Here is a 45,960-nt window from a genome sequence, read left to right as displayed (position 1 = left end):
GACAGATTTATTGTTTTTTCATTGTTCAGTACTATAACCTTTGTTATAGTGCCCTGCACATTGGTTCGTCTTGTTCAGTTTTCAAAGGTCTTTGTCGCTCTCTTGCGACAACTATATTAGTATATCACGCCATTTCTATTCTGTCAATACTTTTTTCTAAGTTTTTTTATTTTGTTGGGGGATTAGTACTTTAAATCATTCAAAAAAGGCAACAAAGCCCGTTAATACAGGCTTTGTTGTTCTTTTAATTTAAATAGATTTCTTCTCCGTATCCTCTTTCGATTAATCCAAGTCTAGCGATTGTTAATAAATCATGTGAAAATTCTTGGATTTTAGATTCTTCTTCTTTACTTAATTTAATTTTTGAATATTTTTTTCTTAATTTTCGTAAGTCTCTCTCTTTGGTATTAAGGAACTTACAATTTTCTAGATATTCCTCTAGTTTTTCCAATTGGTTGAATAGGCCTACTTCAAAAGCAATTGGTGCAAAAGTGTTTTCTAATGGTTGTGTACAGGTACTTCTGAATTCCACTGTTCCACGTGATGTTAAATCCTGGAATTGGTAGCTTCGATGCTGTTTGATATCATCTTTTAATGGTGTGATAACTGTTTCTTTTCCGTCAGCTGTGTAGGCTACGATTTCGTTTTGGTCCAAATAATCTTGAACACGGATTGGTCTAAAGTAATAAAATTTAGTCCCTCTTACGGCCGTAAAGATCGCTGTTTTTGCTAGATTTTCAAAAAATTCATCCTCGCACCTGTATTTCTTAGGATAAAGCCCGACATTTTCTTCAAAATAACCATGTAAGGATTCTTCCCAAAAGAGATCCCTTGCTATTTTAGTATCCCATGATGCTTCTGGAAATTCTGAGTTTGGGAAAAGGTAGGCCTTTGCAGCCTCAATTTGATTAAATGCATTAATAACTCGTAGATAGTTCTCTCGATTTACATCTAGTTGAAGTTGATTTCCACATATAAATGCACCATAGTCAGGGTAGGGATGGGTGTCCATACCTGTTCCTTTCATTGCTAGAAAGGCCATTAACATTTGATAGCGTTCAATTTGTACTGGTCTATTATCATTTTGCTTCCATTGTGGATGAATTCCATATCCTTTGATTTCATGGTGGTATTGTTGAAGCATTGGTTGTATTTTTTTCAAATAGTTCTTAAAGCGTTGATCAACCTGATGAATGGATTTTGCTTTTTCAAATGCAAATTCAATCGTATTGTAACTGAGTTCAAATAAAATACGATCCTTTGACGCTCTATGAATTAGTTGGACGGGGTTATTTTCTTGATCTCGCTTTTCAACTTCAAACTCTACATCCAATGCTAACTCTCGAAATAATTTTTTAGTAACATTAATATCAGTCTTTTTTCCATGAACTTCTACGATAGGAAATTCTAATTCAATCCCAACAAAGACCTCAGGTGATCGTTTCATATGACTCAGATATTTCTCTTTGAGTAATCCAATTGCTTCTTGTTTTGACATTTATTCCTTTTTTCTATTCTGTATTTGGTTTTCATTATATCATTTATTTTTATTTTCTACTAAAGTAAAAAACGCCTGCTTACGAAATTGTTTTAAGTTAAAGCAATTTCGTAAACAAGCGTCTACTATTTCATCCAATACGATGAGTGTTCCCGCTGGGGAAAATCCCCAGCGGTAGACCAGAGCTAGACTAAGAATAACAGTGTATTCCATCATCATAACACTCAACAAAATTGATGACCATTATACCAATTCGATGATTGCCATTGGCGCAGCATCCCCACGACGTGGTTCAGTTTTAAGGATACGTGTATATCCACCATTGCGCTCAGCATAACGAGGTGCTAATTCAGAGAACAATTTTTGAAGTGCTGTTGTTTCTGAGTATTTACCTGTTTCTTCATCAAAGTTTTGTGTTGCAACTTCGTTACGTACGAATGCAGCAGCTTGACGACGTGCATGCAAATCACCACGTTTACCCAAAGTAATCATTTTTTCAACTGATTTACGGATTTCTTTTGCACGTGCTTCAGTTGTTACAATTGCTTCATTGATGATAAGATCTGTAGTCAAATCACGAAGCATTGCTTTACGTTGTGAGCTAGTGCGTCCTAGTTTACGGTAAGCCATGTATTCCTCCTCTATTTATCGTTTTTTAACCCAAGGCCTAAGTCAGCAAGTTTAATTTTAACTTCTTCAAGACTCTTACGTCCCAAGTTACGAACTTTCATCATTTCTGCTTCAGATTTTTCAGTCAAATCGTAGACAGTGTTAATGCCAGCACGTTTCAAACAGTTGTAAGAACGAACAGAAAGATCTAATTCTTCGATGGTACGCTCTAAAATACGATCATCAGAAGTTGTATCTACTTCTTTCATAACATCTGTTGCAATAGCAATTTCAGTTAAGTTTGTGAATAGATTTAGGTGTTCTGTCAAAATACGAGCAGACAAACCTAAGGCATCTTCTGGAATGATGGTCCCATTTGTTAAAATTTCAAGGGTTAGCTTGTCAAATCCATCGTTGCTACCAACGCGGGCTGGTTCAACTTGGTAATTGACTTTTGTCACTGGCGTATAGATTGAATCTACAGCAAGTGTTCCCACTGGTGCATCATCTTTTTTGTTTTGATCAGCCGGAACATAGCCACGTCCACTGTTTACAGTAAGCGTTGCTTTCAAAGAAGCTCCTTCACCGATTGTAAATAGATAATGATCAGGGTTTACAATTTCGATGTCACTATCCGTCAGAATGTCTCCGGCAGTTACTTCTGCAGGTCCTTCTACATCAAGTTCGATAATCTTTTCGTCTTGGACGTAAGATTTCACGGCGATTCCTTTAACGTTAAGAATGATTTGCATAACGTCTTCACGAACTCCTGGAACTGTATCAAATTCGTGGAGTACACCTTCAATGTTGATTGAAGTAACAGCTGCACCTGGAAGTGAAGCTAGAAGTACACGACGAAGTGAGTTTCCAAGCGTTGTTCCGTAGCCACGTTCAAGTGGTTCTACTACAAATACGCCATAATCTTTATTTTCATCAATTTTTGTTATATTTGGTTTTTCAAACTCAATCATTTGCTATACTCCCTCTTAAACGAAAAGCTGTGTAATTGTTGATGATTATACACGGCGACGTTTTGGAGGACGAGCACCATTGTGTGGTACAGGAGTTACATCGCGGATTGCAGTTACTTCAAGACCAGCAGCAGCAAGTGCACGAATAGCAGACTCACGACCTGAACCAGGACCTTTAACAGTTACTTCAACAGATTTAAGTCCATGTTCTTGAGCAGATTTAGCAGCAGCTTCTGATGCCATTTGAGCAGCAAATGGTGTAGATTTACGAGAACCTTTGAAACCAAGTGCACCTGCAGATGACCAAGCGATTGCATTACCATGCACATCAGTAATCATAACAATTGTGTTGTTAAATGTAGCGTGAATATGAGCAATACCAGATTCGATATTCTTTTTCACACGACGTTTACGTGTTGGTTTAGCCAAGATTTTTACCTCCTTATTTTATTTTATTTTTTCTTACCTGCAATCGCAACAGCTTTACCTTTACGAGTGCGAGCGTTGTTTTTAGTGTTTTGTCCACGAACTGGAAGTCCACGACGGTGACGGATACCACGGTATGAACCGATTTCCATCAAACGTTTGATGTTCAAGTTTACTTCACGACGAAGGTCACCTTCAACTTTGATTGCGTCAACTTCACGACGGATAGCATCTTCTTGATCAGATGTAAGATCACGAACACGAATATCTTCTGAAACTCCAGCAGCTGCTAAAATTTTCTTAGATGTTGGAAGTCCGATACCATAGACATAAGTCAATGAAACTACTACGCGTTTGTCATTTGGAATGTCAACTCCAGCAATACGAGCCATGTTTTCTCCTTTCTATCTTATCCTTGACGTTGTTTGTGTTTTGGATTTGCTGGGCAAATTACCATAACACGACCATTACGACGAATTACTTTACAGTATTCGCAAATTGGTTTGACCGATGGTCTTACTTTCATTTTTATCCCTCCAAGTCTTTCGATTATTTAAAGCGGTATGTGATACGCCCACGTGTCAAATCATACGGACTCATCTCCACTGTAACACGATCTCCCGCTAAAATACGAATATAGTTTTTACGAATTTTACCAGAAACTGTTGCTAAAATCTGATGTCCATTTTCAAGTTCAACCGTAAACATTGCATTCGGCATTGTATCGACTACTTTGCCTTCAACTTCAATCACATCGTCTTTTGCCACGCAAAAGTACCTCCATAAATTTCGATTCATCCCTCTGAGCACAGAGGTAACAATTATAAGTCAGACTAATTAATTGTAACACTAGTTGTCCAATATTGCAAGCCTGAAAAACGCTTTTATTTCAATTTTGACAAGACTTTTTCAATGTCTGAGAATACATCATCGATATCTTGGTTTCCTTCGATATCATGTACTAGACCTTTAGCGCGATAATGAGCAATGATTGGTTCCCCTTGAGCAATATTAACGTCCAAACGACGTTTTACTGTCTCAGGTTTATCATCTTCGCGTTGATAGTAATCTTCCTCTTTGTAATCAACTGGTGGATTGAATACTTTATGGAAAGTTTCTCCTGTTACACGATGAATGATACGACCACTTAAGCGTTCTAAAAGACTATCTGGATTTACTTCGATATTAATAACACCTTCAAGTTCAATCCCAAGTTCAGCCAATGTTTTATCTAAAGCATGTGCTTGTTCGATTGTACGTGGATATCCGTCCAACAAAAATCCCGTTTTCTTAATATCATCTTGAGAAAGGCGTTCTTTCACAATTCCATTTGTAACTTCATCTGGAACTAATTCGCCTTTGTCAATATACGACTTAGCTAACACACCCATTTCAGTTTGGTTGGCCATTGCTGCGCGGAACATATCTCCGGTTGAAATGTGCGCTACGTGAAATTCTTCAACGATTTTTGCTGCTTGAGTCCCTTTACCTGCTCCAGGCAACCCCATAATTAAAAGATTCATGATGAATTCTCCTTATTTTGTTTTTAAATGGAAGCAGGAGCCATTTCCTATTTCCATTTAAAAACAAAATAGAAGGCTGACAAAGTCAACCTTATTCTATTCTGTTGTGTCCATAAATCCGACATACTTACGTTTTAGTAAGTAGCCTTCTAATTGTTTCATTCCTTCAATACCTGTAGAAATAATGATCAAAAGACTTGTTCCTCCAAGAGCAACGGCATCTGTCAATCCAAATACATCACGGGCTAAGATTGGAATGATCGTAATAAAGCCAAGGAATACTGATCCGACACTTGCTAAACGACGGAGCAAGCGAGACATAAACTCTTCTGTTCCCTTACCTGGGCGAACACCTGGAATGTAGGCACCGCTCTTTTGAAGGTTTTCTGCCGTTTTTTCAGGATTAATCTGAACAAACGTGTAGAAGAAGGTGAAGAGAATGATCAATAAGGCATACATGGCAACACCAGTTGGTGTGTTTGTTGCCAACATGGCTTGTGCTGTTTTTACCCATCCTGCATTGTAACCCATAGCGCTAATAACTTGGAAAATAGCAGCGGGTGCTGCTGTAATCGAACTAGCAAAGATGACAGGAATAACCCCTGCTGGGTTTACTTTTAAAGGTAGGTAAGAGCTCGACGGAGCTCCTTGAGCAATCTTTGTGTACTGAACTGGGATCTTGTACTGAGCCTGCTCTACAAAGGTTGTAAAGTAAACAATGACCAAGACCGCAAGAATCAAAACACCAACAAAGATAAGTGAGTTGGTCATTTGACCGGAACGAACATTTACAAATGCATTTTCATAGATTTCTTTAATCATCTCTGGGATAGAAGATACGATCCCTGCAAAGATAATCATCGAAACTCCATTTCCATATCCTTTATCTGTAATCTGTTCTCCTAACCAGGTTACAATCATTGAACCTGTAGTGAGAATTGCTCCGATTAAAAGATAGGTTTTCGCATTTGGGGTCGCAACTAATTTTGCCTGAGACAAGGTATGGAAAGTTGCTGTGATCCCAATAGATTGAACAAAGGCTAAAACTAGGGAAATGTAGCGAGTTGCTTGGTTAAGCTTTCGACGACCAACTTCCCCTTGTTTCCCCCATTCAACGAATTTTGGTAAAAGATCCATTTGCAAAAGTTGTACAACGATCGAAGCAGTGATGTAGGGGCTAACACCGAGAGCAAATACTGAGAAGTTTCTCATGGCATTCCCAGAAACAAGACTAAGCATGTTCAAGAAGGACACATCTTGAAGACTGTTCAGAATTTTCGCATTAACACCAGGTACTGTAATCGTCGTTCCGATACGGAAAACAAGGACAATGAAGATCGTAAATAAAATCTTTGATCGTACTTGTTTTACCTTAAATGCATCTTTTAATAATTTAAAAAACATAGGTCACCTCACTTAGATGACTTCAACTGAACCACCTTTAGCAGTGATAGCTTCTTCAGCTGATTTAGAGAATTTAGCTGCTTTAACAGTCAATTTCTTCGTCAATTCTCCGTTACCAAGAACTTTAATCCCTGATTTTTCAGCTTTTACAATACCTGATTCTACAAGTACAACTGGTGTTACTTCAGCACCATCTTCGAAGACGTTCAACTGATCAAGGTTTACAATAGCGTATTCTTTAGCGTTGATGTTTGTAAATCCACGTTTTGGAAGACGACGGAACAATGGAGTTTGTCCACCTTCAAAACCAAGACGTACACCGCCACCGCTACGAGCCTTTTGACCTTTTTGACCACGGCCAGAAGTTTTACCGTTACCAGATGAAGTACCACGACCAACACGGTTGCGGACTTTACGTGAACCTGTAGCAGGTTGTAATTCATGAAGTTTCATTATTTATTTTCTCCTCTTTTGTAAAATGCTAGCGCTCCTATTAGGAAAAAGGTGTTCTTAATAGGAACTCGCCTATACGAATAAATTGAGTTTTAGGGGCTGAGATAACATCTCATACCCCCTAAAACATCTATGATGGTAAGTTTAATTACTTAACTTCCTCAACAGTTACCAAATGAGATACCGCAGTGATCATACCACGTACTGCTGGGTTATCTTCTTTGATGACTGAGCTGTTCAATTTGCCAAGTCCAAGTGCTACAACAGTTTTACGTTGTGACGGGATGCGTCCGATTGGAGACTTAGTCAAAGTAATTTTAATTTGAGCCATTTGAATCTCCTTTCTTAAGCCAAGTCAGAAACTGAAATACCACGAAGGGCAGCAACTTCTTCAGCACGTTTCAATTGTGCCAAACCGTTAACAGTTGCACGAACGATGTTGATTGGAGTGTTTGATCCAAGTGATTTAGATGTAACATCTGCGATACCTGCCAATTCGACAACGGCACGTACTGCACCACCTGCAGCAACTCCAGCCCCTTCAACGGCTGGTTTCAACAAGACACGAGCTCCACCAAATACAGATGTTACTTCGTGAGGAATTGTTGTTCCAACCATAGGAACTTCGATCAAGTTTTTCTTAGCATCTTCAACAGCCTTACGGATTGCTTCTGGAACTTCTTGAGCTTTACCAGTACCAAATCCTACACGGCCATTACGGTCACCAACAACTACAAGAGCTGCAAAACGAAGACGACGTCCACCTTTAACAACTTTTGTAACACGGTTGATGGCAACTACGCGTTCTTCAAGTTCAACTGCATTATCTTTAAATGCCATTTTCTAGTGTCCTCCTATTAGAATTTCAATCCGTTTTCACGAGCTGCATCAGCCAAAGCTTTAACACGTCCGTGATATAGATATCCACCGCGGTCGAACACCACTTCAGAAATACCTTTAGCAACTGCACGTTCAGCAACTAGTTTACCGACAACAACGGCTTGTTCAGTTTTAGTTCCTTTTGAAACTTCTTTGTCAAGAGTTGAAGCACTTGCGAGCGTTACACCCGCTACGTCATCAATCACTTGAGCGTAGATGCCTGTATTAGAACGGTATACGTTCAAACGTGGGCGATCAGCAGTTCCAGAGAGTTTTCCGCGAACGCGACGGTGGCGTTTTTGACGGATTTTATTTTTATCTGGTTTCGAAATCACAATTTTCACCTCTTAATTATAAATCTTGTGCCTAAGCACTGAATTGGTAAGATGAAGTCTGGTTGAAAAACAACCATACAACATTATTTACCTGTTTTACCTTCTTTACGGCGAACGTATTCACCAACATAACGGATCCCTTTACCTTTATATGGTTCAGGTGAACGAAGGCTACGTACATAAGCAGCTGTTTGACCAACTACTTCTTTTGAAATTCCGTGAACAACGATTGTTGTTGGGTTTGGAAGTTCAAAAGTAATTCCGTCTGGAGCTTCAACTTCGTCTGGATGAGATTTACCAACAGCCAAGACAAGTTTAGATCCTTGAAGTTGTGCACGGTATCCAACCCCGCGCATTTCAAGTTCTTTCTTGAATCCTTCAGATACTCCGACAACCATGTTGTGCAAAAGAGCACGAGTTGTTCCATGGATTGTTTTCATTTCTTTTGTATCGTTTGGACGGTGAAGCGTTACTTCATTTCCTTCCACACGGATATCAATATCTTTTGAGAACGTACGAGTAAGTTCTCCTTTAGGTCCTTTTACAGTTACAACGTTATCTTTGTTAGTGATTTCAACACCAGCAGGCAACGGAATAACTTTATTACCAATACGTGACATGTTTTTATTCTCCTGTTAAATTGTCAGGCCGCAAGCGACCAGTTTTCACGGGGAACTAAGATACAGAGGGCGTTATAAAGTCAAAGTGAAAATAGAAAACTTGACGAAGAAACTGGAGTTTCTAGGAAAGTTTATCTTTTTCACACAGGCTTTAGCCCGTGTTCAATTAGTTCATTCATTAAATCAGATACTAAATTCGTTCATCAGCTGAACTGAACACGCTCTAAGAACTGTGCAAAATAGATAAGTTGGCTTATTTGTAAACAAACGGCTCCAACTTCCTAATTTTGCTTTGTTCTTTACGAGCTTTGTATCTTGATTTTACCAAACGTAAGCGATAACTTCTCCACCAACGTTCTTTTGGCGTGCTTCTTTATCAGTAAGCAAACCTTCAGAAGTTGAAAGGATGGCAATTCCAAGTCCGTTAAGAACTTTTGGAAGGTCTTCACGTTTTTTGTAAACACGCAAACCTGGTTTTGATACACGTTTCAAGTTTGTGATAACTTTTTCACCATTTTGTCCGTATTTCAAGAATACACGGATGATGCCTTGTTTGTCATCTTCAATTACTTCAACGTTTTTTACAAAACCTTCGCGTTTAAGGATTTCAGCAATCCCTTTTTTGATGTTTGATGCAGGTACTTCAAGTACTTCATGTTTTGCTTGGTTCGCATTACGAATACGAGTCAAGAAGTCTGCGATTGGGTCAGTCATAACCATTATTTTGTTCTCCTCTTACTAGTAGTTTGCAAGTTGCACTTGCTAGTTAATGATTGAGCTGGGCTCAGAATATGTTTCTAGGTTTCAATTCCTAAGTGAGTCTAGGTATCTGCTTGCAGGCATAACTTGAGTTAGGCAAAAGCAGATAACGACGAATCACGATGGAATTGAAAACTAGAATTACCAAGATGCTTTTGTTACACCAGGGATTTGACCTTTGTATGCCAATTCACGGAAGCAAACACGGCAAAGTTTAAACTTGCGGTAAACTGAGTGTGGACGTCCACAACGTTCACAGCGAGTGTATGCTTGAGTAGAGAACTTCGCTGGGCGTTTGTTCTTAGCAATCATAGATTTTTTAGCCATTAGATTTACCTCCTATATTATTTTGCAAAAGGCATTCCAAGGCCTGTAAGCAATGCACGTGACTCTTCGTCAGTGTTAGCAGTTGTTACGATAACGATGTCCAAACCACGAGTTTTGTCAACGTCATCAAAGTTGATTTCTGGGAAGATCAATTGTTCTTTCACACCAAGTGTGTAGTTTCCGCGTCCATCAAATGATTTTGTTGGAACACCATGGAAGTCACGTACACGTGGAAGTGAAACTGTTACCAATTTATCCAAGAATTCGTACATACGTTCACCACGAAGGGTAACTTTTGCACCGATCGCAACACCTTCACGAAGACGGAAGCCGGCGATTGATTTTTTAGCCTTAGTGATCAATGGTTTTTGACCTGAGATCAAAGCAAGCTCTTCAGCAGCTTTTTCAAGGTTTTTAGCATTTGATACTGCATCACCAACACCCATGTTCAAAACGATTTTATCAACTTTTGGCACAGCCATAACTGATGAATAGTTGAACTGTTCAGTCAATGATGGTACTACTTCATTAAGGTATTTTTCTTTTAAACGATTAGCCATTATACTTCTCCTTTCCTTCGTGATTAGTCAAGCACTTCGCCTGATTTTTTGTTGTAGCGAACTTTTTTGCCGTCTACAAACTTGTAGCCAACACGTCCAGCAACACCGTTTTTGTCCAAAACTTGAACGTTAGAAGCATGAATTGGAGCTTCTTTTTCAACAATTGCACCTTGAGGGTTTTCGTTATTTGGACGTTGGTGTTTCTTGATGATGTTTACACCTTCTACAACAACTTTGTTTACTTTCGGAAGAGCAGTAAGAACAACAGCTTCTACGCCTTTGTCTTTACCAGCGATAACGCGAACTTTGTCGCCTTTTTTTACAAACATTTCTTTCTCCTTTTATTCTTACGCCCAATGGGCACCCTGGCTTAGCCAGGGGACTGTGTTTGTTTTCTTATTGATTAAAGTACTTCTGGAGCAAGTGATACGATCTTCATGAAACCACCGTCACGCAATTCACGTGCAACTGGGCCAAAGATACGTGTTCCGCGAGGAGTTTTATCGTCACGGATGATCACTGCTGCATTTTCGTCGAATTTGATGTATGAACCATCTTTACGACGAGCACCTGATTTAGTACGAACGATAACAGCTTTTACAACGTCACCTTTCTTAACCGCACCACCAGGAGTAGCTTGTTTTACAGATGCAACGATTACATCTCCGATGCTCGCGAATTTACGTTTTGAACCACCAAGAACTTTAATGGTCAAGATTTCGCGTGCGCCACTGTTGTCAGCGACTTTCAAACGAGTTTCTGTTTGAATCATTTACGTTTTCTCCTTTCAGGTATGATTAGATGATGACCGCTTCTTCAACAACTTCTACAAGACGGAAGCGTTTTGTAGCTGAAAGCGGACGAGTTTCCATGATACGAACGATATCGCCTTCTTTGGCAACATTGTTTTCATCATGAGCTTTGTATTTTTTAGAATAGTTGATACGTTTACCATAGACTGGGTGGTTCCGTTTCGTTTCAACTACAACTGTGATTGTTTTGTCCATTTTGTCAGACACAACGCGCCCAACAAGAACTTTACGATTATTGCGTTCCATTGAAATTCTCCTTCCCTAGTCTATTATTTAGCTTCTGATTGAACAGTTTTGATACGAGCGATTTGTTTTTTCACTTCTTTCAAACGTGCAGTTTGTTCCAATTGACCAGCAGCCGCTTGGAAACGAAGTTCAAACAATTCTTTCTTCAATTCATTTTCACGCTTCGCGAGTTCTTCTTGAGAAAGACCACGAAGTTCTTTAACAAATTCTTTTACTTCTGTAAGTTTCATGACCTCTCCTTATTCTGCTTCACGTTTCACAAATTTAGTTTTAACTGGCAATTTGTGGCTTGCAAGACGAAGTGCTTCACGTGCGATCTCTTCAGATACACCAGCAATTTCGAACATCACTTTACCACGTTTAACTGGTGCTACCCAACCTTCAGGTGCCCCTTTACCAGATCCCATACGTACCCCGATAGCTTTAGCGGTGTATGATTTGTGTGGGAAGATTTTAATCCAAACTTTACCACCACGTTTCATGTAACGAGTCATGGCGATACGAGCAGCTTCGATTTGACGGTTTGTGATCCAGTGGCTAGTTGTAGCTTGAAGACCGTATTCACCGAATGCTACTTCTTTTCCACCTTTTGCTTCACCGCGCATTTTACCACGGAATTCGCGACGGTGTTTAACACGTTTAGGTACTAACATTGGTTATTTACCTCCTTTAGCGTCTTTACGAGCTGGAAGAACTTCACCACGGTAGATCCATACTTTAACACCAAGTTTACCGTAAGTAGTGTCTGCTTCTTCCCAAGCGTAATCGATATCAGCGCGAAGTGTGTGAAGTGGAACAGTTCCTTCAGAGTATCCTTCTGCACGGGCAATATCAGCACCGTTCAAACGACCAGATACTTGAGTCTTGATTCCTTTAGCTCCAGCACGCATAGCACGTTGGATCGCTTGTTTTTGTGCACGACGGAAAGCAACACGTTGCTCCAATTGACGAGCAATTCCTTCACCAACAAGGTGAGCATCCAAGTCAGGACGTTTGATCTCGATGATGTTGATGTGGACTTGTTTACCTGTCAATTTGTTAAGAGCTGCACGAAGTGCATCAACGTTTGCTCCACCTTTACCAATCACCATACCTGGTTTAGCAGTGTGAAGAGAAACGTTTACTTTGTTTACTGCGCGTTCGATTTCAATTGTTGAAACAGCTGCGTCAGCCAATTCTTTTTGAATGAATTTACGGATTGCAAGATCTTCATGAAGGTAATCCGCGTATTCTTTTTCAGCATACCATTTGGCATCCCAATCACGGATGATACCAACACGCATACCAATTGGATGTACTTTTTGACCCACGAGTTTACCTCCTTATTTTTCTGCAACAGCTACTGTGATGTGAGCTGTACGTTTGTTGATTGGTGAAGCTGAACCTTTCGCACGTGGACGGAAACGTTTCATTGTTGGTCCTTCATTTGCGAATGCTTCAGATACTACCAAGTTAGCTTTTTCCAAACCAAAGTTGTTTTCAGCGTTAGCTACTGCTGAGTTCAACACTTTCAAGATGATTTCAGCTGCTTTGTTTGGAGTGAATGTCAAGATTGCTACTGCATCGGCTACGCTTTTACCACGGATGTTGTCAAGAACAAGACGTGATTTACGAGGTGAAACACGCACTGTACGAGCCATTGCTTTAGCTGAAGTAATTTCTGCCATTTATGTTCTCCTTATTTTCTACGTGTCTTCTTGTCATCTGCAGCGTGACCTTTGTAAGTACGAGTTGGTGCAAATTCACCAAGTTTGTGACCTACCATGTCTTCTTGGATGTAAACTGGTACATGTTTACGTCCATCATAAACTGCGATAGTGTATCCGATGAAACTTGGGAAAATCGTTGAACGACGTGACCAAGTTTTAATTACTTTTTTCTTTTCGTCGTTTGCTTGAGCTTCAACTTTTTTCATCAAATGCTCATCGACGAAAGGTCCTTTTTTAAGACTACGTCCCATTTTGTAGTTTTCTCCTTTAAAATGTAGTACCACAACGGCTTGCGCTGCTAGGCAGCGCTACCGAGCTGGCGGAATGAGTAAGCTAAGTCGTTAAGCTTATTTTTGGTTGCGACGACGAACGATAAGTTTGTCAGATTTTGCTTTCTTGTTACGAGTTTTAAGACCAAGCGCAGGTTTACCCCAAGGAGTAGATGGCGCTTTACGTCCAACTGGTGCTTTACCTTCACCACCACCGTGTGGGTGATCATTCGGGTTCATTACAGAACCGCGAACTGTAGGGCGAACACCTTTCCAGCGGTTACGTCCAGCTTTACCAAGGTTTACAAGTCCATGTTGTTCGTTTCCGACAACACCAACTGTAGCACGGCAAGTTCCAAGAATCATACGAACTTCGCCTGATTGAAGACGAACAAGTACATATTTACCTTCAGAACCCAATACTTGAGCAGAAGCTCCAGCAGCACGTACCAATTCTCCACCTTTACCAGGTTTCAATTCGATGTTGTGGATCAAAGTACCAACTGGGATGTTAGCAAGTGGAAGAGCGTTTCCGACTTTGATATCTGCTTCTGGTCCTGATACGATGCGTTGACCTACTTCAAGACCTTTAGGGGCGATGATGTAAGCCTTTACACCGTCAGTGTAGTGTACAAGCGCGATGTTAGCTGAGCGGTTTGGATCGTATTCGATCGTTTTAACGACTGCTTCAACTGCATCTTTGTTACGTTTGAAATCGATCAAACGGTAATGACGTTTGTGTCCACCACCTTGGTGACGAACAGTGATACGTCCGTTGTTGTTACGACCTGCTTTGTTGTTAAGAGAAACAAGCAATGTTTTCTCAGGTGTGTTTGTTGTGATTTCAGCGAAATCCAAAGAAGTCATATTACGGCGACCGTTTGATGTTGGTTTATAAACACGAATTCCCACGATATTTCCTCCTTAGATTATTCAGCTTCAGTAGCGAACAACTCGATTGCTTTTGAATCAGTTGCAAGCGTGATGATAGCTTTTTTAGTTTTTGAAGTAAAACCAGTGTAACGTCCAACGCGTTTTGCTTTAGGTTTTACGTTTACAGTGTTCACATTCGCAACTTTTACACCTTCAAAGGCAGCTTCAACAGCTTGTTTGATCAAAAGTTTGTGAGCGCGAGTGTCAACTTCGAATACATATTTGCCTGCTTCAAGTTGAGCCATTGACTTTTCAGTGATAACAGGTTTTTTGATAACATCATACAAATTCATTATGCAAGAACCTCCTCGATTTTAGAGATAGCTGCTTGAGTAACAAGAAGTTTGTCACTATTTGCGATGTCAAGAACACTTGCAGTTGTAGCAGTCGCAACTTTCACATTTGGAAGGTTACGAGCTGAAAGAGCTGCGAATTCGTTTCCTTCTTCAAGAATAACAAGGACTTTAGAATCGATGCTCAAAGCTGCAAGAACTTTTGCAAATTCAGCAGTTTTTGGAGCTGTAAATTCAAGAGAATCAACGGCTACAAATTTGTTTTCAGCAACTTTTTCTGAGTAAACAGATTTAAGTGCAAGGCGACGAACTTTTTGAGGAAGTTTGTACGCATAGCTACGTGGAGTTGGTCCGAAGACAATTCCACCACCACGCCATTGTGGAGAGCGGATAGAACCTTGACGCGCACGTCCAGTTCCTTTTTGACGCCATGGTTTGCGTCCACCACCTGAAACAGCTGAACGGTTTTTAACTGCGTGAGTTCCTTGACGAAGACTAGCACGTTGGCTGATGATTACATCAAATACAACTGCTTGGTTTGGTTCAATACCAAAGATCGCATCGTTCAAAACAACTTCGCCAGCTTGTTTACCAGTTTGGTCGAATAATGTTACATTTGCCATTTTGACTGTATTCCCCTTTCCTTATTATTTACCAGCTTTAACTGCTGACTTGATCGTGATAAGAGATTTCTTAGCACCTGGTACGTTACCTTTGATAAGGATAACGTTCTTTTCTGGAACAACTTGTACAACTTCAAGGTTTTGAATCGTTACACGATCGCCACCCATGCGTCCTGCGAGGTTTTTACCTTTGAATACGCGGTTAGGTGCAACAGGTCCCATAGAACCTGGACGACGGTGGTAACGAGAACCGTGAGCCATAGGTCCACGTGATTGTCCGTGGCGTTTGATAACACCTTGGAATCCTTTACCTTTAGAAGTACCAGTTACGTCAACAACATCTCCAGCTTCGAAAGTGTCAACTGTGATTTCAGCACCAACTTCCAAGCCTTCAACGTTTTTGAATTCACGAATGAAGCGCTTAGGAGCCGTGTTAGCTTTTGCTACATGTCCTTTAGCAGGTTTGTTGCTCAACACTTCACGTTTGTCGTCAAAACCAACTTGGATAGCGTTGTAACCATCTGTTTCAACAGTTTTAATTTGAAGAACAACGTTTGGAGTTGCTTCGATAACTGTTACAGGGATCAATTCGCCAGCTTCAGTGAAGATTTGAGTCATTCCCACTTTTTTCCCTAAGATTCCTTTTGTCATGAGAAAATAGTTCCTTTTCTATAGTTTTTTATTCAAAAAGTTTTTAACGAGCGTTTTTTATGCTCTGGATCAAGCTTTAGATTAAAGTTTGATTTCTACGTTTACACCACTTGGGAGATCCAATTTCATCAAAGCATCAACTGTTTTTTGAGTTGGGTTGATGATGTCGATCAAACGCTTGTGTGTACGCATTTCGAATTGTTCGCGAGAATCTTTGTATTTGTGAGTCGCACGAATGATTGTGTAGAGGCTACGTTCAGTTGGAAGTGGGATTGGACCCGCAACTTGTGCACCTGTACGAGTAGCTGATTCTACGATTTTTGCAGCCGCTGTGTCGAGTGTACGGTGTTCGTATGCCTTCAAACGGATGCGGATTTTTTTGTTTGCCATCTTTTTCTCCTTTTCGTCTATTTAAGATAATAGGCTAGCTCCACAAGAAAACCGACGCGGTGTTGCGTGGCAATGCAGCCGAGCGTGTCGCAACCTCTTGCATCAAAGCTAATAGCTGTTTTTTCACAGCACCATAGTAGTTTAACACAAATGAAGCCTCAATGCAAGGGATTTAGGAAGATTTTTTCTCTTTTTTTGGTGAAAGTGTTTTCGAAAGAAATAGAATGCTAAAAATGTTGCCATTATATAGAAAAAAGTTCTACTTTTTAGCAGAACTTTCTATTTTTTTCAATTTGAAATTGGTTATGAGAGGTATTGATAAGAATCGTCGCTTGGCTTTCGGTTGGTTTATAGTACTCGCGATACTGACTTCTTCTAATTTGGTGTGTCCGATAAATAAAATCAGAATCCCGATGTCGACAGGTAACATCTCTATCCAATCGTCTCTTCAATTCCGTCTCGTCATCTGTATAGAAACAAATGGTTTGATCAAACAAAGACTTAGGGAGAAAGGCTACCGACATCCCCTCTACAATAAGGATTGGCTTTACACCAGATAATCTCACACTAGGATACCATGGCTTATCAATCGTTCGGATATCCATTCCCGCTTGAAGGGCTTGAATATCTCGTTCTAAACTAGCCAATTCGTGAGCACTTGACAGACAAGCCGTTACTTTTTGATTCGGATGATCTTTAGGAACTACGAGGTCTCTAGAAGAGCCAATGATATAAGGATCTGTCTCCAAAAGGTTTACTATCGCGAGATCCAATCGTTCACAGAGCGCTTTGGTAAAGGTTGTTTTTCCTGATCCACCATGACCGTAGATCCCAAGCGTTCGTAATTCTCCTGATTGAATCTTTTTTACCAAGGAGTCTACTAATCTTTCGCGATCCATCTTAGAAATTCCGTCCTGACTTGTTATAGCCATATTTTTCGATAAAATGCTCACGGAACTCCAAGAGGTTGTCGTCCATAATGGCTTGACGGACCTGTTTCATGAGGTTAATCAAGAAATAGAGGTTGTGGTAGCTGGTCAAGCGAATCCCAAAGGTCTCATCTGCCTTGAGGAGGTGGCGAAGATAAGCTCGGGTGTAATTCTTACAAGTGTAGCAATCACATTCAGGATCCAGCGGTGTAAAGTCTTCTGCAAATTGCGCATTTTTCACCACCAAGCGTCCTTGACTGGTCATGCAGGTCCCATTTCGAGCAATCCGCGTTGGCAAGACACAGTCAAACATATCCACTCCACGGATGACGCCATCGATCAGACTGTCCGGAGCTCCCACTCCCATGAGGTAGCGAGGCTTGTTCTCTGGCAAGAGCGGAGTTGTGAAATCAAGCACCGCATTCATCTCTTCATGGCTTTCTCCAACAGCTAACCCACCGATGGAGTAGCCAGGGAAATCCATACTGACCAGATCACGCGCAGACTGACGGCGCAAGTCTTCGAATCCAGCTCCTTGGACAATCCCGAAGAGGCCTTGATCATGAGGACGACGGTGAGCCTTCAGGCCACGTTCTGCCCAACGACTGGTCCGTTCGATCGATTTTTTTACATAATCATAGGGTTGATAGAACTGGGGACATTCGTCAAAAGACATCATGATGTCACTGCCTAGATTGTTTTGGATGGAGATGGCTTTTTCGGGAGAGAGGAACATCTTCGAGCCGTTGAGGTGGTTTTTAAAGGTCACTCCTTCTTCGGTGATATTGCGGCTATCCGCTAATGAATAGACCTGGAAGCCTCCACTATCTGTCAAAATCGGCTGATCCCAGTTCATGAACTGGTGCAGACCACCCGCTTTTGCGACTAAGTCATCCCCTGGACGAAGCCAAAGATGGTAGGTGTTGGCCAAGATAATTCCGGAACCCATCTCCTTGAGCTCTTCTGGCGATTGGGTTTTAACGGTTGCCTGAGTCCCTACGGGCATAAACATCGGGGTTGGGAAAGTCCCGTGGGGGGTAATGATTTCTCCTAACCTCGCTCCTGTATGCTTTTCTTTTTTGATTAATCGATATTGAATCGGTGAATCTGTCATGGTTACCTCCGTACTGGGAAAAACAGTCCCAGCCTTCTTATTCCTGTCACAGGATCTCCTGTGAGCACCTGTACGATTGTACCAAATTTTACCGGCTCTGTCACGGACTTGTGTTATAATAAAAAGTACTACTATGAAGAGAGTGTGATCTATGAACCTAAAACTAATTCGCCTTCGGGCCCGCACCATGCAAGTCCAGCAACCGGGCTTAGCGATTCTTTTTGCTCTGCCAGTTCTCTTGACCATTCTTGCCAACTTTTTCTTGAACGGGCAAGATCTGATCGATCTGCTACCGGATATGACCTTGCAGCAAGCCATCATCTACATGATCCAGCTACAACTCTTTCCTACTGTTGCCTCCTTTATTATTTCTATTCTTGTAGTGGGGGCAACCTTTAGCTATCTGGATACCATCAATCCCAAGATTGAACACCGGACACGGGTCCTTGATATCTTTAAACAAGATCGCTTCACACCGGTTTTTCTGACTTTGCTTCTTAAGCAAGTGATCCTCTTTGTATGGGGGATTCTTCTCTATGCAGGTGGCCTCGTTAGTACATATGCGAGCATTCGGTTTTTAGCAATCTATGATAAGGTTAGTGATCCAAGCAGTCTAAGTACGACGAGCCCTCAATTTCAAGCGATGATGCAACAAATCCCCTTAATGACAATCGGTATTGCCCTTGGGCTTCTGGGCCTCCTCTTTTACCTGCCACAATACTACAGTCTTAGCCTGGTCGAATTGATCCTCTACGAACAATTACGAGACGGCGACTACAAGGGAGCCTTTGGAGTCCTTCGTCAAAGTCGTGAAACCATGAAAGGCTTCCGCAGCAATCGCTTGGTGCTCGATCTCACTTTGATCGGCTGGCACTTCCTGAATTACTTCACGCGTGATGTCATCGGTTTTTACACCATGCCATACTTTATCAACTGCCAAATTGCATTTTACGATCAAATCAAACAGATCAAACAAGGGCCACGCCATTTTACAGGCCATCCAAGCCATGAAACTGAATGAGAGCAAGAAGAAAACCCCACAAGCTGGGGTTTTCTTCTATGTCAATTGTTTATCATTTATAAACCGTATAGGGAGTCTCCTAAGATCAGTCGGGTGTGTTCCCGTTTGATACAGCGGTTCATGACGATATCTTCGCGACCGGCTCCACGAAGGATTTCTTCTGCTTCTTGATTTTCCAGCTCCAATTGTGCCCAAAAAATCTTCGCGTCTGTCTCGATGAAGTCACGCGCTACATCTGGTAAAAATTCACTGCGACGGTATACATCAACGATATCTACTGGGAAAGGAATTTCCTGCAAGCTAGCATACACCGTTTCTCCTAGAATCTGACCTCCAGCTGCACGGGGGTTGACAGGAATAATCCGATAGCCCCGCTCTTGCATCTCCTTGCTGACACGATGGCTGGTCGTATCCTCACGGTCTGATAGTCCGACTACAGCAATGGTCTTGCTCGTTTCTAGGTAATGTTTGATGATCCCATCACTAGGATTGCGAAATGAATAAGCCATATGAATCTCCTTTTTTGTGTTAACGATTTATAGGGCACTAAATGTGCTTTAACGACTTTCTATCTTATTTGGCTTCATACCATGTTTTGCCTGCATTCTCATCGGCTTCCAGTGGTACCGCAAGCTCAATAGCGGATTCCATGGTCTCTTTGACGAGTTCCTTGATTGCTGCCAGTTCATCACTTGGCACTTGCAGAACGATTTCATCGTGCACCTGAAGAAGCATCTTGGTCTTGTATGTGCCTGCTTCTAGCGCTTGGTCCAAATGGATCATAGCAATTTTCAAGATGTCTGCTGCCGATCCTTGGATCGGTGAGTTGATTGCTGTCCGCTCCGCAAAACCTCGAACATTGAAGTTGCGAGAGTTGATATCTGGAATTTCTCGGCGACGCTTGAAGAGGGTTTCTACATAGCCTTTGTCACGCGCTTCCCGTACCACTCTCTCCATATAGTCCTTGATGCCAGGGTAGCGTTCGAAGTAAGTTTCAATATAGGCTTTGGCTTCTTTTCGACTGATCCCTAGGTTGTTAGACAGTCCAAAGTCGGAAATTCCATAAACCACACCGAAATTTACTGCTTTAGCATTGCGGCGGTCATTCGGCGTCACATCTTCTGGTTTTTCAATATTGAAGACCCGCATAGCGGTCGATGTATGGATATCTGCCCCATGTTTAAAAGCATCAATCAAATGCTCATCTCCTGAAATATGGGCCAAGACGCGCAATTCGATCTGTGAATAATCCGAACTGAGCAAGACACTATTTTCCTCTTCTGGGACAAAGGCCTTACGAATGAGACGACCTTGTTCCAAACGGACAGGGATGTTTTGTAGATTAGGATCCACGCTGGACAAACGGCCGGTCTGCGTCAAATCCTGTACATAGCGGGTATGGATTTTTCCATCTTCCAAAATCCAATCCTGGAGACCAATGACATAGGTCGACTGAATTTTTGCAATTTGGCGGTATTCAAGAATCTTAGACACAATCGGTGCAATTGGAGCCAGGCGCTCCAAGACATCAACGGCTGTGGAATAGCCGGTTTTGGTCTTCTTAGTATATTCAAGAGGGAGTTCCAATTTTTCAAAGAGGATGACACCCAATTGTTTTGGAGAATTGATATTGAACTCTTCCCCTGCCAACTCGTAGATTTCTTGAGTCAGGCGCTCCAAGACTGCTTCGTTTTCCACCTGCATGTCTTGTAGGGTCTGGCGTTCCACCTTGATCCCTGCAATTTCCATCTTGGCCAAAACAGCTGCTAGTGGTTGCTCCATATCATAGAGCAGATCTAGTTGGTCGTGAGCTTGCAACTGCTCCGTCATAGGCTCTTCAGTGTCTAGTAAAACAGCGACTTTTCGTGCCAAATGCTCTAATAGGACTGCCTTTTCTGGAATGGCTTTTTTGGCTCCCTTGCCATAAATGACTTCGTCCAGCGGCAGCGCAATCTGACTATAGAGACTCGCAATGGTTGAAATTTCATTGTCCTCTACGGTCGACAAGAGATACTTGGCCAATCGACTATCAAAAGCCGGCTTTTGCAAGGTAATATCCAAGTGGCTGAGCAGGACCTTGGCCCGTTTGAAGTCATAGACCTTGAGGGGCGTTTTTTCGAGAAATTCTTTGAAAATCGGTGTTTGTAAAAGATCAGTATCTGTACTCGCGTAGAGCTGACCTTTGGTCCCCCATGCGAAACCGATGATGGGTTCTGTATGGTAATTGTCCCCAAACATCTCAAAATGGAAGAAACTATCTTCTGTGAGCATATCGGGAGTAACCTGCTCTACTTCTGTATAGTCAATGGCTACAGGAGCTACTTCTTCCCCACTGAGATCCAAGGCTTGGCGAAGTTGCTTGAAGCCCATCTCCTCATAAAACTTGGCTAGATTTTCTAGATGAGGACCCGTATAGGTGATGTCATCCAGACCAATCTCAATGGGCGCATTGGTATCGATGGTCGCAAGGGTCTTGGACAGGTAGGCCTGCTCCTTGTCGTTGATGAGGTTTTCCTTCATCTTAGAAGCCTTCATCTCGTCAATATGCTGGTAGAGCCCGTCGAGAGAACCGTACTCTAGGAGTAGTTTGATCCCTGTCTTTTCTCCGATCTTGGTGACACCCGGGATATTATCCGACTTATCTCCCATCAAGGCCTTGAGGTCGATGAATTGCTCGGGTGTCAGCCCCATCTTTTCTTTGAGATAGGCTGGGGTAAAGGCTTCAAACTCTGCCACTCCTTTTTTGGAAATCTCAACCACCGTATTGTCATCTGTCAGCTGGATCAAGTCCTTATCTCCAGAAACGATGGTGACATCAAATGGGACCGCAGAGGTTTCTGCCATCTTATCCAGTGTTCCAATAATATCATCCGCTTCATACTGAGCTAGTTCATAATGGCGAATTCCCAGATGGTCTAATTGCTCCCGAATGAAAGGGAACTGCTCACGAAATTCATCCGGTGTCTTTGCCCGCCCCCCTTTGTAGTCGGCGTACATCTCCGTCCGAAAGGTCGTTTTTCCTGCGTCAAAGGCAACGAGGACATGGGTTGGTTGGATGCGCTCCAAGAGATGGCTCAACATGAGGTTAAAGCCGTAGACCGCATTGGTATGCAGACCATTGGCATTTTTGAAACGATCAATTTGATGATAGAGTGCGAAAAAGGCACGAAAAGCGACGGAAGAGCCGTCGATGAGTAGTAATGTATTCTTTTTTTCCATAGGCCTATTATACCACGAATCACAAGGTCCCTGGTACATAAAAACTCTACCCTTTCGGGTAGAGCCTTCTTTAGGAGTTTCTTATGAAATATGAAAAGACCTGTTTATTCGCCGTAACAAGATCCTTGTTGTGGCAATTTCTTAAAGCGTTTTGGATAATTGACTGAGATTTTCATTTTCTGTACCTCATTTCTTATTTGATGAATAGAGTATACAAGAAAAACCTAAACGATTCCTTATAGAAAACTTCAAGAAAACTAAAAACTGAGACGCAAAACACGCGGTTGTTTTTTGCTGCAAGCTGGTAACTGAAGGTGGAGCCCTGTCTCATCTTGACTCCAAGAAAGGAGCTGGCTTTCTCCAAGGAGCTCTACCTGCCGAATGCGCGCATGGAGAATGCGAGGTTGTTTCAGATCATAGGCGAGAGAAGGCAAGGTCAACTCTTCTGTCCGTCCACTTGGTTCTAGCTGGATAGCATAAAGCAGGCCTTCACGCGTAGTATAGCGGAAATCTTGGTTGGTATAGAGTGGCGCTTGCCCATCTGAGAAGGAACCTTCCTGGGCCTCGGTCGGTCCGTCCGATGACACCCGCCAAGGCCGGCTCTGATAAATGGCTTCTCCGTTTACCGCCAGCCAATCCCCGATCTCTGTAAGGATGTCTTGATCTTGCTCAGGGATGGTGCCATCTGCCTTGGGTCCAATATTGAGCAGAAGATTGCCATTTTTTGAGACCACATCAACCAGATTTTGTAGCAATTCCTTACTGGTCTTATATTTTAAGTTCTTGGTATAACACCAAGCATTACGCGCAATCGCGGTATCCATTTGCCATGGAAAAGCTTGGGTGTCACCGTAGCTGCCACGCTCCATCTCGACGATTCCTGAACCAAAAGGTAGGGCATCCTGTTTGTAACAAACGGCCACCTTGCGATCCTCTTGTGCTGCTAGATTGTAATAATAAGCCAAAAAGCGCATTAAGTAGGGACGGAAACTCTCATGCTGGATCCACCAGTCAAAATAAAGAAGCTCTGGCTGGTAGTCCCGCACCAGTTCGCAAGTCCGCAAGAGCCAGTCTTCCAAGAATTCTTTACTTGGATAGGGCTTGGAGGTGAGATCAAAATGATCTTTGGGCTCTGGCTCCGCTGGCCAATAAAGGCTGTCTCTTGGGACTTCTTGAGGAATGTCACTGGCAAACTCCTTGCCATGCGAAAAGAAAAACTGGTGCTCTGCCCGGTGAGAGGAGACACAGAAGTGGAGGCCACGTTTTTCTGCTTCCGCCCGTAGCTCTCCTAGGACATCTCGTCTTGGCCCCATTTCCAAGCTATTATAAGGCGAGAGACTCGAAGCATACATTTGAAAACCATCATGGTGCTCCGCTACTGGAAAAAGATACTGAGCCCCCGCCTTTTGAAAGAGATCGAGCCAAGATGCAGGGTCAAATCGATCCGCTGTAAAAAGAGGAATGAGATCCTTGTATCCAAAGCTAGCCTGATCTCCAAAGCGCTCTCGATGATAGTCATAGCAAGGGTGACCTTGAATGTACATGTTTCGTGAATACCACTCTGACCAAAAGGCCGGCACACTATAAACACCCCAGTGAATAAAGATCCCAAACTTGGCATCCCGATACCAGTTTGGACAAGTATGGCGACTAAGCGAACCCCAAGTTGCTTCAAATGGTCCTGACTGGATGACACGCTCAATCTCTTCCAGACTAATCATTGTCTTTTCCTCATTTCTTGTTGCTACCTCTATTGTAACCCGAAACCCTCATTTGTAAAGGAAAATGAGGTTTTTTTAGATCAAGATGCATTTTTTATCTTCTTGCAAGAAAAAGAGCTTGCACTATTCTTTCGCACAAAAAAAAGCCGCCTGATTGGGCGACTTTTAGGGAGATTATTATGAAAAAGAAAAGTTTTAGGATTTTTCTAAACAAAGTTAGGAGGTCTTTGTTTATGATTCTATTATAGCGGACATTTCTTAAAGAAAGCTTACGACTTTATTTCAAAATGAAAACAAACTCTTTACAGATTCTTTTCAAGGCTTAAAATAGTTGGAATATCTAGTAAGGTGTTCATCTGGTGATTGCCTTCATAGTCAGACGGCAAGAAATTGATACTCTGAATCTGGCTATTTCTTGCAAAATCAATATCCAGACTCCGATCCCCAATATAGTAGGTATTTTCTGGCTCCAACCCGTACTTCTTCATCAGATACCTGGCTGCTTCTGGTTTAGGCTTGCGTGCAAAACCACTTTGACTGGTCAAAATCTCTTTAAAAAAAGATTCCAAACCCAAGTCCCGTAGAATGACCAAGGCATTCTCTCCCTTATGGGTATAAACAAACTGCTGGATCCCCGCATCCTTCGCCCAGGACAGGACATCACGCGCCCCCTCCATCAGGACAACCTGGGCATTTTTCTCTGCTAGACTTTCTGCCCGGCGATGATTTAAGTCGGTCACATCCAGTTGATACTCCTCTGCCACAGCTACTAAAAGATCCTGAACCGAATGCTTCAAGATATAGTCTTTAATACTCGCTCGGTCAAACGGAAGCTGATAAAATGCATGAGTCTCCTCAAGACCTGCTAAAATAGCATCATAGGAATCCAGCAAGGTCCCATCCAAATCCCAAATAAAAGCTCGTTTTGTCATGTTCTCTCTCCTACTTTTCGTCGATAAAGCTGACTCAAAAATAGCCAGCGAAAGGCATTATCTAGTAGCGTTCCCGTCCAAACTCCTGGAAGTCCGAATCCAAGGGTTACTCCAAGCAGATAACCCGCTCCAATTCGAATGACCCACATGCCAATGGTCGTTGCATAAAATGGCAATTTCCCATTTCCCAAGCCTTGCCAAACAGCTGTATAGATGACCGTTCCTGCTGTAAAGGGTGTTCCTAACAAAGAAAAGAGGACAACCGAAAGGCTAGCTTCTACCGCTTTCGTATCTTGCGTGTAGAGCTGGGTCAAAAGAGTGCCACCAAAAAAGATTCCCAAGGCAATGGGCAACATCAACACGAAGGACAGCCAGTAAGACTGCTTTCGAAGGTGGTCAATCTGCTCCAGATCCCCTTCACCGAGGCTCCGCGCTACGAGCATGACCGTCGCTGTGGCCACTCCAAATACAGGCATGTAGTTAAACTGGGTCAAGATCTCTCCGATGGCATTGCCCGCGACTGCTTCCGTCCCAAAAGCGACGACGATCGCGATAATCACCACATCTCCAGCCCGCATCATCAAGCGCTCTCCGGCAGCTGGAAGCGCTAAGTCTAAGAGCTTGCGATCCAATCCCCACCGAAGAGGAGCAAAGGGTAGCCGGACTTTTTGCCACAAGAGAAAGACACCGATCAAGCGGGCTAGCACAGTCCCCAAAGCTGCTCCGACAATGCCCCAACCAAAGAGGAAAATAGCCACAGAAGAGAACAGAGCATTTAAAACATTGGTCAACAAGCTGACATACATGGGAATACGTGGATTGTTGGCTACCCGAACCAGCGAGCCCAGGGTCGTCATCAATCCTAAGAGAACAATGGTCCCGCCGACCAAGGAAAGGTAAATCCCCCCACTGTCAGCGACTGCTGCTTCGGTCCCCAAGAGCGAAATCATCTGACGACCAAAGAGGAGCGACACTCCCCCTAAGAGAGCACTCACCAACAAGGTCACTTTCAATGACTCTGTTGCATGGTAGGCAATCGCTTCTTGATTTTTTTCGCCCAGGCTTTTAGACATGACACTGGCAACTGCTGCACCCAGTGCCAAAAAGATGGCTTGATAGATGGTAATGATATTCCCTGCGACGGACACACCCGAGATAGCAATCAAGCCCAGGTGAGCCACTAAATAAGAGTCCACCATGCCCATCAGCATTTGTAAGAAATTTTCACCCATGGCAGGAAGGGCGATGTTTACGATTTTTTTGTATGAATGCATGCGTATAGAAAAGAGCCAAACGGCTCTTTTGATCTTTCTAATAAGGAGAATTACAGTCCCAAGTAGTCTTCGACAGCTGCTTGCATATCTTGGGCTGCAACGCTGGTGCGATGTCGAACCGGTGCAGTTTCCAGACCGTCTACGGCCGGTGGTACAGGAACACCTGAGAGTGTGTGTAATTTAGCCAAGGCTTCAAAATCGCCTAAACCTGTCTCGCCCGTCACCGCTTCTACTGCTACAACTGGGAATTTATAAGGACTTGCTGTAGAGGCAATAACTGTTTTAGCAGTATCCCCTGTTTGGGTCCGGTATTTTTGATAAACAGCTGATGCTACGGCTGTATGAGGGTCTTCGATGTAATCAGACGCTTCATAAACCCGCTTGATTTCTGCTGCTGTTTCGGCTTCATCTGCGTAGGCCGCCGCAAACAAATCTAAGATGTCTGCATCAAAATCGGACAATTGGTACTGACCTGTTGCAACGAGGCTTTCCATCAACTCTTTGGTCTTTGTGGCATCATTGCCAACCAAGTGGAAAATCAAGCGTTCCAAGTTTGAAGACACTAAAATATCCATCGATGGACTAGTGGTCACCTTGAACTCACGTTTCTTATCATAGACATGTGTTTTGAAGAAGTCTGTCAAGACATTGTTCTCGTTTGATGCACAGATCAATTTCCCAACTGGAAGACCGATTTGTTTGGCATAGAAAGCCGCTAAGATATTTCCAAAGTTTCCTGTTGGCACAGTGAAGTTGACTTTTTCTCCCGCTGTGATTTGGCCTGTCTTGACCAATTGCGCGTAGGCGTATACGTAATAGACAACCTGAGGCACCAAACGGCCAATGTTCATGGAGTTAGCTGATGAAAATTGCATCTTGTTGGCTGCTAATTTTTCACGAAGGGCCACATCGTTGAACATGTGTTTGACGTTGGTCTGAGCATCGTCAAAGTTTCCATCGATGGCGATCACATAAGTATTGTCCCCCGTTTGAGTGGTCATTTGCAATTCTTGCACCTTGCTGACACCGTCTTTTGGATAAAAGACGATGATCTCTGTTCCTGGAACATCGGCAAAACCGGCCATAGCAGCTTTTCCTGTATCACCAGAAGTCGCTGTCAAGATGACAATCTTGTTTTCCAGACCGTGCTTTTTAGCTGCTGTTGTCATGAAGTAAGGCAAGATGGACAAGGCCATATCCTTAAAGGCAATGGTGGAGCCGTGGAAGAGTTCTAAGTTGTATTGACCATCGAGTTTGACAAGCGGAGCAATGGCTGGGGTATCAAACTTGCTGTCATAAGCATGAGAAATGCAGTAGTCCAACTCTTCTGCCGTAAAGTCGTCCAAGAAGGCTGACAAAATGAGTTTTGCTACTTCCTGATAGGAAGCATCTTTGAGGGTATCAAAGTCCAACTCTACTTGTGGATAGGCAATAGGGGTAAACAAGCCACCATCTGTCGCTAATCCTTGAAGGATAGCTTGACTAGCTGTTACAGTATTTTTTTCATCTCGTGTTGATTGGTAAACTAATGTCATGAGGGATTCATTCCTTTACTAGTAGTCTTCTCATTATATCATAAATGTCAGAAAATTTAACGGCTTTTCCCTAAATTACGTGTGAGATACAAAAGGAAGAGGCTGGGACAAAAGTCCTAGCCTCTCAATTGTCTTTGGATTGTCGAGCAAGACGCAGTGGTTGAGTGCTCAAAGCACTGCTTTGAGGTGGCGGATAGAACTTGCGAAGCAAGTATCCTAAGTCTTTGTTCGCTTTTTAAGCTTCAAAGATGCCCTATGTTGACGGAAACTATGTTTCCTTTATCTGCAACCTTCAACAGTCTCCCAGACTGTTGAAGCTGTGCGGAGGTGGGACGACGAAATCGAATTCTAACGAATGACCGATTTCTGTCCCACTCTCTCCCATACGAATCTATTTTACAAGCGTCTGAAAGACTGGATTAGGCCAAACCCAACTCTGCTAAAACAGCTTGGAAATCTTTCTTCAAACTGTCAAGGGCTACGGTCACTTCTTGACGAGTTTGGTTGTTTTTCACGGTGACTTGACCACTTTCAACCTCGCTACTTCCTAGAGTAATCAAAGCTTTGGCCGCAAAGACATCTGCAGACTTAAATTGGGCCTTGAGCTTACGTCCAAGATAGTCGCGTTCGGCCTTGAAACCTTGAAGGCGGAGAGCTTGTACCAAACTAAGCGCTGCTTCATTGGCCTCATCTCCTAGGACGGCGATATAGGCGTCTAAGCCAGTCTCGATTGGTAAGGCTACACCTTTCTTTTCAAGAACGAGAAGAATCCGTTCCACACCGATTCCAAATCCAAAACCAGCTGTCGCAGGGCCACCGAAGTACTCTACCAAGCCATCATAGCGACCACCCGCACAGACTGTCAATTCATTGCCTTCAATCTCTGTAATGAACTCAAAAATCGTGTGGTTGTAGTAATCCAAACCACGCACCATGTTGGTATCGATGACGTAGGCTACCCCCAAGTCCTCCAACATCCGACGAACTGCAGCAAAATGCGCTTGGCTTTCTTCGTCTAGATAGTCTAGGATGGAAGGAGCTTGCTCAACCGCCACCTTGTCTTCTTTTTCTTTTGAATCCAAGACACGAAGCGGATTTTCTTCTAAGCGACGTTGGCTGTCCTTAGACAATTGATCCTTCATTGGCAAGAGGTAGTCAATCAAGGCTTGACGATAGGCTTTGCGACTGGCTGGGCTTCCCAAGGTGTTCAAGTGCAAGGTCACATTGTCAATCCCTAATTCTTTCAGGAATTGCGCTGCCATAGCAATGGTTTCGACATCCGTTGCTGGATTGCTCGATCCAAAGCATTCTACTCCAATTTGGTGGAATTGACGCAGGCGGCCTGCTTGAGGACGTTCGTAGCGGAACATTGGGCCCATGTAATAAAATTTACTTGGTTTTTGCACTTCAGGCGCAAAGAGTTTATTTTCTACATACGAGCGGACAACAGGGGCCGTTCCTTCTGGACGAAGCGTGATATGTCGATCTCCCTTGTCATAGAAGTCATACATTTCTTTGGTCACGATATCCGTTGTACCCCCTACTGAACGGCTGATGACTTCATAATGTTCGAAGATGGGCGTGCGGATTTCTTCATAATTGTAGCGGGCAAAGACCTTGCGGGCAAAGCCTTCTACATATTGCCATTTGACTGATTCTCCAGGAAGAATATCCTGGGTTCCCTTTGGTTTTTGTAATTTCATGTCTTCTTCCTTTGTCTTACTTTTCCCTCTATTTTACCATAAATCGAAAGAGAAATGGAGGCTGGACTGTCTTAGCTATCGTCTCTGCCTATAAATTCTCTTGCTCTTCTTGCCTTATGGCCTGAATTATGAGAAAATGGAAACCAGTAATATTGAAAGGAACTTACCATGAGAGAGGATATCAAAATCAATGACCGCGCCCTGGCACTGGAGAAGTCACTCATTGAAAAATTGGAGCTGGTGTTTGATACAGATGTTGAATTAGATGTCTATAACCTAGGACTGATCTACGAGATCCATCTAGATGAAGCCGGCACTTGCAAGGTGGTCATGACCTTTACCGATACGGCTTGTAGTTGTGCCGAGAGCCTTCCGATCGAAATTGTTTCGCGCCTCAAGGAAATCGATGGAATCGAAGAAGTCAAAGTCGAAGTGACCTGGTCGCCCGCCTGGAAAATCACGCGCATCAGCCGATATGGCCGCATCGCACTCGGACTCCCACCACGATAAGAACTCTGTCTTTGCCTGCATCAAAAAAACGAGGAAGCTCGACGCTACTTGCGAGTTCTTTCCTCGTTTTTTATTTGTTTCAACTATTTAGATCGCTTCTGTTGTAAAGCTACGGCTTTCAAGCACACGCACCATGGCATCGGCTGTATCAAGCGCTGTGAAGAGTGGAATCCCTGCTTCAATCGCTGAACTACGGATAGTTGCGCCATCTTCGTCGTGGGTCCGTTTGTTCCCGACGGTATTGATAATGGCTTGCGCCTTGCCTGTACGAACGAGGGCTGGAATGTCGTTGTCGTCATTTTCACCCAACTTGTGCACAAGTGTTGCCTGAACACCATGTTCATTCAAGAACTTGGCTGTTCCTTCCGTCGCATAAATGCCATAACCGATGGCCTCAAAGCGCCGAGCCAAACCAAGCGCTTCATCCTTGGTGTCATCATCAATGGTAAAGATAACATTTCCAAAGGTTGGCAAATGAAGGTAAGAAGCTTCAAAGGCTTTGTAGAGGGCTTTTTCAAGCGTAGCATCTGTCCCCATTACTTCACCAGTTGATTTCATTTCAGGTCCAAGGAGGCTATCGACCTTGGCCAATTTTGTGAAGGAGAAGACTGGCGCCTTGACATGCACGTGTTTGCTTTCGGGATAAAGGCCATCTTTGTAACCTTGCTCTGCCAACGATTTTCCAAGAATCAAGTTTGTAGCCACCTGAGCCATAGGAATATCCGTTACCTTAGACAAGAATGGCACGGTACGGCTGGCACGTGGGTTCACCTCAATCACATAAACCGTTTCGCCCTTGATCACGAACTGAATATTCATCATACCAATACAGTTCAGACCGATGGCCAAGCGTTTGGTATAATCAGCGATCGTTTCTTGAATTTTCTTAGAAAGGGTTTGTGGTGGGTAAACCGCCATTGAGTCCCCTGAGTGAACCCCTGCACGTTCGATGTGTTCCATGATACCAGGAATCAAGACATCCTTACCATCAGAAATGGCATCTACTTCGCACTCACGTCCAATGATATAACTATCTACAAGGACTGGGTGATCAGGACTTGCCTTAACGGCTGTACGCATGTAAGAGCGAAGGTCGTCTTCATTTTCCACAATTTCCATGGCCCGTCCACCTAAAACGTATGACGGACGAACAAGGACTGGGAAGCCAATCTTACGAGCTGCTTCAACCGCTTCTTCTTCATTTGTCGCCGTTTGACCTGGTGGTTGTGGGATGTTGAGATCTTTCAGGGCTTGTTCAAAGAGGTCACGGTCTTCGGCACGGTCCAAATCAGCAACCTGAGTACCCAAGATTTTCACCCCTGCTTTAGACAATGGCTCCGCCAAGTTGATGGCAGTTTGACCACCAAACTGCACCACGACACCCTTAGGTTGTTCCAATTCGATGACGTTCATTACGTCTTCAAAGGTCAATGGTTCAAAGTAGAGTTTATCTGAAACGGAGAAGTCCGTTGAAACCGTTTCAGGGTTTGAGTTCATGATGATCGCTTCGTAACCTGCAGCTTGGATCGCTTTGACAGAGTGAACGGTCGCATAGTCAAACTCAACCCCTTGTCCGATACGGATCGGACCTGAACCAAGAACGATAACCGATTCTTTATCAGACTTGATGGATTCATTTTCCCACTCATAGGTTGAGTAGAAATAGGGTGTGGAAGATTCAAACTCGGCTGCACAAGTATCGACCATCTTGTAAACAGGAAGGATATGATTTTTCAACCGAGTGGCACGGACTTGGTCGGCTGTTTGGGTCCAAAGTTCCGCAATCTTACGGTCAGAGAAACCATTGCGTTTGGCTTCTTTCAAAACAGCGACGTCTCCTACGTGAGTAGCCAATTCTTGTTCCAATTCAAAGATATGGAGCAACTTGTCAAGGAAGAAGAGATCAATCTTGGTCAACTCTGCCAATTCTTCGATTGTATAGCCACGACGGATAGCTTCCGAAAGGTAGAAGAGACGGTCGTCTTGCGCTTTGACAATTTTTTCCACCAAAGCATCATCTGTCACTTCAGCTAGCTCAGGCATTTCATTGTGGTGAACACCGATTTCAAGCGAACGACAAGCTTTCAGAAGAGACTCTTCAATGTTCCGACCAATGGCCATCACTTCACCAGTCGCTTTCATCTGAGTACCAAGACGACGTTCCCCATGTTCAAACTTATCAAATGGGAAACGCGGAATCTTAGCAACCACGTAGTCAAGAGCTGGTTCGAACATGGCATAGGTTGTACCAGTGACGGGGTTAATCATCTCGTCCAGTGTCAAACCGACAGCGATTTTAGCAGCCAATTTGGCAATTGGGTAACCTGTTGCTTTTGAGGCCAAGGCTGATGAACGAGACACACGCGGATTGACTTCAATTACATAGTAGTTAAAGCTATTAGGGTCCAGCGCCAACTGTACGTTACAACCACCCTCAATCTTAAGGGCACGGATAATCTTCAAGCTGGCATCACGCAACATTTGGTTTTCAATATCTGACAAGGTTTGCGTTGGGGCAAAGACGATCGAGTCCCCTGTGTGGATCCCAACTGGGTCGAAGTTTTCCATGTTACAAACGACAAGAGCGTTGTCAGCCGCATCACGCATCACTTCGTATTCGATCTCTTTGAAACCAGCGATCGAGCGTTCAATCAAACATTGGGTTACGGGTGATAATTTCAAACCATTTTCAGCGATCTCACGAAGTTCTTCTTCATTGGCACACATACCACCACCAGTACCACCAAGAGTGAAGGCAGGACGGACAATGACTGGATACCCGATTTTTGAAGCAAAAGCCACTGCTTCGTCCACCGTATTCACGATTTCAGATTCTGGAATCGGCTGATGCAAGTCTTCCATCAATTGCTTAAAGAGGTCACGGTCTTCGGCTTGGTCAATGGCAGACAATTTTGTCCCCAACAATTCAACGCCAAGCTGTTCAAGAATCCCTGCTTTAGACAGTTCCATGGCCATGTTGAGACCCGTTTGACCACCCAAGGTTGGCAAGAGAGCATCTGGGCGTTCCTTACGAAGAATACGCGTCACAAACTCAAGCGTAATTGGTTCAATGTAAACCTTGTCTGCGATTTCCTTATCAGTCATGATGGTCGCAGGGTTGGAGTTGACAAGAACCACACTGTAGCCCTCCTCTTTCAAGGCCAAGCAGGCTTGCGTACCCGCATAATCAAACTCAGCAGCCTGACCAATAATAATCGGACCAGACCCAATCACCATAATTTTTTTAATATCAGAACGTTTAGGCATATTTAAGATACAAAGGACGACCAGAAAGCGATAGAATTTTAGGCAATCGTTACAGGATGCAAGCATCCAAAACGATTGTTCTAAATTCCGAGCTTTCCGTCCGTGTTCAGTTTCAGATGACATTATTGGCACAAGATCTTTGACTGAAAAACTCCTTCCAGTAAAGAGCGTCATCACTCTATAAGAAACAAGGCACTACACTTCATTTCTCTAACTGAATACAAGTCCTTAATTCTCCTTTCTATTCGTCGCCTCACAGGGCGACATTAAATAAGACACAAAGGACGACCAGAAAACGGTAGCTCAACATACGAAGTTTTCCTTCCGTTTTCCATTCAAGAGATGTTCCTCTTCAGATTATTCTTTTTCTGCTTGGAAGGCATCAATTAATTCCAAGAATTCATCAAAGAGGTAGCTCGCATCATGTGGACCAGGTGCTGCATCTGGGTGGAATTGCACGGAGAAGGCAGGAAAGTCACGGTGACGAACTCCTTCAACAGATCGGTCATTGATTTCTTCATGCGTGATCATCAAGCAATCTGGAAGGCTTTCGCGATCAATCGCATAGCCATGGTTTTGGCTGGTAAAATCAACACGCCCCGTCGCAATTTCACGAACCGCATGGTTAAAGCCACGGTGCCCAAACTTCATCTTATAAGCTGTTGCGCCATTTGCCAAACTAAACAACTGGTGCCCCATGCAAATCCCAAAAATTGGAATTTTTCCTTGAATGCCCCGAATCATATCCAGTGCATACGGCACATCTTCAGGGTTCCCAGGACCATTTGACAACATCACACCATCTGGATCCAGATGGAGAATTTCTTCAGCCGTGATATCATGAGGCACAACGGTCACATTGCAGTCACGTTTTGAAAATTCACGTAAGATCGAGTGTTTGAGGCCGAAGTCTACCAACACAATATTTTTCCCAACACCTGGTGCTGGATAGGCTGTTTTCGTAGAGACTTGCTCAATGTTATTGGTTGGTAACATAGCTGCCTGCAACTGATCTTGCAAGTCTTTTACTGAATGACTTGGACTTGCAATCGTTGCCTTCATCGTTCCGTGTTGACGGATAATCTTTGTCAGAGCACGGGTATCAATTCCTGAAATTCCAGGAATATCCTTCGCCTTTAAAAACTCGTTCAAAGTCATTTGGTTTCGCCAGTTACTAGCACGACGGCTAGCTTCTGACACCACCACACCCTTGGTCGTTGGAGTGATGGATTCGTAATCATCACGATTCACTCCATAATTCCCTACTAAGGGATAGGTGAAAGTCAAAATCTGTCCGTTATAAGACTGGTCGGTGATCGATTCTTGATAACCTGTCATCCCCGTATTAAAGACGATTTCACCTGTCACCTCTAGGTCCGCACCAAAGGCCTGACCTTCAAAAATTGTGCCGTCTTCTAAAATCAGTAAACGTTTTGCCATTTTATTCTTCCTTTCGTCTGATTCTCTCTGGAATCCGTTAACGCTGTTTACAAATTACGATCTCAACTGATTGCTCTAGTTTCCGTAGAAACACTTTATTATTTCTCTAACCAGAGGTTCCCTCCTTTTTGAGGAATTACTTTTCTTCTACATGAGGTTCAGGAAGGATTTGGTACAACACGATTCCTAGAATCGTTGATGTTGCCACACCCGTGATTTGAAGGCCAGCAAGGTCAATCATCAAACCACCGATCCCTGATACCAAGATAACACTTGCAATCAAGAGATTCTTTTTATTATCAAAATCAATCTGATGTTCAACTAAAATTTTCAAACCGCTAGCAGCGATAACCCCAAAGAGGGCAATAGACAACCCTCCCAATACAGGAGTTGGAATAGAATGCAAGAGTGCTGATAGCTTCCCAATAAAGCTCATGACAACCGCAATCACTGCTGCGCCTGAAATAACGTAAACTGAGTAGACCTTACTAAGGGCCATAACCCCAATGTTTTCCCCATAAGAGGTTACTGGAGGAGCTCCAAAGAATCCGGCAATAATCTGTGCCAAACCATCACCAGTAAGCGTATGGTCAAGCCCTGGGTCCTTGAAGTAATCACGCTCCGTCAAACTATTTAAAACCATGAGGTGGCCAAAATGTTCCGTCATGGTCACAAAGGCAATCGGAGCCATGGTCAAAATCGCACTTGGATAGAGCTTAAAGCTATAATCCACAAATGGAATGTCAAAGTTTGGAACTTGAATCCAATGCGCTGCACTGACCTCTGAGAAATTGACAAAACTATGTCCTGTCACCAAACCAAGAGCCACTGAGAAAATATAGCCCACAATTAATCCAAGTAAAATTGGGACGACACCGACAATCTTCTTGCCATACATGTTAAATAGGATAACCGCAAAGAGGGTCACCATCGAAATCAATAGAGCATAGCCACTATAGCTTTTATTTAAGGTTGTCGCATCAGTGACTGCATTGGCCGCAAGATTCAAACCAATTACCATGATAATGGGACCAACCACGATTGGTGGAAGGACCTTATTAATCCAGTCTTTCCCCGCATACTTAACAATCAGAGCCACAAACAAGTAGACCAAACCACCCGCCATGGCACCTTGCGCAACTGCTGCGATTCCATCTGACTTCATCAGCATTTGCATCGCTGCAATATAAGCAAAACTAGATCCCATGTAGGCAGGAATCTTATACTTGGTCACTGTCAAGTGAGCCAAAGTCCCCAAACCAGATGAGAACAAAGCAATGGCAGGATCAATCCCAACCAAAATCGGCACCAGCACCGTCGCACCAAACATGGCAAACAAATGCTGGAAAGATAAACCAACCAGTAAACCTGGTTTTGGCATATCAGAAACATCATATTTAACGTTATTCATGATAGAAAACTCCCTAAATAATAAGATACAAAGGGCGTATAAAGAGCAAAGTAAAATTAGGAAATCTGACGATGAAGCTTTAGCTTCTAGGAAGATTTATCTATTTTACACAGCTCTTAGCCCGTGTTCAATTAACAAGATACAAAGCCCGTATAAAGCCTAAAGCAAAAATAGGAAATACGATGACGGAGCAGTTGCTCCTAAGAGTCTTTATCTTTTTTGCACAAAACTTCGGGCACTTTTCACTTTTTCAATTTGGCGCAATGATATTGATGCTATCTACACCATCAATTTCAGACACCAACACTTCAATTTCTTCTGACTCACTTGTTGGAATGTTCTTTCCAACATAATCTGCACGGATAGGCAACTCGCGATGCCCTCTGTCAACCAATACAGCCAGACTCACACGGGCTGGACGCCCTCGACTGACAATATTATCAATCGCTGCCCGAATCGTGCGGCCAGTATACAACACATCATCCACCAAGATCACCTCTGCACGATCCACACTTACAGGGACCACCGATGTATCCAACTCCGACTTAATATCGTCGCGGAAAGCCTTGGTATCCAATTCAATCAAGGGAACATCTAGATTTTCCAACTGCTTCAAGCGTTCTTGGATGCGTCTAGCAATGTAAACCCCGCGTGTCTTTATACCCGCTAGGACAATCTGATCGAGGTTTTTGTTCCGCTCGATTATCTCATAGGTGATTCGTGTGATGGCGCGCTTCATGGTTACGTCGTCGACGATTTCTTTCTTTTTCATAAAAAGCACCTTTCTATATACAAAAAAATCCCCCAAAACAAGGAGATACACAAAATATAGGCCGGTCTTCCCAGGCACTTCATTTCCATAACACCTTGCCTGCCTCTCTGGACAGTATTAAAGGATAAATTCGATTAAGCAGATTATAGCAAATTATAGACGAATTTACAAGAAAAATGACAGATGATACACTCAAATCCCCCCAAAAGTAATATTCATACGTTTCAATAGCAAGACTGCAGATGCTAAAAAAGCTGTTCGACCGGGAAGCATCTCCACTCGAACAGCCATGTTTTTCTCCAACTCTAGGATTTTTTCATTCCAAATGCTTATGCATCTACTCTCATCAATTGGCCATGTTTTAATTCATAAATGGTATCTACATAGGTCAGGATGGAGCGGTCATGGGTCACCATGATGGCGCTCTTGTTTTTGGATTTGACTTCTTTCCGGATCAACTGGGCGATTTCTTGCCCTCGATCTGGGTCTAGGCTAGCCGTTGGTTCATCAGCTAAAATAACCTGCGGATTTCCGATAAAGGCCCGAGCAATGGCTGCCCGTTGTTTTTGCCCCCCAGACATCTGATTAGGATATTGGTAGTAACAAGCTTCGATGCCCAGATCTGCCAACAAGGCTTTGACTTCCTCTTGGCGTTTTTTCTTATCCTTTTCCCCTTTCAATTTGGCCACCAGTTCTAACTGGTCACCGATTTTCATGTAAGAAAGGAGCTGGTGATCTTGAAAGATGAAGCCGAGCAATTCCAGACGTTTTTGCGTCCACTGACCTTGGTTGAGACCGGTTAAGTCTTGGCCATCGATAGAAATCCGCCCCTCGTCCGCTGATAAGAGTAAACCAGCGATAGCCAAGAGGGTGGATTTACCTGATCCTGAAGGGCCCAAGATGGCGACAAATTCGTTGGGTTCGACGCTTAAATCAAGCTGGTTGAGGACATGGTGCATCTGGCTGCCATCGGCGTAGGATTTTCTGATATGTTCTAATGCAATGATAGCCATCTTATTCTCCATTTCCACCAATGACTTCGATTGGATCTACTTTTTTGATTTTGACAAGGGATAAGGCACCACACAAAATAGAGGTCAGGATAAAGTTAACCGAGATGGTGAGGTTGTCTTTCAGGGTCATAAAGGAAGGGACGCTATTGGGTAAAAATGGTGCCATCATAGTTGCCAAGCCAAGACCCAGCAGTACTCCGATGAGGGAGATGATGGTGAGCTGGGATAGTTGGACATAGGTAATCTGGCTCATGGACATGCCAATGGCCTTCAAGACGCCGAACTGTTTCAACTTTTGCAATGTCAGGATATAGAAGAAGACCCCAAGGATAGCAGAAGAAGCGAGCAAGAGCACCCAAGTGATCATCCGTAGCGTCAGATTTTGAGCCTTGTAGCCAGGGATTTTATCGATTACTTGCTTCTTATCCGCTACCATCAAGTTGCTGGCTAGATCGCTAGAAGTGATGCTCTTCTTGGCCACAAGGGTTTGGGCTTGCCATTGATAGCTTGGATCTGTTTTTTGCCGCATGCCTGTGTAGGTATCCGAGCTGATAAAGCCAATCTCGCTATAGCCGTATTTGGCATTTTTCGCGAAGGCCACGACCTTGAGTTTTTGCTTAGAGGTTTTGTCGATCACTTGATCGCCGACTTGGATCCCCTCATTCTCTTTGAAAGAACAGTCCAGAATGACCTCGTTTTTCTTTAAGTCGGAGATCTTGAAGTCTGTATTTTCCATGATTGGATTGAGGATCTCTTCTTCGTTGTGATCGGTCGCGAAGTAGGTGATATCCAGAGTGTTGGAATCCTCTGATTTTGAGACAGTTGCTCGCTGGATGGACAAGCCAGAATAGTCCATTCCCTCTATCTTTTGGACCTCATCTAAATCTTTCGCCGTAATGGTTGAAAAGGGGATAATCCCTTCTGAATCCGTCGAAAGGATGTAGTGCAATGACCCATAATTATCGATTTGGGCAGATACCGAACGGCCCAGTCCATTTGTCAGGCCGGACAAGAACACCACCATAAACATGAGGATGGTAATGAGGAGTTCAATCAGGATAAACTTCTTGGGTTGGTATTTCATTTCATTCCATGCGATTTTCATTTTCTCTCCTTGTTCAATAGGGATGCCACATTCTCATCTGAGACACCCAGAAAACGTCCCATTATTATACCACAATCCAGCTAGAAAGCCTCAAATAAGTATTTTAAAAAAGTGAGATAGAATGAACCCTCCATAAGTTTCGTTCTATCTCACTCTCTCTTTAGACAAAGTCGTCCTTGCAATTACTGTTTACCAGACTGTTCCATATTCCAGAAGTCTGTCACGGCACCGCGTGAGGCTGAAGAAACGATATGGGCGTATTTACCCAGAACCCCACGGCTATAGAGTGGCGGCAAGGTGGTTTCAGCCTTCCGTTTTGCTAACTCTTCGTCTGAGACATGCATGGTGATTTCTTTAGTATCTTGGTCAACTGTCACCAGATCCCCTGTGTGGAGGTAGGCGATTGGGCCACCGACCTGAGCTTCAGGCGCAATGTGACCAACAACCAGACCGTAAGTCCCTCCAGAGAAACGTCCGTCTGTCAAGAGGGCCACCTTGTCCCCTTGGCCTTTCCCAACGATCATAGATGACAAGGACAGCATTTCCGGCATACCAGGACCACCCTTAGGACCAACGAAACGAACAACGACAACGTCGCCATCCACGATTTCGTCTGAAAGAACGGCCTCAATGGCAGCTTCTTCCGAGTCAAAGACCTTAGCCGGACCCGTGATGTTGCGGACCTTCACACCTGATACTTTGGCAACTGCTCCTTCAGGAGCCAAGTTCCCTTTCAAGATGATCAATGGACCATCCGCACGTTTTGGATGTTCAAGTGGCATGATGACTTTTTGACCTGGTGTCAAATCAGCGAAGGCTTCTAAGTTCTCAGCCACCGTTTTACCAGTACAGGTGATGCGATCTCCATGAAGGAACCCATTCTTAAGAAGGTATTTCATGACGGCTGGCACACCACCGACATTGTAAAGGTCTTGGAAGACATATTTCCCTGAAGGTTTCAAGTCCGCCAAGTGAGGCACGCGCTCTTGGAAATCGTTGAAGTCTTCCAGCGTCAAGTCAACATTAGCCGCATGAGCGATCGCAAGCAAGTGCAGAGTGGCATTGGTGGATCCACCCAGCGCCATGGTTACTGTGATGGCATCTTCAAAGGCTTCACGAGTCAAGATGTCAGATGGTTTCAGTCCCATCTCCAGCATCTTGACAACTGCACGACCTGCTTCTTCGATATCCGCCTTTTTATCAGCTGATTCAGCAGGGTGAGAAGAGGAACCGGGTAAGCTCATCCCAAGGACCTCGATTGCTGTCGCCATGGTGTTGGCCGTATACATTCCACCACAGCCACCAGGGCCAGGGCAGGCGTTACACTCTAATTGCTTCACTTCTTCAGCGGTCATATCACCGTGATTCCATTGCCCAATTCCTTCGAAAACAGACACCAAGTCGATATCCTTGCCGTTCAGATTACCTGGAGCAATGGTCCCACCATAAGCAAAGATCGCAGGGATATCCATATTGGCAATGGCAATCATGGAACCAGGCATATTCTTATCACAGCCCCCGATAGCTACAAAGGCATCCACGTTGTGACCACCCATAGCCGCTTCGATAGAGTCCGCAATGATATCGCGTGACGTTAGGGAGAAGCGCATTCCTGGAGTCCCCATGGCGATCCCGTCCGCAACCGTAATGGTGCCAAATTGGACCGGCCAAGCTCCTGCATCTTTCACACCTTCTTTGGCCAGTTTTCCAAAATCGTGGAGGTGAATGTTACAAGGGGTATTTTCCGCCCATGTCGAAATCACTCCGACAATCGGTTTCTCAAAGCTTTCATCGGTCATTCCCGTCGCGCGAAGCATGGCACGGTTGGGAGATTTTACCATGCTATCGTATACACTACTACGATGGCGTTTGTCTAATTCTGTCATCTGATTCCCTCTCATCGTTTTTTTATTATTATAGCACAATTTACGGCCCAACGATAGAAGAAAATTCTTGAATTTTCAGACAATTTAGTTCGATTGCTTGCTTGCTAAAATAGTTTACAGTTATATCTTGACTTTTGAAAACAAAATGATATCATTTAGATATCATAAAGAAAGAAGGGCTCGTCCCATGGAAGAAAAAATTTTAACTCAAAAGAAAAACGGCTTAGCTGCCCTTGTAGGCTTGCTAGTTGGAGATCTTGTTTTAGTTTTTGCCTTTATTAGTTCGATTGCTAGTTTACCAGAAGGTTTCCCGCTTGCAATTGGAGTTATTACCTGTATTTTTCTCTTTATTGCTAGTCTGGTGTGCTATGCGGGGATCAAAATTATTAAACCGCAAGAGGCCTTGGTCTTGACCTTGTTTGGGGACTATATTGGAACCATTCGCGAAGCGGGTATTTACTTTGTCAATCCCTTCTGTGTCGCTGTCAATCCTGCCAATAACACCCGCTTGGGACAAAGTGGTGATGTCACCACCAAGTCCCCCATGTCTGTCAGTAAAACAGCAGAAGGCAACAATATTTCCATCGAGACAGGTAAAAAGAATATTTCCTTAAAAGTGATGACCTTGAACAACTCTCGCCAGAAGATCAATGACTGCTTAGGGAATCCTGTAGAAATTGGTATTGCAGTTACTTGGCGCGTAGTGGATACGGCTAAAGCAGTCTTCAATGTGGATAACTACAAAGAATATCTCTCATTGCAGTGTGATAGTGCCCTTCGTAATATTGTTCGCATCTATCCTTATGATGTAGCTCCTAATGTCGATACGACAGGAGATGGCCAGGCAGATGAGGGTAGTCTCCGAGGCTCCAGTGAAATCGTGGCCAGTCGCATTCGAGAAGAGATTCAAGCGCGTGTTAAAGATGCTGGGCTCGAAATTCTAGAGGCTCGCATTACTTACTTGGCCTATGCTCCAGAAATCGCAGCTGTGATGCTTCAACGCCAACAAGCGTCTGCCATTATCGATGCGCGGAAGATGATTGTCGATGGAGCAGTTGGGATGGTTGAAATGGCCCTTGAACGCTTGAGCGAAGGAGAGATTGTAGAGCTAGACGAAGAACGGAAGGCTGCCATGGTATCGAACCTTCTAGTTGTTCTCTGTGGCAATCATGATGCACAACCAATTGTCAACACAGGAAGTCTCTATTAAGAATGGCTGATCAAAAGAAAAAGCAAATTCCACTTAGACTGTCAGCCAAGTTATATGCTGCTCTCGCATCATGGGCAGAAGATGATTTTCGATCGGTCAATGGTCAGATCGAGTACCTGCTGACAGAATGTGTCAAGCAACGAAAAAAGGATGGCAAATACGTTTCGGAAACGATTGATGAGCCATTTGAAATAGACCTTTAAGGAGAACTCCTGTCCCATTTGATGAGGCAGGAGATTTTTTTAATAATTTTTTGTCAAGTAACTTTACTTTACAAAAAAGTTTTGTTATACTGTTAAAGTTGATGAAAATCAAACCTAATTGAATTTATATCTTAAAAGGAGAAAAACGAAATGGCAGTACCTGCACGTCGCACATCAAAAGCGAAGAAAAACAAACGTCGTACGCACTACAAAGTAACAGCTCCATCTGTAAACTTTGACGAAGCAACTGGAGATTACTCACGTTCTCACCGTGTATCCCTTAAAGGATACTACAAAGGACGTAAGATCGCTAAAGCTGCATCAGCTGAATAATAGAAGGGAGATACCATGCGCGTAAATATTACACTTGAACACAAAGAATCTGGTGAACGCTTGTACCTTACTTCTAAAAACAAACGTAACACTCCAGACCGTCTTCAATTGAAGAAATACTCACCAAAACTTCGCAAACACGTTGTGTTTACTGAAGTTAAATAATTAAGTAAGCAAAAGCCTTTGAAACGTTGATTTCAAAGGCTTTTTTCTTTTTATCAAATACAGTATATTTCAACTCAAACTCTACCTTTTTCTCTACCTTTTTTAGATAAATATATCATCTGGATATTGAAGTTAAGCCCTGCTATCATTTCGATGGCAGGGCTTTTTAATATTTGGTACACTACCTTCTTATCTATATTTTGATGGAGCTGAAGTTGACATCTACAAAGTTTAATGTTAAAATACATTCAAAAATATATTTGAATGAGGTGTTTTATGGTTCAAAATGTTGTTACTTCAATAATCCTGTATTCTGGGACAGCCGTAGACTTACTTATTATCCTAATGTTATTTTTTGCCAAAAGAAAAAGCAGAAAAGACATCATTAACATCTATTTAGGACAATTTCTAGGCTCTGTTAGTCTAATATTGCTAAGTTTGCTTTTTGCATTTGTCTTAAATTATATTCCTAGTAAAGAGATTTTAGGTTTGCTCGGTTTGATTCCAATTTTCCTAGGCCTCAAAGTTTTGCTTTTAGGAGATTCTGATGGAGAAGCTATTGCAAAAGATGGTTTGCGAAAAGACAATAAAAACCTGATTTTTCTAGTCGCTATGATTACTTTTGCAAGTTGTGGCGCTGACAATATTGGTGTCTTTGTCCCATATTTTACCACCTTAAATTTAGTGAATTTGATAGTGACTTTACTTACTTTTCTAGTCATGATTTATCTCTTGGTTTTTTCTGCCCAAAAATTAGCACAAGTCCCTTCTGTTGGAGAAACTTTGGAAAAATATAGCAGATGGTTTATTGCCGTTGTCTATTTAGGATTGGGGATGTATATCCTGATTGAAAACAACAGCTTTGACATGCTATGGGCTGTGTTAGGCTAGGAGAAAAAATTATGAAAAAAGATAGTATCTGTCAAGTGGATGTTATAAATCAACAAAATGTCACAACCGCAACGAACTACCTTGAAAAGGAAAAAGTCCAAAAATCACTTCGCATTTTATCAAAATTTACCGATAATAAACAGATAAATATCATCTTTTATCTCCTTGCCGTCGAAGAACTCTGTGTCTGCGATATAGCCTGTTTATTAAATCTCAGTATGGCATCTGCCTCCCACCATCTTCGTAAACTAGCCAATCAAAACATCTTGGATACTAGAAGAGAGGGGAAAATTATATATTATTTTATAAAAGATGAGGAAATCAGAGATTTTTTTAATCAACTAGGATAACAACTATTTTTACTACTTTTCCATGATTATATATAGGACTTATCTATGAAATTTTTTGATGAAAATTACTCACAAGAAATACCTACTCGTAGCAAATGTTTAAGAAAAAAGTATAATTTAAATCAAACCGACTTGGACTATAAAGAAATTATTTTCTAAGATATTACCAAGTTTGTTGATGATTTGTTTTACCACTGCTTCAGCTCTATTATATTTAGAGATTTAGAAACTGTAGATAGAAGTGAAGTAAGCATTCAATACGAATCAATACAGAAGAAAAACGCTGATTTTGAACTGCACCCCAAAAGTTAGACAGAAAAAATCTAACTTTTGGGGTGTTTTATAATGAAATTAACTTATGAAGATAAAGTTCAAATATATGAATTGAGAAAGCAAGGAGAGAGCTTTAGACAGCTTTCAAATCAATTTGGGATAAACATTTCTAATCTTAGGTACATGATTAAATTAATTGATCGTTACGGGATAGAAATCGCAAAAAAAGGAAAGAATCGTTACTATTCTCCCGAATTAAAGGAAGAAATAATTAATAACGTTCTGCTTAAAGGTCGTTCACTAAGAAGTGTATCTTTAGATTATGTTTTATCCGATCCTTCGCTATTAAAAAATTGGATAGCACAATACAAGAAAAATGGGTATACTATTGTTGAGAAAACAAGAGGGAGACCATCTAAAATGGGACGTAAGCCAAAGAAGAAACCTGAAGAGATGACAGAGCTAGAGCGACTTCAGGAAGAATTAGAATATTTGAGAGCGGAGAATGCTGTTCTAAAAAAGTTGAGAGAACTCCGATTGAGGGACGAGAAAGAGCTAAAAGAAAAACAGAAATTGTTCGAGGATTGGTAACAGAGTTTCCTTTAGAGACTCTTCTAAAGATTATTAAGCTAGCTCGTTCAACCTATTATTACCAGCTAAAGCAACTAGATAGAAGCGATAAAAATCATGATATTAAAGCTGAAATTCAAGCTATTTTTACTGAGCATAAAGGAAATTATGGTTACCGCCGAATGACTCTAGAATTGAGGAATCGTGGTTTTGTAGTGAATCATAAGAAGGTCCAACGTCTGATGAAGATCCTTGGTTTCAGTGCCCAAATTCGTCGTAAACGCAAGTATTCTTCATACCAAGGAGAAGTTGGCAAGAAAGCAGATAACCTTATTCAACGCCAGTTTGAAGCATCAAGGCCAATGGAAAAGTGCTATACGGATGTGACAGAGTTTGCCATTCCAAATAGCACACAGAAATTGTATTTATCGCCTGTTTTAGATGGCTTTAACAGTGAAATTATTGCTTATCGTCTTTCTACTTCACCCAACTTAGAACAAGTAAAAACGATGTTAGAGCAGGCCTTCACAGAGAAACACTATGAGAATACGATTCTCCATAGTGACCAAGGCTGGCAATACCAACACGATTCTTATCATCGGTTCCTAGAGAGTAAGGGAATTCAAGCATCCATGTCACGCAAGGGCAACAGCCCAGACAATGGTATGATGGAGTCCTTCTTTGGTATTTTGAAATCCGAAATGTTTTATGGCTATGAGAAAACATTTAAGTCACTTAAGCAATTGGAACAAGCCATTGTAGACTATATTGATTACTACAACAACAAACGAATTAAGGTAAAATTAAAACATACTAAGATTAG

56 protein-coding genes are annotated in these 45,960 nt (G+C 42.8%); 9 read left to right on the top strand and 47 right to left on the bottom strand.

What is annotated here, in order from left to right; genetic code table 11:
- Positions 1-244: 244 nt before the first annotated feature.
- The 32 genes from BTU61_RS09075 to tgt all read right to left on the bottom strand — a co-directional run bounded on the left by BTU61_RS09075 (position 245) and on the right by tgt (position 18,333).
- Entirely contained in the window at positions 245-1,498 is a 1,254-nt protein-coding gene (locus BTU61_RS09075) for a glutamate-cysteine ligase family protein (protein WP_200773251.1), read from the bottom strand.
- 243 nt (positions 1,499-1,741) lie between these two features.
- Complete coding sequence (gene rplQ, locus BTU61_RS09070; protein WP_187539640.1) at positions 1,742-2,128, bottom strand: 50S ribosomal protein L17; 387 nt, start codon at positions 2,126-2,128, stop codon at positions 1,742-1,744.
- A gap of 11 nt (positions 2,129-2,139) precedes the next feature.
- Positions 2,140-3,078, bottom strand: a complete 939-nt coding sequence (locus BTU61_RS09065; protein WP_003009635.1) for a DNA-directed RNA polymerase subunit alpha — start codon at positions 3,076-3,078, stop codon at positions 2,140-2,142.
- Between the two features lie 45 nt (positions 3,079-3,123).
- Complete coding sequence (gene rpsK / locus BTU61_RS09060; RefSeq protein WP_001118385.1) at positions 3,124-3,507, bottom strand: 30S ribosomal protein S11; 384 nt, start codon at positions 3,505-3,507, stop codon at positions 3,124-3,126.
- Between the two features lie 23 nt (positions 3,508-3,530).
- Positions 3,531-3,896: a 30S ribosomal protein S13 gene (rpsM, locus tag BTU61_RS09055; RefSeq protein WP_187539638.1), complete on the bottom strand. Its 366-nt coding sequence runs from the start codon at positions 3,894-3,896 to the stop codon at positions 3,531-3,533.
- Between the two features lie 17 nt (positions 3,897-3,913).
- Positions 3,914-4,030, bottom strand: coding sequence for a 50S ribosomal protein L36 (gene rpmJ, locus BTU61_RS09050; RefSeq protein WP_001808836.1), 117 nt, complete (start codon positions 4,028-4,030; stop codon positions 3,914-3,916).
- Between the two features lie 23 nt (positions 4,031-4,053).
- Positions 4,054-4,272, bottom strand: coding sequence for a translation initiation factor IF-1 (gene infA / locus BTU61_RS09045; RefSeq protein WP_001029883.1), 219 nt, complete (start codon positions 4,270-4,272; stop codon positions 4,054-4,056).
- Between the two features lie 116 nt (positions 4,273-4,388).
- The gene (locus tag BTU61_RS09040; protein WP_187539636.1) at positions 4,389-5,027 is read right to left on the bottom strand and encodes an adenylate kinase; all 639 of its coding nucleotides are present in this window, start codon (positions 5,025-5,027) and stop codon (positions 4,389-4,391) included.
- 96 nt (positions 5,028-5,123) lie between these two features.
- On the bottom strand, positions 5,124-6,431 hold the full coding sequence (gene secY, locus BTU61_RS09035; protein ID WP_187539634.1) for a preprotein translocase subunit SecY: 1,308 nt from the start codon (positions 6,429-6,431) through the stop codon (positions 5,124-5,126).
- Between the two features lie 12 nt (positions 6,432-6,443).
- A complete protein-coding gene (gene rplO, locus BTU61_RS09030) occupies positions 6,444-6,884 on the bottom strand; it encodes a 50S ribosomal protein L15 (RefSeq protein ID WP_187539632.1) in 441 nt (146 codons plus the stop codon).
- Between the two features lie 148 nt (positions 6,885-7,032).
- Positions 7,033-7,215: a 50S ribosomal protein L30 gene (gene rpmD / locus BTU61_RS09025; protein WP_002894509.1), complete on the bottom strand. Its 183-nt coding sequence runs from the start codon at positions 7,213-7,215 to the stop codon at positions 7,033-7,035.
- Between the two features lie 14 nt (positions 7,216-7,229).
- The gene (gene rpsE / locus BTU61_RS09020; RefSeq protein WP_187539630.1) at positions 7,230-7,724 is read right to left on the bottom strand and encodes a 30S ribosomal protein S5; all 495 of its coding nucleotides are present in this window, start codon (positions 7,722-7,724) and stop codon (positions 7,230-7,232) included.
- Positions 7,725-7,741: 17 nt separating this feature from the next.
- The gene (gene rplR / locus BTU61_RS09015; protein WP_187539628.1) at positions 7,742-8,098 is read right to left on the bottom strand and encodes a 50S ribosomal protein L18; all 357 of its coding nucleotides are present in this window, start codon (positions 8,096-8,098) and stop codon (positions 7,742-7,744) included.
- An 83-nt stretch (positions 8,099-8,181) separates the two neighbouring features.
- Entirely contained in the window at positions 8,182-8,718 is a 537-nt protein-coding gene (rplF, locus tag BTU61_RS09010; RefSeq protein ID WP_200773250.1) for a 50S ribosomal protein L6, read from the bottom strand.
- 321 nt (positions 8,719-9,039) lie between these two features.
- The gene (gene rpsH / locus BTU61_RS09005; RefSeq protein WP_187539624.1) at positions 9,040-9,438 is read right to left on the bottom strand and encodes a 30S ribosomal protein S8; all 399 of its coding nucleotides are present in this window, start codon (positions 9,436-9,438) and stop codon (positions 9,040-9,042) included.
- 180 nt (positions 9,439-9,618) lie between these two features.
- A complete protein-coding gene (locus tag BTU61_RS09000; RefSeq protein WP_001085699.1) occupies positions 9,619-9,804 on the bottom strand; it encodes a type Z 30S ribosomal protein S14 in 186 nt (61 codons plus the stop codon).
- A gap of 17 nt (positions 9,805-9,821) precedes the next feature.
- Positions 9,822-10,364 carry a 50S ribosomal protein L5 gene (gene rplE, locus BTU61_RS08995; protein ID WP_003009606.1) on the bottom strand — a complete coding sequence of 181 codons (543 nt, stop codon included), beginning with the start codon at positions 10,362-10,364 and terminating at the stop codon, positions 9,822-9,824.
- Positions 10,365-10,387: 23 nt separating this feature from the next.
- Positions 10,388-10,693, bottom strand: coding sequence for a 50S ribosomal protein L24 (gene rplX / locus BTU61_RS08990; protein ID WP_003002315.1), 306 nt, complete (start codon positions 10,691-10,693; stop codon positions 10,388-10,390).
- 74 nt (positions 10,694-10,767) lie between these two features.
- The gene (gene rplN / locus BTU61_RS08985; RefSeq protein WP_003002384.1) at positions 10,768-11,136 is read right to left on the bottom strand and encodes a 50S ribosomal protein L14; all 369 of its coding nucleotides are present in this window, start codon (positions 11,134-11,136) and stop codon (positions 10,768-10,770) included.
- A 25-nt stretch (positions 11,137-11,161) separates the two neighbouring features.
- Positions 11,162-11,422, bottom strand: coding sequence for a 30S ribosomal protein S17 (rpsQ, locus tag BTU61_RS08980; RefSeq protein WP_000440801.1), 261 nt, complete (start codon positions 11,420-11,422; stop codon positions 11,162-11,164).
- Between the two features lie 23 nt (positions 11,423-11,445).
- Complete coding sequence (gene rpmC, locus BTU61_RS08975; RefSeq protein ID WP_187539622.1) at positions 11,446-11,652, bottom strand: 50S ribosomal protein L29; 207 nt, start codon at positions 11,650-11,652, stop codon at positions 11,446-11,448.
- A 9-nt stretch (positions 11,653-11,661) separates the two neighbouring features.
- A complete protein-coding gene (rplP, locus tag BTU61_RS08970; RefSeq protein ID WP_000960947.1) occupies positions 11,662-12,075 on the bottom strand; it encodes a 50S ribosomal protein L16 in 414 nt (137 codons plus the stop codon).
- Between the two features lie 3 nt (positions 12,076-12,078).
- Positions 12,079-12,732, bottom strand: coding sequence for a 30S ribosomal protein S3 (rpsC, locus tag BTU61_RS08965; RefSeq protein WP_003002336.1), 654 nt, complete (start codon positions 12,730-12,732; stop codon positions 12,079-12,081).
- Between the two features lie 12 nt (positions 12,733-12,744).
- Positions 12,745-13,089, bottom strand: coding sequence for a 50S ribosomal protein L22 (gene rplV / locus BTU61_RS08960; protein ID WP_187539620.1), 345 nt, complete (start codon positions 13,087-13,089; stop codon positions 12,745-12,747).
- A gap of 11 nt (positions 13,090-13,100) precedes the next feature.
- Complete coding sequence (gene rpsS, locus BTU61_RS08955; RefSeq protein WP_000533766.1) at positions 13,101-13,382, bottom strand: 30S ribosomal protein S19; 282 nt, start codon at positions 13,380-13,382, stop codon at positions 13,101-13,103.
- A gap of 96 nt (positions 13,383-13,478) precedes the next feature.
- Entirely contained in the window at positions 13,479-14,312 is an 834-nt protein-coding gene (gene rplB / locus BTU61_RS08950; RefSeq protein WP_187539618.1) for a 50S ribosomal protein L2, read from the bottom strand.
- A 17-nt stretch (positions 14,313-14,329) separates the two neighbouring features.
- A complete protein-coding gene (locus tag BTU61_RS08945; RefSeq protein WP_200773249.1) occupies positions 14,330-14,626 on the bottom strand; it encodes a 50S ribosomal protein L23 in 297 nt (98 codons plus the stop codon).
- Positions 14,626-15,249: a 50S ribosomal protein L4 gene (rplD, locus tag BTU61_RS08940; protein ID WP_003009591.1), complete on the bottom strand. Its 624-nt coding sequence runs from the start codon at positions 15,247-15,249 to the stop codon at positions 14,626-14,628. Before rplD ends, BTU61_RS08945 begins: the two co-directional genes overlap by 1 nt.
- Before the next feature lie 24 nt (positions 15,250-15,273).
- A complete protein-coding gene (gene rplC, locus BTU61_RS08935) occupies positions 15,274-15,900 on the bottom strand; it encodes a 50S ribosomal protein L3 (RefSeq protein ID WP_200773248.1) in 627 nt (208 codons plus the stop codon).
- Positions 15,901-15,981: 81 nt separating this feature from the next.
- Entirely contained in the window at positions 15,982-16,290 is a 309-nt protein-coding gene (gene rpsJ / locus BTU61_RS08930) for a 30S ribosomal protein S10 (protein ID WP_003009585.1), read from the bottom strand.
- A gap of 266 nt (positions 16,291-16,556) precedes the next feature.
- The gene (locus BTU61_RS08925) at positions 16,557-17,189 is read right to left on the bottom strand and encodes a uridine kinase family protein (RefSeq protein ID WP_200773247.1); all 633 of its coding nucleotides are present in this window, start codon (positions 17,187-17,189) and stop codon (positions 16,557-16,559) included.
- 1 nt (position 17,190) lies between these two features.
- Positions 17,191-18,333 carry a tRNA guanosine(34) transglycosylase Tgt gene (tgt, locus tag BTU61_RS08920; RefSeq protein ID WP_200773246.1) on the bottom strand — a complete coding sequence of 381 codons (1,143 nt, stop codon included), beginning with the start codon at positions 18,331-18,333 and terminating at the stop codon, positions 17,191-17,193.
- A 151-nt stretch (positions 18,334-18,484) separates the two neighbouring features.
- Here tgt and BTU61_RS08915 point away from each other — a divergent pair, with 151 nt between their 5' ends.
- A complete protein-coding gene (locus BTU61_RS08915; protein ID WP_200773245.1) occupies positions 18,485-19,354 on the top strand; it encodes a DUF975 family protein in 870 nt (289 codons plus the stop codon).
- 56 nt (positions 19,355-19,410) lie between these two features.
- Here BTU61_RS08915 and BTU61_RS08910 read toward each other — a convergent pair whose 3' ends face one another.
- The 7 genes from BTU61_RS08910 to hisS all read right to left on the bottom strand — a co-directional run bounded on the left by BTU61_RS08910 (position 19,411) and on the right by hisS (position 29,738).
- The gene (locus BTU61_RS08910) at positions 19,411-19,863 is read right to left on the bottom strand and encodes a CoA-binding protein (RefSeq protein WP_200773244.1); all 453 of its coding nucleotides are present in this window, start codon (positions 19,861-19,863) and stop codon (positions 19,411-19,413) included.
- Positions 19,864-19,927: 64 nt separating this feature from the next.
- Positions 19,928-22,573 (bottom strand): DNA polymerase I, encoded by a 2,646-nt coding sequence (gene polA / locus BTU61_RS08905; protein WP_200773243.1) that lies wholly within the window; start codon positions 22,571-22,573, stop codon positions 19,928-19,930.
- 257 nt (positions 22,574-22,830) lie between these two features.
- A complete protein-coding gene (locus tag BTU61_RS08900; RefSeq protein ID WP_200773242.1) occupies positions 22,831-24,294 on the bottom strand; it encodes an alpha-L-fucosidase in 1,464 nt (487 codons plus the stop codon).
- A 302-nt stretch (positions 24,295-24,596) separates the two neighbouring features.
- A complete protein-coding gene (locus tag BTU61_RS08895) occupies positions 24,597-25,226 on the bottom strand; it encodes an HAD-IA family hydrolase (RefSeq protein WP_200773241.1) in 630 nt (209 codons plus the stop codon).
- Positions 25,223-26,500: an MATE family efflux transporter gene (locus tag BTU61_RS08890; protein WP_200773240.1), complete on the bottom strand. Its 1,278-nt coding sequence runs from the start codon at positions 26,498-26,500 to the stop codon at positions 25,223-25,225. Before BTU61_RS08890 ends, BTU61_RS08895 begins: the two co-directional genes overlap by 4 nt.
- A gap of 50 nt (positions 26,501-26,550) precedes the next feature.
- Positions 26,551-28,035 carry a threonine synthase gene (gene thrC, locus BTU61_RS08885; RefSeq protein WP_200773239.1) on the bottom strand — a complete coding sequence of 495 codons (1,485 nt, stop codon included), beginning with the start codon at positions 28,033-28,035 and terminating at the stop codon, positions 26,551-26,553.
- A 419-nt stretch (positions 28,036-28,454) separates the two neighbouring features.
- Positions 28,455-29,738: a histidine--tRNA ligase gene (hisS, locus tag BTU61_RS08880; protein WP_200773238.1), complete on the bottom strand. Its 1,284-nt coding sequence runs from the start codon at positions 29,736-29,738 to the stop codon at positions 28,455-28,457.
- A gap of 168 nt (positions 29,739-29,906) precedes the next feature.
- Here hisS and BTU61_RS08875 point away from each other — a divergent pair, with 168 nt between their 5' ends.
- Positions 29,907-30,248, top strand: a complete 342-nt coding sequence (locus tag BTU61_RS08875; RefSeq protein ID WP_187539588.1) for a metal-sulfur cluster assembly factor — start codon at positions 29,907-29,909, stop codon at positions 30,246-30,248.
- 87 nt (positions 30,249-30,335) lie between these two features.
- Here BTU61_RS08875 and carB read toward each other — a convergent pair whose 3' ends face one another.
- The 7 genes from carB to ilvD all read right to left on the bottom strand — a co-directional run bounded on the left by carB (position 30,336) and on the right by ilvD (position 41,142).
- Entirely contained in the window at positions 30,336-33,515 is a 3,180-nt protein-coding gene (carB, locus tag BTU61_RS08870; protein WP_200773252.1) for a carbamoyl-phosphate synthase large subunit, read from the bottom strand.
- A gap of 357 nt (positions 33,516-33,872) precedes the next feature.
- Positions 33,873-34,955 carry a carbamoyl phosphate synthase small subunit gene (locus tag BTU61_RS08865; protein ID WP_200773237.1) on the bottom strand — a complete coding sequence of 361 codons (1,083 nt, stop codon included), beginning with the start codon at positions 34,953-34,955 and terminating at the stop codon, positions 33,873-33,875.
- Between the two features lie 136 nt (positions 34,956-35,091).
- Positions 35,092-36,366: a uracil-xanthine permease family protein gene (locus BTU61_RS08860; RefSeq protein ID WP_200773236.1), complete on the bottom strand. Its 1,275-nt coding sequence runs from the start codon at positions 36,364-36,366 to the stop codon at positions 35,092-35,094.
- A 250-nt stretch (positions 36,367-36,616) separates the two neighbouring features.
- Positions 36,617-37,138: a bifunctional pyr operon transcriptional regulator/uracil phosphoribosyltransferase PyrR gene (gene pyrR / locus BTU61_RS08855; protein ID WP_200773235.1), complete on the bottom strand. Its 522-nt coding sequence runs from the start codon at positions 37,136-37,138 to the stop codon at positions 36,617-36,619.
- 329 nt (positions 37,139-37,467) lie between these two features.
- Positions 37,468-38,151: an ABC transporter ATP-binding protein gene (locus BTU61_RS08850; protein WP_200773234.1), complete on the bottom strand. Its 684-nt coding sequence runs from the start codon at positions 38,149-38,151 to the stop codon at positions 37,468-37,470.
- Between the two features lies 1 nt (position 38,152).
- Positions 38,153-39,256, bottom strand: a complete 1,104-nt coding sequence (locus BTU61_RS08845; RefSeq protein ID WP_200773233.1) for an ABC transporter permease — start codon at positions 39,254-39,256, stop codon at positions 38,153-38,155.
- A 182-nt stretch (positions 39,257-39,438) separates the two neighbouring features.
- Positions 39,439-41,142: a dihydroxy-acid dehydratase gene (gene ilvD, locus BTU61_RS08840; protein ID WP_200773232.1), complete on the bottom strand. Its 1,704-nt coding sequence runs from the start codon at positions 41,140-41,142 to the stop codon at positions 39,439-39,441.
- Between the two features lie 187 nt (positions 41,143-41,329).
- Between ilvD and BTU61_RS08835 the strand changes: the two genes are divergently transcribed.
- The 4 genes from BTU61_RS08835 (at position 41,330) to rpmG (ending at position 43,053) form a co-directional block, all read left to right on the top strand.
- Positions 41,330-42,352, top strand: coding sequence for an SPFH domain-containing protein (locus tag BTU61_RS08835; protein ID WP_200773231.1), 1,023 nt, complete (start codon positions 41,330-41,332; stop codon positions 42,350-42,352).
- A gap of 2 nt (positions 42,353-42,354) precedes the next feature.
- A complete protein-coding gene (locus BTU61_RS08830) occupies positions 42,355-42,555 on the top strand; it encodes a type II toxin-antitoxin system antitoxin (RefSeq protein ID WP_023027511.1) in 201 nt (66 codons plus the stop codon).
- A gap of 150 nt (positions 42,556-42,705) precedes the next feature.
- Complete coding sequence (gene rpmF, locus BTU61_RS08825; RefSeq protein ID WP_003009516.1) at positions 42,706-42,888, top strand: 50S ribosomal protein L32; 183 nt, start codon at positions 42,706-42,708, stop codon at positions 42,886-42,888.
- A 15-nt stretch (positions 42,889-42,903) separates the two neighbouring features.
- Positions 42,904-43,053: a 50S ribosomal protein L33 gene (gene rpmG / locus BTU61_RS08820; protein ID WP_001265622.1), complete on the top strand. Its 150-nt coding sequence runs from the start codon at positions 42,904-42,906 to the stop codon at positions 43,051-43,053.
- A gap of 74 nt (positions 43,054-43,127) precedes the next feature.
- On the opposite strand, the gene BTU61_RS10280 is transcribed toward rpmG, so the two are convergent.
- A complete protein-coding gene (locus BTU61_RS10280) occupies positions 43,128-43,301 on the bottom strand; it encodes a FanG protein (protein WP_225915825.1) in 174 nt (57 codons plus the stop codon).
- Positions 43,302-43,329: 28 nt separating this feature from the next.
- On the opposite strand from BTU61_RS10280, the gene BTU61_RS08815 reads away from it, so the two are divergent.
- The 3 genes from BTU61_RS08815 to BTU61_RS08805 all read left to right on the top strand — a co-directional run.
- Complete coding sequence (locus tag BTU61_RS08815) at positions 43,330-43,944, top strand: CadD family cadmium resistance transporter (RefSeq protein WP_338058538.1); 615 nt, start codon at positions 43,330-43,332, stop codon at positions 43,942-43,944.
- 11 nt (positions 43,945-43,955) lie between these two features.
- Positions 43,956-44,294: a Cd(II)/Zn(II)-sensing metalloregulatory transcriptional regulator CadX gene (gene cadX / locus BTU61_RS08810; RefSeq protein ID WP_000711078.1), complete on the top strand. Its 339-nt coding sequence runs from the start codon at positions 43,956-43,958 to the stop codon at positions 44,292-44,294.
- 345 nt (positions 44,295-44,639) lie between these two features.
- A protein-coding gene (locus BTU61_RS08805) for an IS3 family transposase (RefSeq protein WP_200773229.1) occupies positions 44,640-45,960 on the top strand; the annotation gives its coding sequence in 2 pieces (ribosomal slippage) (positions 44,640-45,081 and positions 45,081-45,960; 1,322 coding nt annotated over the 2 pieces). This gene is flagged as partial in the annotation.

Source organism: Streptococcus lactarius, from assembly GCF_016642265.1.
Taxonomy (GTDB): Bacteria; Bacillota; Bacilli; order Lactobacillales; family Streptococcaceae; genus Streptococcus; species Streptococcus lactarius.
Note: the sequence above shows the minus strand (reverse complement) of the source record. Positions and strands in the feature narration are given on the sequence as shown.

Excerpts from the sequence above, each read along its gene's own strand:
- BTU61_RS09075 (WP_200773251.1), bottom strand. The coding sequence starts at position 1,498 with ATGTCAAAACAAGAAGCAATTGGATTACTCAAAGAGAAATATCTGAGT.
- rplQ (WP_187539640.1), bottom strand. The coding sequence starts at position 2,128 with ATGGCTTACCGTAAACTAGGACGCACTAGCTCACAACGTAAAGCAATG.
- BTU61_RS09065 (WP_003009635.1), bottom strand. The coding sequence starts at position 3,078 with ATGATTGAGTTTGAAAAACCAAATATAACAAAAATTGATGAAAATAAA.
- rpsM (WP_187539638.1), bottom strand. The coding sequence starts at position 3,896 with ATGGCTCGTATTGCTGGAGTTGACATTCCAAATGACAAACGCGTAGTA.
- rpmJ (WP_001808836.1), bottom strand. The coding sequence starts at position 4,030 with ATGAAAGTAAGACCATCGGTCAAACCAATTTGCGAATACTGTAAAGTA.
- BTU61_RS09040 (WP_187539636.1), bottom strand. The coding sequence starts at position 5,027 with ATGAATCTTTTAATTATGGGGTTGCCTGGAGCAGGTAAAGGGACTCAA.
- secY (WP_187539634.1), bottom strand. The coding sequence starts at position 6,431 with ATGTTTTTTAAATTATTAAAAGATGCATTTAAGGTAAAACAAGTACGA.
- rplO (WP_187539632.1), bottom strand. The coding sequence starts at position 6,884 with ATGAAACTTCATGAATTACAACCTGCTACAGGTTCACGTAAAGTCCGC.
- rpmD (WP_002894509.1), bottom strand. The coding sequence starts at position 7,215 with ATGGCTCAAATTAAAATTACTTTGACTAAGTCTCCAATCGGACGCATC.
- rpsE (WP_187539630.1), bottom strand. The coding sequence starts at position 7,724 with ATGGCATTTAAAGATAATGCAGTTGAACTTGAAGAACGCGTAGTTGCC.
- rplF (WP_200773250.1), bottom strand. The coding sequence starts at position 8,718 with ATGTCACGTATTGGTAATAAAGTTATTCCGTTGCCTGCTGGTGTTGAA.
- rpsH (WP_187539624.1), bottom strand. The coding sequence starts at position 9,438 with ATGGTTATGACTGACCCAATCGCAGACTTCTTGACTCGTATTCGTAAT.
- BTU61_RS09000 (WP_001085699.1), bottom strand. The coding sequence starts at position 9,804 with ATGGCTAAAAAATCTATGATTGCTAAGAACAAACGCCCAGCGAAGTTC.
- rplE (WP_003009606.1), bottom strand. The coding sequence starts at position 10,364 with ATGGCTAATCGTTTAAAAGAAAAATACCTTAATGAAGTAGTACCATCA.
- rplX (WP_003002315.1), bottom strand. The coding sequence starts at position 10,693 with ATGTTTGTAAAAAAAGGCGACAAAGTTCGCGTTATCGCTGGTAAAGAC.
- rplN (WP_003002384.1), bottom strand. The coding sequence starts at position 11,136 with ATGATTCAAACAGAAACTCGTTTGAAAGTCGCTGACAACAGTGGCGCA.
- rpsQ (WP_000440801.1), bottom strand. The coding sequence starts at position 11,422 with ATGGAACGCAATAATCGTAAAGTTCTTGTTGGGCGCGTTGTGTCTGAC.
- rpmC (WP_187539622.1), bottom strand. The coding sequence starts at position 11,652 with ATGAAACTTACAGAAGTAAAAGAATTTGTTAAAGAACTTCGTGGTCTT.
- rplP (WP_000960947.1), bottom strand. The coding sequence starts at position 12,075 with ATGTTAGTACCTAAACGTGTTAAACACCGTCGCGAATTCCGTGGTAAA.
- rplV (WP_187539620.1), bottom strand. The coding sequence starts at position 13,089 with ATGGCAGAAATTACTTCAGCTAAAGCAATGGCTCGTACAGTGCGTGTT.
- rpsS (WP_000533766.1), bottom strand. The coding sequence starts at position 13,382 with ATGGGACGTAGTCTTAAAAAAGGACCTTTCGTCGATGAGCATTTGATG.
- BTU61_RS08945 (WP_200773249.1), bottom strand. The coding sequence starts at position 14,626 with ATGAATTTGTATGATGTTATCAAAAAACCTGTTATCACTGAAAAGTCA.
- rplD (WP_003009591.1), bottom strand. The coding sequence starts at position 15,249 with ATGGCAAATGTAACATTATTCGACCAAACTGGTAAACAAGCTGGCGAA.
- rplC (WP_200773248.1), bottom strand. The coding sequence starts at position 15,900 with ATGACAAAAGGAATCTTAGGGAAAAAAGTGGGAATGACTCAAATCTTC.
- rpsJ (WP_003009585.1), bottom strand. The coding sequence starts at position 16,290 with ATGGCAAACAAAAAAATCCGCATCCGTTTGAAGGCATACGAACACCGT.
- BTU61_RS08925 (WP_200773247.1), bottom strand. The coding sequence starts at position 17,189 with ATGGATCGCGAAAGATTAGTAGACTCCTTGGTAAAAAAGATTCAATCA.
- tgt (WP_200773246.1), bottom strand. The coding sequence starts at position 18,333 with ATGACAGATTCACCGATTCAATATCGATTAATCAAAAAAGAAAAGCAT.
- BTU61_RS08915 (WP_200773245.1), top strand. The coding sequence starts at position 18,485 with ATGAACCTAAAACTAATTCGCCTTCGGGCCCGCACCATGCAAGTCCAG.
- BTU61_RS08910 (WP_200773244.1), bottom strand. The coding sequence starts at position 19,863 with ATGGCTTATTCATTTCGCAATCCTAGTGATGGGATCATCAAACATTAC.
- polA (WP_200773243.1), bottom strand. The coding sequence starts at position 22,573 with ATGGAAAAAAAGAATACATTACTACTCATCGACGGCTCTTCCGTCGCT.
- BTU61_RS08900 (WP_200773242.1), bottom strand. The coding sequence starts at position 24,294 with ATGATTAGTCTGGAAGAGATTGAGCGTGTCATCCAGTCAGGACCATTT.
- BTU61_RS08895 (WP_200773241.1), bottom strand. The coding sequence starts at position 25,226 with ATGACAAAACGAGCTTTTATTTGGGATTTGGATGGGACCTTGCTGGAT.
- BTU61_RS08890 (WP_200773240.1), bottom strand. The coding sequence starts at position 26,500 with ATGCATTCATACAAAAAAATCGTAAACATCGCCCTTCCTGCCATGGGT.
- thrC (WP_200773239.1), bottom strand. The coding sequence starts at position 28,035 with ATGACATTAGTTTACCAATCAACACGAGATGAAAAAAATACTGTAACA.
- hisS (WP_200773238.1), bottom strand. The coding sequence starts at position 29,738 with ATGAAATTACAAAAACCAAAGGGAACCCAGGATATTCTTCCTGGAGAA.
- BTU61_RS08875 (WP_187539588.1), top strand. The coding sequence starts at position 29,907 with ATGAGAGAGGATATCAAAATCAATGACCGCGCCCTGGCACTGGAGAAG.
- carB (WP_200773252.1), bottom strand. The coding sequence starts at position 33,515 with ATGCCTAAACGTTCTGATATTAAAAAAATTATGGTGATTGGGTCTGGT.
- BTU61_RS08865 (WP_200773237.1), bottom strand. The coding sequence starts at position 34,955 with ATGGCAAAACGTTTACTGATTTTAGAAGACGGCACAATTTTTGAAGGT.
- BTU61_RS08860 (WP_200773236.1), bottom strand. The coding sequence starts at position 36,366 with ATGAATAACGTTAAATATGATGTTTCTGATATGCCAAAACCAGGTTTA.
- pyrR (WP_200773235.1), bottom strand. The coding sequence starts at position 37,138 with ATGAAAAAGAAAGAAATCGTCGACGACGTAACCATGAAGCGCGCCATC.
- BTU61_RS08850 (WP_200773234.1), bottom strand. The coding sequence starts at position 38,151 with ATGGCTATCATTGCATTAGAACATATCAGAAAATCCTACGCCGATGGC.
- BTU61_RS08845 (WP_200773233.1), bottom strand. The coding sequence starts at position 39,256 with ATGAAAATCGCATGGAATGAAATGAAATACCAACCCAAGAAGTTTATC.
- ilvD (WP_200773232.1), bottom strand. The coding sequence starts at position 41,142 with ATGACAGAATTAGACAAACGCCATCGTAGTAGTGTATACGATAGCATG.
- BTU61_RS08835 (WP_200773231.1), top strand. The coding sequence starts at position 41,330 with ATGGAAGAAAAAATTTTAACTCAAAAGAAAAACGGCTTAGCTGCCCTT.
- BTU61_RS08830 (WP_023027511.1), top strand. The coding sequence starts at position 42,355 with ATGGCTGATCAAAAGAAAAAGCAAATTCCACTTAGACTGTCAGCCAAG.
- rpmF (WP_003009516.1), top strand. The coding sequence starts at position 42,706 with ATGGCAGTACCTGCACGTCGCACATCAAAAGCGAAGAAAAACAAACGT.
- rpmG (WP_001265622.1), top strand. The coding sequence starts at position 42,904 with ATGCGCGTAAATATTACACTTGAACACAAAGAATCTGGTGAACGCTTG.
- BTU61_RS10280 (WP_225915825.1), bottom strand. The coding sequence starts at position 43,301 with ATGTATTTTAACATTAAACTTTGTAGATGTCAACTTCAGCTCCATCAA.
- BTU61_RS08815 (WP_338058538.1), top strand. The coding sequence starts at position 43,330 with ATGGTTCAAAATGTTGTTACTTCAATAATCCTGTATTCTGGGACAGCC.
- cadX (WP_000711078.1), top strand. The coding sequence starts at position 43,956 with ATGAAAAAAGATAGTATCTGTCAAGTGGATGTTATAAATCAACAAAAT.